This is a genomic window from Aeromonas dhakensis (assembly GCF_000820305.1).
Classification (GTDB): Bacteria; Pseudomonadota; Gammaproteobacteria; order Enterobacterales; family Aeromonadaceae; genus Aeromonas; species Aeromonas dhakensis.
Genome location: NZ_CDBH01000045.1, coordinates 168861 through 225516, shown reverse-complemented (window position 1 = coordinate 225516; position 56656 = coordinate 168861). Strand labels below are relative to the sequence as shown.

55 protein-coding genes (2 of these 55 only partly in view) are annotated in these 56656 nt (G+C 62.0%); 30 read left to right on the top strand and 25 right to left on the bottom strand.

Going from position 1 to position 56656, the window contains the following annotated elements; translation table 11 throughout:
- Positions 1-1225 carry the 3' portion of a hypothetical protein gene (locus BN1143_RS12445; RefSeq protein ID WP_042050987.1) on the top strand. 1058 nt of this gene lie to the left of the window's left edge, so only the last 1225 of its 2283 coding nucleotides appear in the window; its start codon lies off the left edge, out of view; the stop codon is at positions 1223-1225.
- 143 nt (positions 1226-1368) lie between these two features.
- Here the strand turns inward: BN1143_RS12445 and BN1143_RS12440 are convergent, their stop codons facing one another.
- Both BN1143_RS12440 and arsC read right to left on the bottom strand, forming a co-directional pair.
- Entirely contained in the window at positions 1369-1752 is a 384-nt protein-coding gene (locus tag BN1143_RS12440; RefSeq protein WP_017781717.1) for a DUF2069 domain-containing protein, read from the bottom strand.
- Positions 1749-2099, bottom strand: coding sequence for an arsenate reductase (glutaredoxin) (arsC, locus tag BN1143_RS12435; protein WP_005299619.1), 351 nt, complete (start codon positions 2097-2099; stop codon positions 1749-1751). Before arsC ends, BN1143_RS12440 begins: the two co-directional genes overlap by 4 nt.
- A 60-nt stretch (positions 2100-2159) precedes the next feature.
- On the opposite strand from arsC, the gene BN1143_RS12430 reads away from it, so the two are divergent.
- Entirely contained in the window at positions 2160-2642 is a 483-nt protein-coding gene (locus BN1143_RS12430) for a TlpA family protein disulfide reductase (RefSeq protein ID WP_042050844.1), read from the top strand.
- Between the two features lie 129 nt (positions 2643-2771).
- Here the strand turns inward: BN1143_RS12430 and bepA are convergent, their stop codons facing one another.
- A complete protein-coding gene (bepA, locus tag BN1143_RS12425; protein WP_367273673.1) occupies positions 2772-4226 on the bottom strand; it encodes a beta-barrel assembly-enhancing protease in 1455 nt (484 codons plus the stop codon).
- A 129-nt stretch (positions 4227-4355) separates the two neighbouring features.
- Between bepA and BN1143_RS12420 the strand changes: the two genes are divergently transcribed.
- The 3 genes from BN1143_RS12420 to BN1143_RS12410 are packed head-to-tail and all read left to right on the top strand — an operon-like array spanning position 4356 to position 6530.
- Positions 4356-4598: a sulfurtransferase TusA family protein gene (locus BN1143_RS12420; RefSeq protein WP_017779381.1), complete on the top strand. Its 243-nt coding sequence runs from the start codon at positions 4356-4358 to the stop codon at positions 4596-4598.
- Positions 4599-4614: 16 nt separating this feature from the next.
- On the top strand, positions 4615-5685 hold the full coding sequence (locus BN1143_RS12415) for an AI-2E family transporter (RefSeq protein WP_017786655.1): 1071 nt from the start codon (positions 4615-4617) through the stop codon (positions 5683-5685).
- A 56-nt stretch (positions 5686-5741) separates the two neighbouring features.
- Positions 5742-6530: a MipA/OmpV family protein gene (locus BN1143_RS12410; protein WP_010634368.1), complete on the top strand. Its 789-nt coding sequence runs from the start codon at positions 5742-5744 to the stop codon at positions 6528-6530.
- Positions 6531-6604: 74 nt separating this feature from the next.
- Here BN1143_RS12410 and BN1143_RS12405 read toward each other — a convergent pair whose 3' ends face one another.
- Complete coding sequence (locus tag BN1143_RS12405; protein WP_042050843.1) at positions 6605-7405, bottom strand: alpha/beta fold hydrolase; 801 nt, start codon at positions 7403-7405, stop codon at positions 6605-6607.
- Between the two features lie 173 nt (positions 7406-7578).
- Between BN1143_RS12405 and ppk2 the strand changes: the two genes are divergently transcribed.
- A complete protein-coding gene (gene ppk2, locus BN1143_RS12400) occupies positions 7579-8394 on the top strand; it encodes a polyphosphate kinase 2 (protein WP_005299604.1) in 816 nt (271 codons plus the stop codon).
- 115 nt (positions 8395-8509) lie between these two features.
- Here ppk2 and BN1143_RS12395 read toward each other — a convergent pair whose 3' ends face one another.
- The 5 genes from BN1143_RS12395 to yejK all read right to left on the bottom strand — a co-directional run bounded on the left by BN1143_RS12395 (position 8510) and on the right by yejK (position 14986).
- Positions 8510-9646 (bottom strand): ABC transporter ATP-binding protein, encoded by a 1137-nt coding sequence (locus BN1143_RS12395; RefSeq protein ID WP_005299602.1) that lies wholly within the window; start codon positions 9644-9646, stop codon positions 8510-8512.
- Between the two features lie 70 nt (positions 9647-9716).
- Positions 9717-10607, bottom strand: a complete 891-nt coding sequence (gene malG / locus BN1143_RS12390; protein ID WP_005299600.1) for a maltose ABC transporter permease MalG — start codon at positions 10605-10607, stop codon at positions 9717-9719.
- A 12-nt stretch (positions 10608-10619) separates the two neighbouring features.
- Complete coding sequence (gene malF / locus BN1143_RS12385; RefSeq protein ID WP_005299595.1) at positions 10620-12272, bottom strand: maltose ABC transporter permease MalF; 1653 nt, start codon at positions 12270-12272, stop codon at positions 10620-10622.
- A 75-nt stretch (positions 12273-12347) separates the two neighbouring features.
- A complete protein-coding gene (gene malE, locus BN1143_RS12380; protein WP_005299593.1) occupies positions 12348-13529 on the bottom strand; it encodes a maltose/maltodextrin ABC transporter substrate-binding protein MalE in 1182 nt (393 codons plus the stop codon).
- Positions 13530-13924: 395 nt separating this feature from the next.
- A complete protein-coding gene (yejK, locus tag BN1143_RS12375) occupies positions 13925-14986 on the bottom strand; it encodes a nucleoid-associated protein YejK (RefSeq protein WP_042050842.1) in 1062 nt (353 codons plus the stop codon).
- Between the two features lie 73 nt (positions 14987-15059).
- On the opposite strand from yejK, the gene BN1143_RS12370 reads away from it, so the two are divergent.
- From BN1143_RS12370 to hdfR, 10 genes are all read left to right on the top strand, one after another.
- The gene (locus BN1143_RS12370) at positions 15060-15287 is read left to right on the top strand and encodes a YejL family protein (protein ID WP_005299589.1); all 228 of its coding nucleotides are present in this window, start codon (positions 15060-15062) and stop codon (positions 15285-15287) included.
- 43 nt (positions 15288-15330) lie between these two features.
- Positions 15331-17181: a DUF3413 domain-containing protein gene (locus tag BN1143_RS12365; protein ID WP_042050841.1), complete on the top strand. Its 1851-nt coding sequence runs from the start codon at positions 15331-15333 to the stop codon at positions 17179-17181.
- A gap of 307 nt (positions 17182-17488) precedes the next feature.
- Complete coding sequence (locus tag BN1143_RS12360) at positions 17489-19651, top strand: TonB-dependent hemoglobin/transferrin/lactoferrin family receptor (protein WP_042050840.1); 2163 nt, start codon at positions 17489-17491, stop codon at positions 19649-19651.
- Positions 19651-21729 (top strand): prolyl oligopeptidase family serine peptidase, encoded by a 2079-nt coding sequence (locus BN1143_RS12355; protein WP_042050839.1) that lies wholly within the window; start codon positions 19651-19653, stop codon positions 21727-21729. The genes BN1143_RS12360 and BN1143_RS12355 overlap by 1 nt, the downstream gene beginning before the upstream one ends.
- Before the next feature lie 32 nt (positions 21730-21761).
- On the top strand, positions 21762-24176 hold the full coding sequence (locus tag BN1143_RS12350; RefSeq protein ID WP_042050838.1) for a proprotein convertase P-domain-containing protein: 2415 nt from the start codon (positions 21762-21764) through the stop codon (positions 24174-24176).
- 58 nt (positions 24177-24234) lie between these two features.
- Positions 24235-25608, top strand: a complete 1374-nt coding sequence (locus tag BN1143_RS12345; protein ID WP_042050837.1) for an Lcl C-terminal domain-containing protein — start codon at positions 24235-24237, stop codon at positions 25606-25608.
- Positions 25605-26162, top strand: a complete 558-nt coding sequence (locus tag BN1143_RS12340; RefSeq protein WP_005299575.1) for an Lcl C-terminal domain-containing protein — start codon at positions 25605-25607, stop codon at positions 26160-26162. The genes BN1143_RS12345 and BN1143_RS12340 overlap by 4 nt, the downstream gene beginning before the upstream one ends.
- Before the next feature lie 230 nt (positions 26163-26392).
- Complete coding sequence (eco, locus tag BN1143_RS12335; RefSeq protein WP_005299572.1) at positions 26393-26875, top strand: serine protease inhibitor ecotin; 483 nt, start codon at positions 26393-26395, stop codon at positions 26873-26875.
- Between the two features lie 302 nt (positions 26876-27177).
- Positions 27178-27534 (top strand): MaoP family protein, encoded by a 357-nt coding sequence (locus BN1143_RS12330; protein ID WP_010634377.1) that lies wholly within the window; start codon positions 27178-27180, stop codon positions 27532-27534.
- Entirely contained in the window at positions 27534-28409 is an 876-nt protein-coding gene (gene hdfR / locus BN1143_RS12325) for an HTH-type transcriptional regulator HdfR (RefSeq protein WP_005299567.1), read from the top strand. The genes BN1143_RS12330 and hdfR overlap by 1 nt, the downstream gene beginning before the upstream one ends.
- A gap of 64 nt (positions 28410-28473) precedes the next feature.
- Here hdfR and tyrA read toward each other — a convergent pair whose 3' ends face one another.
- The 4 genes from tyrA to glpD all read right to left on the bottom strand — a co-directional run bounded on the left by tyrA (position 28474) and on the right by glpD (position 33791).
- The gene (tyrA, locus tag BN1143_RS12320; RefSeq protein ID WP_042050836.1) at positions 28474-29613 is read right to left on the bottom strand and encodes a bifunctional chorismate mutase/prephenate dehydrogenase; all 1140 of its coding nucleotides are present in this window, start codon (positions 29611-29613) and stop codon (positions 28474-28476) included.
- A gap of 118 nt (positions 29614-29731) precedes the next feature.
- Positions 29732-30805, bottom strand: coding sequence for a 3-deoxy-7-phosphoheptulonate synthase (locus BN1143_RS12315; protein WP_017779394.1), 1074 nt, complete (start codon positions 30803-30805; stop codon positions 29732-29734).
- Positions 30806-31124: 319 nt separating this feature from the next.
- Complete coding sequence (glpQ, locus tag BN1143_RS12310; protein WP_017781730.1) at positions 31125-32204, bottom strand: glycerophosphodiester phosphodiesterase; 1080 nt, start codon at positions 32202-32204, stop codon at positions 31125-31127.
- A gap of 99 nt (positions 32205-32303) precedes the next feature.
- A complete protein-coding gene (gene glpD / locus BN1143_RS12305; protein ID WP_042050835.1) occupies positions 32304-33791 on the bottom strand; it encodes a glycerol-3-phosphate dehydrogenase in 1488 nt (495 codons plus the stop codon).
- Between the two features lie 104 nt (positions 33792-33895).
- Here glpD and BN1143_RS22645 point away from each other — a divergent pair, with 104 nt between their 5' ends.
- The gene (locus BN1143_RS22645; RefSeq protein WP_197069867.1) at positions 33896-34033 is read left to right on the top strand and encodes a hypothetical protein; all 138 of its coding nucleotides are present in this window, start codon (positions 33896-33898) and stop codon (positions 34031-34033) included.
- Positions 34034-34112: 79 nt separating this feature from the next.
- On the opposite strand, the gene BN1143_RS12300 is transcribed toward BN1143_RS22645, so the two are convergent.
- On the bottom strand, positions 34113-34871 hold the full coding sequence (locus BN1143_RS12300) for a DeoR/GlpR family transcriptional regulator (protein ID WP_011705542.1): 759 nt from the start codon (positions 34869-34871) through the stop codon (positions 34113-34115).
- Positions 34872-34972: 101 nt separating this feature from the next.
- Entirely contained in the window at positions 34973-36328 is a 1356-nt protein-coding gene (glpT, locus tag BN1143_RS12295) for a glycerol-3-phosphate transporter (RefSeq protein ID WP_005299556.1), read from the bottom strand.
- A 487-nt stretch (positions 36329-36815) separates the two neighbouring features.
- On the opposite strand from glpT, the gene BN1143_RS12290 reads away from it, so the two are divergent.
- From BN1143_RS12290 to BN1143_RS12275, 4 genes are all read left to right on the top strand, one after another.
- On the top strand, positions 36816-37664 hold the full coding sequence (locus BN1143_RS12290; RefSeq protein ID WP_005299554.1) for an MIP/aquaporin family protein: 849 nt from the start codon (positions 36816-36818) through the stop codon (positions 37662-37664).
- A gap of 54 nt (positions 37665-37718) precedes the next feature.
- Positions 37719-39221, top strand: coding sequence for a glycerol kinase GlpK (gene glpK / locus BN1143_RS12285; protein WP_005299552.1), 1503 nt, complete (start codon positions 37719-37721; stop codon positions 39219-39221).
- A gap of 197 nt (positions 39222-39418) precedes the next feature.
- Complete coding sequence (locus BN1143_RS12280; RefSeq protein WP_042050834.1) at positions 39419-41395, top strand: methyl-accepting chemotaxis protein; 1977 nt, start codon at positions 39419-39421, stop codon at positions 41393-41395.
- 186 nt (positions 41396-41581) lie between these two features.
- A complete protein-coding gene (locus BN1143_RS12275) occupies positions 41582-41818 on the top strand; it encodes a hypothetical protein (RefSeq protein ID WP_042050833.1) in 237 nt (78 codons plus the stop codon).
- A 92-nt stretch (positions 41819-41910) separates the two neighbouring features.
- On the opposite strand, the gene BN1143_RS12270 is transcribed toward BN1143_RS12275, so the two are convergent.
- Positions 41911-42813, bottom strand: coding sequence for a LysR substrate-binding domain-containing protein (locus BN1143_RS12270; protein ID WP_005299545.1), 903 nt, complete (start codon positions 42811-42813; stop codon positions 41911-41913).
- Between the two features lie 190 nt (positions 42814-43003).
- Here BN1143_RS12270 and BN1143_RS12265 point away from each other — a divergent pair, with 190 nt between their 5' ends.
- The 8 genes from BN1143_RS12265 to BN1143_RS12240 all read left to right on the top strand — a co-directional run bounded on the left by BN1143_RS12265 (position 43004) and on the right by BN1143_RS12240 (position 48359).
- Entirely contained in the window at positions 43004-43390 is a 387-nt protein-coding gene (locus tag BN1143_RS12265) for a DUF6404 family protein (protein WP_017786641.1), read from the top strand.
- Positions 43391-43447: 57 nt separating this feature from the next.
- Positions 43448-43669, top strand: a complete 222-nt coding sequence (locus BN1143_RS22415; RefSeq protein WP_156141304.1) for a hypothetical protein — start codon at positions 43448-43450, stop codon at positions 43667-43669.
- Between the two features lie 140 nt (positions 43670-43809).
- Positions 43810-44196 (top strand): DUF6404 family protein, encoded by a 387-nt coding sequence (locus BN1143_RS12260; RefSeq protein ID WP_042050832.1) that lies wholly within the window; start codon positions 43810-43812, stop codon positions 44194-44196.
- Between the two features lie 20 nt (positions 44197-44216).
- The gene (locus BN1143_RS12255) at positions 44217-44582 is read left to right on the top strand and encodes a VOC family protein (protein ID WP_042050831.1); all 366 of its coding nucleotides are present in this window, start codon (positions 44217-44219) and stop codon (positions 44580-44582) included.
- Positions 44583-44736: 154 nt separating this feature from the next.
- Positions 44737-45291 carry a hypothetical protein gene (locus BN1143_RS22410; protein ID WP_156141303.1) on the top strand — a complete coding sequence of 185 codons (555 nt, stop codon included), beginning with the start codon at positions 44737-44739 and terminating at the stop codon, positions 45289-45291.
- Positions 45292-45437: 146 nt separating this feature from the next.
- The gene (locus BN1143_RS12250) at positions 45438-45734 is read left to right on the top strand and encodes a putative quinol monooxygenase (RefSeq protein ID WP_042050830.1); all 297 of its coding nucleotides are present in this window, start codon (positions 45438-45440) and stop codon (positions 45732-45734) included.
- 49 nt (positions 45735-45783) lie between these two features.
- The gene (gene dkgB, locus BN1143_RS12245) at positions 45784-46584 is read left to right on the top strand and encodes a 2,5-didehydrogluconate reductase DkgB (protein WP_231570598.1); all 801 of its coding nucleotides are present in this window, start codon (positions 45784-45786) and stop codon (positions 46582-46584) included.
- 593 nt (positions 46585-47177) lie between these two features.
- A complete protein-coding gene (locus tag BN1143_RS12240) occupies positions 47178-48359 on the top strand; it encodes an MFS transporter (protein WP_042050829.1) in 1182 nt (393 codons plus the stop codon).
- Between the two features lie 78 nt (positions 48360-48437).
- On the opposite strand, the gene BN1143_RS12235 is transcribed toward BN1143_RS12240, so the two are convergent.
- The 8 genes from BN1143_RS12235 to BN1143_RS12200 all read right to left on the bottom strand — a co-directional run bounded on the left by BN1143_RS12235 (position 48438) and on the right by BN1143_RS12200 (position 54884).
- Positions 48438-49043, bottom strand: coding sequence for an HvfX family Cu-binding RiPP maturation protein (locus BN1143_RS12235; RefSeq protein ID WP_042050828.1), 606 nt, complete (start codon positions 49041-49043; stop codon positions 48438-48440).
- Entirely contained in the window at positions 49040-49783 is a 744-nt protein-coding gene (locus BN1143_RS12230) for a putative DNA-binding domain-containing protein (protein ID WP_042050827.1), read from the bottom strand. Before BN1143_RS12230 ends, BN1143_RS12235 begins: the two co-directional genes overlap by 4 nt.
- 43 nt (positions 49784-49826) lie before the next feature.
- Complete coding sequence (locus BN1143_RS12225) at positions 49827-50687, bottom strand: MbnB/TglH/ChrH family RiPP precursor modification enzyme (protein ID WP_042050826.1); 861 nt, start codon at positions 50685-50687, stop codon at positions 49827-49829.
- The gene (locus BN1143_RS12220; RefSeq protein WP_042050825.1) at positions 50675-51004 is read right to left on the bottom strand and encodes a hypothetical protein; all 330 of its coding nucleotides are present in this window, start codon (positions 51002-51004) and stop codon (positions 50675-50677) included. Before BN1143_RS12220 ends, BN1143_RS12225 begins: the two co-directional genes overlap by 13 nt.
- Positions 50997-51956, bottom strand: coding sequence for an MBL fold metallo-hydrolase (locus BN1143_RS12215; protein ID WP_042050824.1), 960 nt, complete (start codon positions 51954-51956; stop codon positions 50997-50999). The genes BN1143_RS12220 and BN1143_RS12215 overlap by 8 nt, the downstream gene beginning before the upstream one ends.
- A gap of 78 nt (positions 51957-52034) precedes the next feature.
- Positions 52035-52157, bottom strand: a complete 123-nt coding sequence (cydX, locus tag BN1143_RS12210) for a cytochrome bd-I oxidase subunit CydX (RefSeq protein WP_017766001.1) — start codon at positions 52155-52157, stop codon at positions 52035-52037.
- A gap of 16 nt (positions 52158-52173) precedes the next feature.
- A complete protein-coding gene (gene cydB / locus BN1143_RS12205; RefSeq protein ID WP_017779409.1) occupies positions 52174-53313 on the bottom strand; it encodes a cytochrome d ubiquinol oxidase subunit II in 1140 nt (379 codons plus the stop codon).
- On the bottom strand, positions 53313-54884 hold the full coding sequence (locus BN1143_RS12200; protein WP_042050823.1) for a cytochrome ubiquinol oxidase subunit I: 1572 nt from the start codon (positions 54882-54884) through the stop codon (positions 53313-53315). Before BN1143_RS12200 ends, cydB begins: the two co-directional genes overlap by 1 nt.
- A gap of 122 nt (positions 54885-55006) precedes the next feature.
- Here BN1143_RS12200 and BN1143_RS12195 point away from each other — a divergent pair, with 122 nt between their 5' ends.
- Positions 55007-56434 carry an aminotransferase-like domain-containing protein gene (locus BN1143_RS12195; protein ID WP_042050822.1) on the top strand — a complete coding sequence of 476 codons (1428 nt, stop codon included), beginning with the start codon at positions 55007-55009 and terminating at the stop codon, positions 56432-56434.
- 96 nt (positions 56435-56530) lie between these two features.
- Here the strand turns inward: BN1143_RS12195 and BN1143_RS12190 are convergent, their stop codons facing one another.
- A protein-coding gene (locus BN1143_RS12190; protein WP_042050821.1) for a DUF4354 family protein crosses the window boundary here: on the bottom strand, positions 56531-56656 show its end. It continues 255 nt past the right edge of the window; only the last 126 of its 381 coding nucleotides appear in the window; the start codon falls outside the window, past its right edge; its stop codon occupies positions 56531-56533.

Below are 56656 nucleotides of genomic sequence, written 5' to 3'. Positions count from 1 at the left end.
CTTCATCCCCTCCAACGTCGTGCTGGCAAGCAATGCCAAGTCGGGCTTGACCATGAGTGGCTGGAACACGACCGAGAATACCGGCGTCAATCTCACCGGGAGATTGAAGATCAAATATCTGGTCAGTGCTGATGTCACCCCGCAGTTCACCAACCTTCACGATATAGACGGCAATAATGACAGCTTCTCCTATGCCGCTATGTCTACCAATGGCAGCAGTTCCAAGCTGTATACGGTAGTCACCGATGATGTGCCCTTGATGTATTTGTACGACCGCTTGAACAGCAAGCGCCCGAGCATTTCATTCCAGGGGGGAAAAGGGGTTGTGGATAGCATCTCCCTGATCGTCACGGCGAAGAATAATTCCGCCACCCTACATGACAATATCTTGAATAAAGACATCACCATGGTGAATAAAACGGACGCCGAGGGGAAAATCGTTCCCTATTATTTAACCATGAAAGAGTATCCCGCCACCTTGAGTTATACCAAGGACACGCTGGATCCGGATAGCGATGCCAAGCGCCTGATAAATTCAGGACAACTGGGCAATGTGACGCTGACTCCCAAGCAAGGTCTTGATATTCGTCTCGGTGCACCATCAAGTCAGGTCACCATAAAGAACTATTGCGCGGCAGAAGGGGAATATAACAAGCCGCATGAGGTCAGAAGCGATGGTACCTATGCCATCTATGCCGATGAAGACATGGCCTATTATACCTATGATCCCAAACAAGTCAGTCAGTCTCAAAACAACTACCTGACTCTCGGCGCCGATGGTGCTTACAATCCTGCCATGACCTGGGGATTTCTCTCATTCAACCTGGGTGAATACGTCGCCAAATATGGCAACAGAAAACCGAGCTCGGTTTCATTGAGAATTGAACAGAACGATCCCGGCACCGTATATATTTCCAGTTACTGGAGTTACTACTTCTTCAGCGCCAACGCCTCAACCTGGGCGATGCGACAAAACAGCTGGAAAGAGTACCGGCCCAAGTTCAGCGACCAAATCACCTACTCCAGTGAACAGGTGGCCTGGGTTGATGTCACTGACTTGTTCAATGCCGCCCTGGACAGGGCAAAAACGGGGAGTGGCAATACCTATGAACAACCAAGATTGAGCTTCACGCTCGATCCTGGTTATGCCAGTTTCTACGATAAATATGTCTATACCTCGGAGGCAACCCCGGCCAAAGCGCCCCAGCTGACCATTCATTTCTAAGCGAACGGCAAGCGTAGCCAAGGCCACTTTGGCCATAAAAAAGTCCCTGCCTTGGCAGGGACTTTTCATTTGGATGCGCGCTCGCACTGTGGTCGCAGCGACAGCCCGTTTTCCCCTGCAAGCCAGGGTAGAAACCCAGCGGGTCAGCTGTCGGCATCCTTTTTCTTACGAATGCTCAGCCCCAGCTCGCGGCCGCGCAGGCGGGCGTAATAGATGGTGCCGATGAAGGCGAGCACGGTGAACACCAGCTCCACCACCGCCAGCCACCGCTCCCCCTCATCCGTGGTGATCAGTGTCAGGGCGTGCAGGAAGTAGGGCATCAGCACGAAGTTGCCCCAGGCGTGGGTGTAGGGATTGCCCTGCACTATGCCCTTGAGCGGGAACAGCAGCGGCACCGTCCAGATCACCGGCAACAGCCAGGGGTTGAGGTCCGGGTGGGGCGAGAGCCACAGGTGCCACAGCAGCACCCAGCCCAGCAGGCCGAAGAAGCCGACCAGGGTCAGCAGACGGGCGAAGCGGGTGCTCACTTGAGGATCTCCAGCACCTGCTCGGGGGGGCGGCCGATGCGGGCCTGACCGTTCTTGATGACGATGGGGCGCTCGATGAGCTTGGGATGCTGATGCATGGCGCGAATGAGGGCGTCGCCGCTCACCTCGCCAAGCCCCAGCTCCTTGTAGAGATCTTCCTTGGTGCGCATCAGCTGGCGCGGATCGCTGAATCCCAGCTGGCTCAGCAGGGTGCGGATCTCTTCCTCGCTCGGGGCCTGCTCCAGATAGAGCACCACAGCCGGGGCGATCCCGTGTTGTTCCAGCAAGGCCAGGGTTTCACGGCTCTTGGAGCAGCGCGGATTGTGGTAGATTTGGGTCTCGCTCATGATAACTCCCTGATTAATCGCAAGATGGGACAAGAAACGGCGCTATTGTAGGGGAAACTGATGGTCAGGGTAAGCGCGAGAGTGCAGGAATTGAAACGAATTTGTTGGCTGATTGTGGCCGGTCTGCTGACGGCCTGCAGCCCGGCGCCCCAGTTCACCGACAGCGAGAACCTGCCGGTGGCCCTGGCCAACTTTGCCGGCAAGCCGCTGTTGGTCAACTACTTCGCCCCCTGGTGCGCCCCCTGCCTGCGGGAGCTGCCGCTGCTGGAGGCGCTGGCGCGGGAGGGAGAGATCACCGTGGTGATGATCAACTATGACCCGACCACACCAGCCGAGCTTCGCAAACTGGCCGGGCAGTACCACATCAGGGTGCCGCTGCTCATCCCCCGGCAGGAGGCGAGCCTCCCCTTCCCTCGCCCCGCCGGGCTGCCCACCAGCTATCTGCTCGATGGCAAAGGGAACCTCCTGCAGAGCCTGGTGGGGGAGCTCACCCCATCGCAGCTCGACGCCCTCAGGGCTTCCGTCAAGCCGGCTGGCCACTGAGCCTGACCCCTTGCCGCCGGCCGCTCTGTTTCCCCGCCCTTCCCCCCTGTTGTTGCCCATCGGCCACCTGCATCAACGACAAGGGCGCACCCTGGTGCGCCCTTGTCGTGCGTGAGAACCGCTGGCCCGTCAGCCCTTGAGGCTGTCGAGATCCTTCTTGGCCCGCTCCAGCTCGGTGATCCGTGCCTCCAGTCTGGCCAGGGTCAACTTGTCGTTGGTGGTGCCACGCGCCACGATCAGCTCGTCGATGGCCGCCTGGTAGTCACCGCGCAGGGAGAGCATCTCGGCCCGTGCCATGTGCAACTCGGTCATCCTGCCCGCCTTGCGATAGGCATCGGAGAGCAGGCTCCAGGCCAGGTTGTTCTCTTCGTGCTCACGGGCATAGGGGTCGAGAATGGCGATGGACTTCTTGTAGTTGCCCCCTTCCAGATAGGCGTTGCCGAGGTTCACCACCACCACCTCGTTGTCCGGCATGCGGGTGCGGAACTTCTCGAGCCGGGCGATGGCCTGGGCGCTGCGCCCCTTGGCCAAGTCGATGTCGGTGAGGGCGTCCACCACGAACAGATCTTCCGGGTGGCGAGTCACCAGCTCCTGCATCAGGGCGTCGGCCTCGTCGGTGCGCTTGAGCTGCAGCAGCGCCAGCGCCTTGCCGTAGATGGCCGCATCCTTGAGCGGGTAGTCCCCCTTCTGCAACCGGTTGTCGAAATAGGTGAGCAGGGCCTGCGGGCTCTCGGTGCCGAAACGCACCTGGATGCGCACCTTGGCCAGCCAGAAGTCGAGGCTGGGTGGCAGATTGCGACGGCCATAACTGCCCGCCCGGGCGCGCGCCTCGCTGATCCGTGTCTCCGGCAGCGGGTGAGTCAGTAGCATCTCAGGCGGCTTGCTGGCGTAGCGATACTCGGCCGCCAGTTTCTGGAAGAAGTTGGCCATGCCCATGGGATCGAAACCGGCGTCGTAGAGGGTCTTCATACCGATCCGGTCCGCTTCGTATTCGTTGTCGCGGGTGTAGTTGATGGCCGACTGCATGGAGAGACCCAGCGTGGTCTGCAACGCGGCGATCCCTGCGGTGGGGTTGATCACCGCCAGCGCGATGGAGCCCACCAGGCCGGCCAGGGTCATGGCGGAGCTGCTCGCCTGCGCTTCCATATAGCGGGCGATGTGGCGCTGGGTCACGTGGGTGATTTCGTGGGCCAGTACCGAGGCGAGCTCGCTCTCGCTGTCGGCATAGAGAAACAGGCCGGTGTGCACCTTGACCCGCCCGCCGAGGAAGGCGGCCGCGTTGATGCTGGGGTCGTTGATGAGGAAGAAGGTGAACGGAAAGCGCACCCCGTCGGCGTTGGAGAGCAGCCGCTGGCCCAGATCGTCGATGTACTGGCTCAACACGGGATCATCTATGATCGGCAAACCGGCCCGGGCAAAGCGCATGAAGGCGTTGCCGTAGCGCACCTCCTGCTCGATGGGCAGGGCGGCCACCCCGGCGGTGCCGATATCGGGAAGCTGGTTGCTGGCCTGGGCATGGAAAGTGGCGCCCATCAGGGAAGCCAGCAGGGGGAGCGATGCCATCAGGGGGGAAAAGCGTGCCACGTTATCTCTATCTCCAATCAGACCCTACCGGGACACCGGCAGAATACCCTTGCCCATCAAGGGCTACAAGCGTTGTTTCGCGCTCTCATCACGGCCATAATAGCCGCCATCACGCGCGATGGAGCCTCCATGGAATACCTCGACCTGACCCCCTGGCGTTGCCCCGAGCCGCTGATCCGGCTCAAGCTCTGGTTGCGCCAGGCCAAAACCGGTCAAGCCCTCGCCATCCGGCTGGCCGATGCCGGCTCCCGGCAGGACATTCCCGCCTATCTGCAGCGCCAGGGTCACCCCTTCACCTTGCAGGAAGCGCCGGACAATACCCTCTCTTTGCAGTTGGTGGTCGGGGCCAGGCACCACAGCCAGCCCCAGTAACGTAAAGGATGTCGCCATGTTAGAAGTCATCAAGCGCTGGTATCAGACCCGCTTCTCCGATCCCGATGCCGTCACCCTGTTTCTGCTGCTGGCGGCCTGTTTCGCCGTGCTCTGGCTGTTTGGCGATCTGCTGGCGCCACTGTTGGTCGCGCTGGTGATGGCCTACCTGCTGGAGTGGCCGGTGAGCCGGCTGCAGCGGGCCGGACTCTCCCGCACCCTGGCCACCAGCCTCATCCTGCTGCTGTTCATCGCCCTCACCGCCATGGCGTTTCTCGGCCTCATCCCGACCCTGGCAAGCCAGGGGCTGAACCTGGCCAAGGAGTCCCCGGCCATGCTCTCCCATGCCCAGGACTATGTGCGCACCCTGCCGGAACAGTACCCCGAGCTGGTCGATGTCAGCCTGGTGGAGACCGTCATCGACAACATGCGCCAGCGTATCCTGAGCGGGGGCGAGCAGCTGGTGACCGCCTCCCTCGGCTCCCTCATCAACGTGGTGGCCATCCTCATCTACGCCATCCTGGTGCCCTTGATGGTGTTCTTCATGCTCAAGGACAAAGAGATATTGATGGGGGGGCTGCGCCGCTTCCTGCCGCGCAACCGCACCCTGGTCAACCGGGTCTGGGTGGAGATGAACGAGCAGATCCTCAACTACATCCGCGGCAAGGTGATCGAGATCCTCATCGTCGGGGTGGCGACCTATATCCCATTCGCCCTGATGGGGCTGCGCTACTCGGCGCTGCTGGCGGTGGCGGTGGGCTTCTCGGTGCTGATCCCCTACATAGGTGCCGCCGCGGTGACGGTGCCGGTGGCCATGGTGGCCCTGTTCCAGTGGGGGCTGACCCCCGAGTTCACCTGGCTGATGGTGGCCTATCTGGTGATCCAGGCCCTCGACGGCAATCTGCTGGTACCTCTGCTCTTCTCCGAGGCGGTCAACCTGCATCCGGTGGCCATCATCGTTGCCGTGCTGGTGTTTGGCGGCCTGTGGGGCTTCTGGGGGGTCTTCTTCGCCATTCCCCTCGCCACCCTGGTCAAGGCGGTGCTCAATGCCTGGCCCAAGCGCGAAGAGCTGCCCGCCGTGCCCAAATAATGCGATAGTCGTGCCTGGCCATCGATGACAACGGAGTGTCCATGAAGATATTGCAAATGCTCACACGGACGGGGCTGGCTGCCCTGCTCCTGACCACCCTGCCGGCCCGGGCCGATCTCGATATCGGGGCGCTCAGCGCCTTCTCCAGCGACAGCCCCGACAGCCCCATCCCCAAGGGGTTGGTGCTGGGCGGGGCCGTCATCGGCGGTCAGGCCCGCTACCAGCACCAGGATGACACCCTGCTGCCGATCCCGGGTGCCCTCTACTTTGGCGACAACCTCATGTACCTGGGGGATCGGGCCCGCTACTACCTGAGCCGCAATGGCGGCCTCTCCACCTACGCCTTCGGCCGGATGCGCTTTGGCAATCTGGATCCGGACGATGATCCCTTCCTGCACGGCCTCGACAAGCGCAAGGGCGAGTTCGAGGCCGGGATCGGGGCCGATCTCATCACCCCCTATGCCCTCTGGAGCGTGCGGGCCACCAGCGACGTGACCGGCACCAGCAATGGCCAGGAGCTGATGCTGTGGGCCAACTTCCCCATCATCCGCGGCCCGCTGCTGCTGATGCCGGGGGCCGGCGTCATGCTGCGCAGCCACAACCTCGCCAACTACTACTTCGGCGGTGTCTCGCAAGATGAAGCGAGGGCGGACAGGCCGGCGTGGAACACCGGCACCACCCTCTCCCCCATGGTCTCCCTCATCGGCAGCTATCGCTTCAACGCCAACTGGATCGGCGGCTTTGGCATCAACTACGAGCGCTATGACGGTGACATCGCGGACAGCCCCCTCGTCCAGCATCAGGGGGAACTCTATGCCGGGCTGGGGCTCGGCTATATCTGGTAACGCCCAGACCACACCCGCACCAAAGAGAAAAGGAGCCCATGGCTCCTTTTCTTGTTATCCGGCAGAGAACATTGTCACAGGCGGGCCAGAAACTCGGCCAGCGCGTCGTTGACGAAGGCAGGGTTCTCCAGCGAGGCGATGTGGCCGGCCGCCGGGATCTCCTTGAACGGGCAGCCCAGCACCTCGGCCATCAGGTAGCCTTCCAGCACTGGGCGGGCCTTGTCCTGGCAACCCGTCATCACCAGCGCGGGCAGCCTCATCTCTTCCAGCCACTCGATGCGATCTTCGCGGGTCACGAAGCTGCGGCCCACCGCCACCATGGCGGCCACCTTGTCGGCCGGCCAGGCGGCGAGACGCGCCTTGAAACCGCTCATCAGGGCGACATCCGGCTGGTCGGCAAAGAACAGCGGCGCCACCTGCTCGACGATGGGAGCCGGGATGGTGCCAAGCTGCTCGATCATGGCCAGCATACCGAGATAGCGCTCGCAGGTGATCTGGGGCTCGAGGCCGACGAAGCTGTCCATCAGCACCAGACCCTTGAGGCGCGCAGGCGCCATGCGCGCCAGCTCCACGCCCCACATGCCGCCGATGGAGAGACCCACCAGTACGAACTCGTCGATGCCGAGCACATCGAGCAGGGCCAGGTGATCGCGGGCCAGGGTCGCCAGGGTGCAGCCCCCCTCGGGCAGCGCATCGGAATCACCGTGGCCCCACAGTTCGGGCACGATGCAACGGTACTGCCCCTTGAGGGCCTCCACCTGGGGCGCCCACATGGCGCTGTCCCACAGGTAGCTGTGACCAAACAGCACGACCGGGCCCTGCCCCTCGTCCAGATAGGCCATCTGGCGGCCCGCTATCTCCATAACTTGCTTCATGTTTTCTCCTGTTGCCAACAGCCGGTGATGAGACGGCAGTGCACATCGCCATCACTGGCGTCATGTTTTTTCTATTGCCTGCCGGCGGCTCGTGAGGCGGCAGTGTAACACGACCCCCTTGGCAGTGACGCCCGCCTGGTGCAATCTGGAAAGGACTCAATAAGGAGACAATCATGCCGAAGGACAAGAGCAAGAAGCGCCCGCGCCTGGACAAGAAGACCTACGAGCACCACCTGGCCCATCTGCAGGAGGAGCTGGTCAAGCTGCAGGAGTGGGTCAAGCAGGAGGGGCTGAAGGTGGTGGTGCTGTTCGAGGGCCGCGACGCCGCCGGCAAGGGGGGCGTCATCAAGGCGATCACCGAGCCCCTCAACCCCCGGGTCTGCCGGGTCACCGCCCTGCCAGCTCCCTCTGACCGGGAGCGCTCCCAGTGGTACTTTCAGCGCTACGTGACCCACCTGCCCGCCGCCGGCGAGATGGTGCTGTTCGACCGCTCCTGGTACAACCGGGCCGGGGTCGAGCGGGTGATGGGTTTTTGCAGCGACAACGAGTATCGCGAGTTCCTGCGCGCCTGCCCCGAGTTCGAGCGGATGCTGACTCGCTCCGGCATCACCCTCATCAAGTACTGGTTCTCGGTCAGCGATGAGGAGCAGGAGAAGCGCTTCAAGGAGCGGATCAACACCCCCATCAAGCGCTGGAAGTTCAGCCCGATGGACCTGCAGTCCCGCTCGCGCTGGGTGGAGTACTCCCGCGCCAAGGACGACATGTTCACCTACACCGACACCGAGGATTGCCCCTGGTTCGTGGTGGAGGCGGACGACAAGCGCCGTGCCCGCCTCAACTGCATCTCTCACCTGCTGGGCAAGGTGCCCTACGAGGCGATCCACTACGAGCCCATCACCCTGCCCCCCATCAACACCGAAGGCTACGAGCGCCCGCCGCTCACCAGCCAGCACTTTGTGCCGGACATCACAGCCGCGCTCGAGGCCTGAGCACTGCCACCTCGCCTGCCGTTCTCGCCAAACGGCAGGCAATAAAAAGCCGGTCTTGCGACCGGCAAAAAGGCATTGAATATAAAGAAAAGGAAACCTCGGCAGCCGCCCCTTGTCAGGTGCGGATGTATTTGGCCGTGCGCGGGAAGGCTTGCTCCTTGGCATCGAACAGGTAACACGCCTCGGCCGGAATGCCGACGCTGTACTGCTGGCCGGTGGCCACGTCCACGTCGGAGCTGGCCTTGACGGTGAAGTCATGCCCAGCCACGTCCATGTAGACGAAGGATTCGGCCCCTAGGTGTTCGGCCACCTGCACCACCCCGCTCACGCGGCTGTCGGCATGGGCGTGATCGAGCGGCACCAGGTGCTCGGGACGAATGCCCAGCTCCACCTTGTCGCCAACCGCGCCGCGGCGGGCATCGACCCGCACCCGCACGCTGTCGCCCGTGGTCAGCTTGACCAGGCACTCCTGCTCGCCAATCTCCACCAACTCGCCGGCCAGGAAGTTCATCTTGGGAGAGCCGATGAAGCCCGCCACGAACTTGTTGTCCGGGTTGTGGTAGAGCTCGAGCGGGGTGCCGAACTGTTCCAGGTTGGTGGTCGCGTCCGCCTTGAGCGGGCTCAGTACCACGATGCGGTTGGCCAGGGTCATGGCCTCCACCTGGTCGTGGGTCACGTAGATGATGGTGGAGTTGAGCTCCTTGTGCAGCTTGGCAATCTCGATGCGCATCTTGACCCGCAGGGCGGCATCTAGGTTTGACAGGGGTTCGTCAAACAGGAACACCTGCGGCTGCTGCACGATGGAGCGGCCGATGGCGACCCGCTGGCGCTGACCGCCGGAGAGGGCCTTGGGCTTGCGGTCCAGCAGCGGCTCGAGACCCAGGATCTCGGCGGCGCGCATCACCCGCTTGTGGATGTTCTCCTTGTCCATCTTCTTGAGCTTGAGGCCGAAGGCCATGTTCTCGTAGATGTTCATGTGCGGATAGAGGGCGTAGGACTGGAACACCATGCCCACGTTGCGCTCCACTGGCGGCACGTCGTTCATGTAGCGCCCGCCGATGGTCAGCTCGCCGCTGGTGATGTCTTCCAGACCGGCGATCATCCGCAGCAAGGTGGACTTGCCGCAACCGGACGGACCGACGAAGACGATGAACTCCCCTTCCTTGATGGCCAGGTTGATATTGCGCAGGGTGTCCTTGTGGACAGCCGGGTCGTAATTTTTGCGAACGTTGTTGAGTACTACTTCAGCCATGTCGAGCTCCGCTCTTGAATCTTTGCAAATCGTGATGGCGGGGGGAGTCAGCTCCCCCGGCCATGAACCGTTAACCTTTCACGCCGCCGGCAGTGAGACCACCCACCAGCCAGCGCTGGGCGAGCAGGAAGACGACCGTGATGGGGAAGCCCGACAGCACGGCGGCCGCGGCGAAGTCACCCCACAGGTAGTTCTGCGGATAGAGGTACTGCTGGGCCCCGACCGCCAGGGTTAGGTTGTTCACATCCTGCAGCAGGATGGAGGCCATGGGCACCTCGGTGATGGAACCGATGAAGGCCAGGATGAACACCACCGCCAGAATGGGCACCGACAGGGGCAGCAGGATCAACCGGAACGCCTGCCACGGGGTGGCACCATCGATGGCCGCCGCCTCTTCCAGGGAGGAGTCGATGGTCTCGAAGTAGCCCTTGATGGTCCAGACGTGCAGGGCGATACCCCCCATGTAGGCCAGGATCAGGCCGCCGTGGGTGTTGAGACCCAGCCAGGGGATGTAGTCACCAATCTTGTTAAAGAGCGCATAGATGGCCACCAGTGCCAGCACCGCCGGGAACATCTGGAAGATCAGCATGCCCTGCAGGATGGTGGACTTGCCACGAAAACGCAGGCGGGCGAAGGCGTAGGCACAGGTGGTGGAGAGCACCACTATCATCAGGGCGGTGATGCCCGCGATCTTGATGGAGTTCCACAACCAGGTCAGCACCGGGAACGGCGGCGGCGTGATGCTGCCGTCGGCGTTGGTGATGGACATGCCCAGCGCCAGCTTCCAGTGATCCAGGGTCGGATTGGAGGGGATGATCTCCCCTACCGCGAAGTTGCCGTTTCTGAACGAGATGGCGATGACCATGATCAGCGGGAAGATGATCAGTGCCAGGAAGCCCCACATCACCAGGTGGGTTGCCCACACCCGGTATTTGACTGATTTGGGTTGTACGATTGCCATGTTGAAGCCTCCTTACAGTTGCTTGTCGGCTTTGGACAATTTCAGGTTGAGCAAGGCCAGCGCACCCACAATGAGGAAGATGGCGGTGGCGATGGCACTGGCCAGACCGTAGTCCTGACCACCCGAGCCCTGGAACGCGATCCGGTAGGTGTAGCTCACCAGCAGGTCGGTGGTACCGGCCGGGGTGCTGGCGCCTATGATGTCCGGCGCGCCGTTGGTCAACAACTGGATGAGCACGAAGTTGTTGAAGTTGAACGCAAACGAGGCAATCAACAGCGGCGTCAGCGGCTTCATCAAGAGCGGCACTGTGATCTTGAAGAAGTTCTGCACCGGACCGGCACCGTCCATGGCGGACGCTTCATAGAGATCTTCCGGAATGGCCTTGAGCAGGCCCATGCAGAGGATCATCATGTAGGGGTAGCCAAGCCAGGTGTTGACGATGAGGATCATCACCTTGGCCAGGAAGGGGTTGGTGTACCAGTCCGGCTTGATGCCGAACGCCGCTTCCAGGAACAGGTTGATCTCGCCGAAGTTCTGGTTGAACAAGCCCTTGAACACCAGGATGGAGATGAACGCCGGGATGGCATAGGGCAGGATCAGCATGACCCGGTAGAAGCCGCGCCCCTTGAGGGACTCCCACTGCACCAGACAGGCCAGCACCATGCCGATGGCCAGGGTGAAGCCCACCGAGCAGGCGGAGAAGATCACGGTCCAGACGAAGATCTGCAGGAACGGCGCCTGGATGCCCGGGTCGGTGACGATGCGGGCGAAGTTCTTCCAGCCCACGCTCACCACGAAACCGGGCGCCACGCTCTTGCCGACAAACTGGCCCTGTTCGTCGATGTATTGATAGAAGCCGGTGTCGCCGTTGGGCAGCATCAGCTCGCCGCTCTGGTTGTCACGCAGCAGGTTGCTGTCTTTGATCACCACCCCGGACTTGAGCACGGCACCGTCCAGCAGACGGGTGTACTGCTGTTTCTGGGCGGCGAACTTGCGCAGGCTGCTCAGGGTCAGGTGGGTTCCGCCATCCGGCAGCACCAGATCGAGTGCGCTCAGGTGGGTGCGGTGGTCGACGATGGCCCGGATGGGCGCAACCTGATCCACGGCCTCACCGGCCAGGGGTTGCAGCTGAACAACCTGTACCTTGTCATGAACCCTGCCCTCGCGGACAGCCAGTTCACGGGCCTTGTTGTTCATCAGGGTAACGGGTTGACTGATAAAGGATTGGTCGTCCTGTTTCAGCAGCAGCTGAAACTGATTGTTCTCACCACCCAGGAGGGTGAAATCGAATTCACCGCCCGCCACCTTATAGGTTTTTTTCAGATGGTAATCCCGCGCCTGCTCGATGGAGAGCAGGTTGGATCCCGAATAGTTGGTGAAGGCGATGCCGATCGTGTAGGCAAGAGGGAAGATGATAAAAACAACCATGCCAGCCACACCGGGGAAGATATAGCGGTGGGCATAGGTCTTCTTGTTCATGAAGACATACAGACCGACGGAGACCACCACCAGATCAAGCAGAGCGAATACCCACTCACCGCTGGCGTACATCATCACGGCTGCATAACCGTTGAGGATGGCTACCAGGGCAGCAATGGTCCACTTAAGCCAGGTGTGCTTATCCTTCGGACCGGCATAGGATTCGATAGAAGGTACTACTTCCATGCCAATTAACCTTTATAACGCCAAGAGAGATTTGAGAGAGTGGGAGGCCGTTGCGGCCTCCCGGGTAGTGCGTGCTTACTGAACGATACGCTTGGCAGCGGTATCCAGGGCTTCGTCAACGCTCTGACGGCCGGAGGTCACGTTCTTGAGGGCAGTTTCGAAGGAGGACCAGAAACGGCTCATTTCAGGCACGGACGGCATCGGCTCGCCATTCTGGGCGTTCACCATGGTGGCCTTGATGTGCGGATCCGCTTCCAGGGTCTTCTGGAAGGACTTCAGCGCCACGGCGCCCAGCGGCTTGTCGGCGTTGACCGGCGCCAGACCGGCATCGGTCAGCAGGTAGTTTTCCAGGAACTCGATGGCCAGATCCTTGTTCGGGCTGGCGGCGTTGATGGTGGCACCCAGCACGCCAACGAAGGCCTTGGCCGGTTTACCCTTCAGGGTCGGCAGGGAGGCAACGCCGTACTTGATGCCGCTCTTGTCCAGGTTGCTCCAGGCCCAGGGACCGTTGATCATCATGGCCACTTCGCCCTTGTTGAACTTGGCGTCCATCACACCGTAGTCGATGCCTTTTTCCAGGTGACCGGACTTGATCATCTCGGAGATGTAGCCGACACCGGCCTTGGCACCCGCGTTGTTCACGCCGGTGTCTTTCACGTCATAACCGGTAGCGGTCTTCTTGAAGGCGTAGCCACCGTTGGCAGCTACCAGCGGGTAGCTGAAGTAGGGGGTGTCATAGGCCCACATGATGGCGCGCTTGCCGCTCTTCTTCAGGGTCTCGTCAATCTTGGCGATCTCTTCGAAGGTCTTCGGCGGCTCCGGCAGCAGATCCTTGTTGTAGATCAGGCTGACGGCTTCGACGGCAACCGGATAACCGTAGGTCTTGCCATCAACGGTCATGGCATCCCAGGCGAACTGTTCAAACTTGGCTTTGGTGGCGGCATTCGGGGTCACGGGGACCAGCAGACCGGCCTTGACCCACTCACCGTAACGGTCGTGAGCCCAGAAGAAGATGTCCGGGCCGTTGCCGGTGGCAGCGGCTTGCTGGAATTTCACTTCCACCTGATCAGGGTGAGCAACCGTCACCTTGATGCCGGTTTCGGCTTCAAATTTCTTACCTACTTCGGCCAGACCATTGTATCCCTTGTCACCGTTGATCCAGATGGTCAGTTGGCCTTCGTCAATGGCGGCAGTGGCAGAGCAAGCCACACCCAGAGTAGCCAGACCGATCAGGGATGACAGCAATTTCTTTTTCATGAGCCTTTCCTTGTATTAGTTCCGCGCTGCAAGAGCATTGTGTGCGAGATGAATATTATCCCAAGCCGTTACCGCCTCACATGACGCAACTCGCATTTTTGAAACGCAATTACGTATTTTCTTCCGGAAAGTTCTGAAAACATTTTCTTATTTCAGGGGGTTAACGCCATTTATTGGCATATTTATCGCCAAATTAAGAAATTAAATTACCAAAGAGAAATAAATAAACATGAATGAAAGGGTTTTCACCTCATTGAAAACCCTTTCACAGGGATTATTCTGTTTAATTTGTTAACAAATCACCGAGTTGGTTTCGCTGCCACCTACCCCGTTAAATAAAAAGACACCGCAGCAGGCCGCGGTGTCTTTTTGCCAAAAGTGGAAAGCAGATCACATTACGACTGGCGCAACAGCTGATCCTTGAGGTTGGGCGGCACCCCCTTGATGGTCAGGGTATCGGTCTGGGAATCGTAGAAAATCCGGCTGTTGAGCAGCTTCTGCTCGAAGCTCAACGTCAGCCCGCCACCGGAGCCGACGAACTTGGTCAGCCCGCGCAGGGTGGAGCGGTCCGCCGGGAAGCGCTCTTCCAGCTCGTACTCCTGACCGATGAAGCTGTAAAAATCGAGGTCGCCCTCTCCCGCCTCTTTTGACGAGAGCTCTGCCGACAGCTCCCTGATCTCGATCTCTTCACCGGCGCTGGCCTGCTCGGTGCAATATTTGAAGACCTGTTTCTTGTAGTCGTTGCGCTCGGCCGGTTCGAGCTGGCGGCTGTCGCAATAGTCATCCACCGCCTGCAGCAGCCCCTTGTTCTGGATCTTGGCATCCATTCCCTCGCGGGCACCCAGCAGATCCATGAAGAAATCCCCCAGCTTGCGACCGACCCGGCCCTTGCTGAAGGTGATGTAACGGCGCGAATCAGCCTGGGTTTTCCATTCGGTGAGATCGATGCGGGCCACCAGGTTCAATTTGCCGATATCCAGATACTGGATGTGGCGCAGTTCCAGCGCCTCGCTGACGGTGACGCTCTCCTTGCCCTCCAGCAGGGCGATCATCAGATAATCCACACCCACGTAGTTGTACTTGGCAAACAGCAGTACGCCCTGCTCGTCGAGGGCGTGCTCCACCAGCTGCTTGACCAGCAGCTGGGTCATCTCCACCGAGAAGGGAACGAATTCGAGCTGCTCGTCCAGCAGCTTTTCCAGCGCGATGCGAAACAGGGGAGAGGGCTGCTTGGGGGCATCCTCCCCCTCCGCCAGCTCGGCGACGGCGGCCTCGGGGTCGGCGAAGAAGCCGAAGCCCTTGCCCCCCTTGCCGTTGTAAATGCGGTGCAGCTCCGCCATCAGCCCCTGTACCGCCTCATCGGCAGGCAGAAGCTGGCTGCGGGTGTCGGCGTGAGGTTGACCATCGCCGCCCTGGCGCAGGGAGTGAAGAATGATCTTGTCGATATCGAGACTCATGTCACAAAGCCATAGTGTTAGCCGAAAGGGTGAAGTATTATAAGGCGCTTTGAACCGAGATGAACCCAAGATTATGCCCATCGTATCAAAGTACAATAACGAGCAGTTTGACGCCCTGATGAACGACCTGATCACCGCCCTGGAGAAGCACAAGGCGCCGGTGGACCTCAGTCTGATGGTGCTCGGCAACCTGACCACCAACATCATCAATGGCATGGCCCCGGCCCAGCGTCAGGCGATCACCGAGAAATTCATCCAGGCGCTCACCGCCTCGGTCGATCATCGCCACGATGCTCATTGAGTCTCTTCGCATTCTTTGATGTTTTTCAAGCAGATGGATCACTATGGTCGAAACCGGCAACCCCTATCGTGATAATGTCTCTCGCCTGATCACCTGGGGGCATTGGTTCTCCTTCTTCAACATCATTCTGGCCATGCTGATCGCCACCCGTTATCTGGGGGCGATCAGCTGGCCGTCGACCACGCTCGGCGTGACCTATCTCATCATCAGCTGGATCGGTCACTTCTCGTTTCTGAGCTTTGTCACTTACCTGTTGACGATCTTCCCCCTGAGCTTCGTGCTGCCCAGGGAGAAACCATTGCGCTTCATCTCCGCCATCATCGCCACCCTGGCGCTGGTGCTGCTGCTTATCGACACCCAGGTGTTCCAGCTGTTCAAGTTCCACCTCAACGGTCAGGTGTGGCAGCTGCTGCTGGATCAGGCCCAGACCGAGGAGGGCTCGATCTGGAGCATCATCTTCGTGGCGGTGCCCACCATCTTCCTGGTGCAACTGCTGCTGTCGGCCTATGTGTGGCGCAAGATCAACAAGCGCAAGCGCCGCCAGTACGGCAATCAGGTGGGGCTGGCCCTGCTGGTCTGCTTCATCCTGACCCACGTGGTCAACAGCTGGGCCGATGCCACCCTGTATCAGCCCATCACCATGCAGCGCGCCAACTTCCCGCTCTCCTACCCCATGACCGCCAAGAGCTTCCTCGCCAAGCACGGCTGGCTGGATCTGGATCAGTACGAGAAGAAGGCCGAGTCCCAGGATGGCGACAGTGCGAGCCGGTTGCGCTACCCGCTGCGCCCGCTCAGCGTCAACGCCCCGCTGACCCACAAGAACCTGCTGATCGTGGTGGTCGACTCCCTGCGGGCCGACATGCTCAACAACATCAACATGCCCAATCTGCAGCGCTATGCGGATCAGCACCTCAACTTTGCCAACCACATGAGTGGCGGCAACGATGACGCCATGGGGATGTTCAGCCTGTTCTACGGCCTGCCTGGCCACTACTACGACGAAATTCGCAACGACAAGACCCCGCCGGTGCTGTTCGACGAGATGCTGCGCCAGGACTACCAGTTCGGCCTGTTCGGCGCGCTGGAAGATGCCCAGCAGTATCGCCAGAGCATCCTCTCCGGCCTGCGCAAGCAGGTGTTCGTCTCCGAGCAGACCGACGATACCCAGCTTGTCGGCGACTGGCAGCAGTGGCTCGCCAAGCGCTCCCCTGACCGCCCCTGGTTCTCGCTGGTCTATCTGTCGAGCCCGGGCGACTACCAGCTGCCGGCCGGCATCAAGGGCCCCTTCCAGCCGGAGCTCACCAAGTTCAACCCGGCCACCGCCTATCAGGCTGAAAACCTGCAAAAGCTGGAGAACCGCTACAAGAACTCGGTCTTCTACACCGATCAGCTGCTGGAGCAGATGCTGACCCAGTTGCAGCAGCAGGGCATTGGCGAGCAGACCATCGTCGTGGTCACCGCCAACCATGGCCAGGAGTTCAACGATACCCAGAGCAACAGCTGGGGTTATGGCACCAACTACTCGCCCTATCAGGTGCAGGTGCCCTTCGTGCTGGCCTGGCCGGGTAACGAGACCCTGCCGACGAGCCCGGTGAGCAGCCACCTGGATCTGGTGCCCACCCTGATGCAGGGGATGCTGGGGGTGCGCAACCCGCCGCGGGACTACAGCATAGGCCGCAACCTGTTCGACAACAGCCCGCGCAACTGGCTGCTGGCGGGGGATCAGCGCGACTTTGCCATCTATCAGGGCAACACCATCACCCACTTCAACAAGCAGGGTGACTTCGAGCTGCTGGAGCGCAACAGCTACCGTCCCATCAAGCACGGCACCCCGGACATGGGGGTCATGATCCAGGTGATGAACGAGCTGAACCGCTTCTACCGCGCCCCCTGAGACCCGTCCTGTATCCCTTGAAAACCCGCTCCTCGAGCGGGTTTTTTATTGCCGACATAACCTTGGCATGAGCTGCCAAATCCTCAGCCAACACCTTGCCACCCTCCCCCATTTCATCCCCCCGTCTGCCTGCCCTGCGTCCTGCAGGCGTAAACGTTGGCCCACTTTGCTACTGATGTCTTCATCATAAAATGCAGCCTGATCAGGATCATAAAAACAAAATGATAATGATTATCAATCGTTGATCTGATTGGACCTCTCTGCAATAATCCGCGGCCTTCAGGCTTAAATAATAATTATTCTCAAAATGAAAACACTACTTCACTACTGGCCCATGCTGCTGTCCGGTACAGCGCTGGCCGCCGGCGATCCCGCAGGGATAGACACCTCCGGTACCACCCCGCCCAAGGCGCGCGAGACCATAATCGTCAAGGGTCAGCGGGTCGAGCAGAAACTGTCCGACATCTCGGGCTCCATCACCGTCATCACCGAAGAGGATCTGGAGCGCCAGATAGCCACCGAGCTCACCGACGTGTTCAAGAACGAACCCGGCGTCTCGGTGACCGGCTCGGCGGGCCGGCCGCAAAACATCAGCATCCGCGGCATCGGTGGCAACCGGGTGCTGATCGTCAAGGATGGGGTCCGGGTCAGCGACGGCTTCGGTGCCGACGATCTCAACGACAAGGTGGGCCGCTTCAGCTTCGATCTCGATGACGTCAAGCAGATCGAAGTGGCCAAGGGAGCAGGCTCCGCCCTGCACGGCTCGGACGCCATCGGCGGCACCGTGGTCATCACCACCAAGCAGCCGGAAGATTACCTGCAGGGGCAGGATGGCTACCTCAGCAGCAAGGTGCTGCACGACGGCAGCAGCGACAAGCAGAAACTGAGCGCCACCGGCGCCGCCCGCTGGGGCGAGAGCGCTCACCTGCTGCGCCTCTCCGGCTGGCAGGGGCACGAGACTGCCAACTACGACCAGAGCCGCATTCCGGCGGATCTCGATGGCCTCAGCGCCTCCACCAGCTCCAGCCTGACCCTCAATCAGCACCATCTGCTGCGCCTCGAGTTCGACTACTTCGAGGACAACGCCAAGCGGGATCAGGGGCCGCGCGAAATTCCCCAGCCCGACGGCAAGTGGCAGGTGCGCCAGTATCGCGAGAATGGCAGCCAGCGCTCCCAGGGCGGCAAGCTGAGCTGGGAGGCGCAGGATCTGGGCCACCCGCTGGCCGACCGCTTTACCTGGAACCTGCACGGCAACTATGCCAAGAACACCGCCAACAAGCGCAGCCTGCTGCAAAATGACGAGCTGAGCGGCTACCCCCGCTATCGCAGCGAGCGGGAGCTGGCCACCTTCACCGAGCACCTGATCGGCAGCGAGCTGGATATCCGCCGCGATCTGGTCACCGGTGCCGTCGAGCACAAGCTGAGCTACGGCATCGAGCTGGCGCGCACCCGGCACGAGCGACCGGTGGAGAAGCTGATGCTGGAAGCCGGTATCCCCCAACCCACCCAGTCAGCCCCCTTCAGCAGCGCCCGCACCGATCGGGCCGGCATCTGGTTGGGGGACGTGGCGACCCTGGGCCAGTGGCAGTTCACCCCGACCCTGCGCATGGATCAGCAGTGGCTGAGCCCGCAGGATGGCCGGGGCGACAGCAACCACAGCTGGCACCTCTCGCCGAGCCTGGCCACCAGCTATCGCTTCAACGAGCAGTGGCGCAGCTGGCTGAGCTACGCCAACGGTTTCAGCGCCCCCTCCTACGACAAGGTGTACGGCAACATCCCCCACTACTTTGCCCTGCCGCCGTTCGAGATCATCGCCAACCCGGATCTCAAGGAGGAGACCAGCCACAGCTTCGAGTGGGGGGTGAGCGGCGAAGGGGACGAGTGGAGCATCAAGCCCGCCCTCTTCTACAACCGCTACTACAACTTCGTCGACTGGCGTCAGGTGGGCTTCCGCCTGAGCGACGGGGTCATGCTGCGTCAATATCGCAACGTCGCCAAGTCCGAGACCTGGGGCGCCGAAGTCGCCGCCAGCTACTGGCTGACCCCGCAATGGGAGCTGGCCACCAAGCTGGGCTGGGTCGACGGCAAGACCAGCCAGGGCGAATCGCCGCGCAACCTCACTCCGCTCGAGGGCAACACCCGCCTCAGCTATCAGGCCAACGACTGGAGCCTGGGGCTGCAGGCCGACTACGCCGCCGCCATGAGCCGGGTGCCCAGCTGTGGCAACAGCCTGACCCAGCAGCAGGGCGAGTGTCTGAAAACTGCCGGCTGGCTCAGCTTCGCCCTGACCGCCGACTGGCAGATCACCGACGCCCTCAAGGCCAACCTCAAGCTCGACAACCTGCTCGACACCCGCTACACCCGCTATCAGGATGTCGCCGGGCTGGAAGCAGGCACGGATGCGGGCCTCTACACCCAGACGGGCCGCTCCCTGAGCGCCAGCCTGCGCTACACCTTCGTGGGGCTCTGATGCACGCACTCCTGATGCTGGCCAGCCTGCTGGCCACTCCGGCGGCTGCCCAGCCTGCCGCCATTGCACCAGCCGGCGCCCCGAGCCAGGCCGCCGCCACAGCGGCGCCGCTCGTGGCCCCGCTTATCCCTCACCGCCCGTTGCCGATGCAGGGGGAGCGGGCCCGGCTCGATCCCTATGGCGGCTGGCGCGACGACAGCCGCCAGGATCCCGCCCTGCTGACCCTGCTGGGCGAGCAGAACCGCTGGACCGAGCAGCAGCTCGCCGCGCAGCGGCCGCTGGAGCATGCTCTGCAGGCCGAGTGGCAGGCGCAAGCACGCGGCGAGCCCATGCCGCAAGAGTGGCTGAGCGAGGCGGGCAGCCAGTGGCGGATGGAAGCCGACGGCCGCCTGTGGCAGCGAGACGGCGAGCAGGCTGAGCCCCGCCAACGGCTGGCGGCCCGCCAGCCGGCCAGCGGCTACTACGAGCTCGCCAGCTGGGCCCTGCACCCGAACGGGCGCTGGCTGGCCCTGGCCGAAGATCTGCAGGGCGATCGGGATTACCGCATCACCCTGCTCAACTTGGCCGACGGCCAGCCCCTGGCCACCCTGGCGCACCGGGCCAGCGATCTGCTCTGGAGCCTGGATGGCAAGACCCTCTACACCATCGCCAACGAACCTCGCACCCTGCGCCCCTGGCAGCTGTGGGCCTGGCGCGATGGCAAGGAGCAGCAGATCCACCAGGAGGCGGATCCTGCCTGGCTGCTCAGCCTCTATCGCACCACGGATCGGCGCCACCTGCTGCTGCAGAGCAACAACCACGACAGCGCCGAGCAGTACCTGCTGGACGAGGGCAAACCTGCTCTGCTCAAGGCCCGTCAGGCTGGCCTCGAGTACTACCTGGATACCCAGGGGGAGCGGGTGCTGCTCAAGAGCAACCGGGACGGTGCCCTCGGCCTCTATCAGGTGGCCGACCTGAGCCAGGTGGCCAAGGGTGAGTGGCAGCCGCTCTGGTCTGGCGAGCAGAGGAGCCTCGAGAAGTGGCGCCTGTTTGTCGACTACACGGTGCTGCAATATCGCCACAAAGGGGATGACTGGCTCGACGTGCTGGATGACCGCGGCCGGCTCATCCATCGTCTGCTGCTGACCGAGGGGGCCGGCACGGCCTGGATCCAGGGTGCCCACGACCCCGCCAGCGGGCAGATCCTGATCCGCCGCCAGGGCATGGCCGAGCCGCCGCACCAGCGCCTGCTCGATCTCGCCAGCGGCCGCTGGCTGCCGGATTCCCGGACCGCCCTCCCCTCCCCCTACCAGAGCGAGCGCCGCTGGGTGGTGGGTAAGGATGGCGTCAAGGTGCCGGTCTCCCTGGTGTGGCGCAAGGACATCCACACCCCCAAGGCACTGCTGCTCTACGGCTATGGCGCCTACGGTACCCCCATGCGCCCCTACTACCAGCCGCAGGTGCTGAGCCTGCTGGATCGCGGCTTCGTCTACGCCATCGCCCACGTGCGCGGCGGCGGCATGCTGGGGGATGAGTGGTATCTGGCGGGGCGCGGTCGCCACAAGCAGCACAGCGTGGACGACTTCCTGACCGTGGCCGCTGCGCTGGCCCGGGATCCCGCCATCGATCCCGCCCGGCTGTTCGCCATGGGCGGCAGCGCCGGCGGCCTGCTGGTGGCGGCGGCCCTCAACCAGGCACCGACCCGTTTCGCCGGGGCCGTGTTGCAGGTGCCCTTCGTCGATCTCATCGGCACCATGAGCGATCCCGAACTGCCGCTTACCCGCCAGGAGTACGCCGAGTGGGGCAACCCGGCCATTGCCGCCGATTACGCCGCCATGAGCCGCCTGAGCCCTTACGACAACCTGCATGCGGCCCCCTATCCCCCCGTCTATGTGACGGCCGGGCTGCACGACAGTCAGGTGCCCTACTGGGAGCCGCTCAAGTGGGTGGCCCGCCTGCGGGAACACAGCACGGGAGCGGGCCCCTATCTGCTCAGCACGGCCCTCGACGGCGGCCACCGCATAAGCCCTGCCAATGCGCGCCAGCAGGCGGCCCGCGAGTACGCCTTCCTGCTCACCCTGGCGGGCGCCCGCCGGTGATCCCTTTTCTCATTTTTGTGTTGGAGTAAACCATGAAACCCTCTTCCCTGGCCCTCTGGCTGGCGGCAACCCTGCTCTCCCAGCCGCTGCTGGCGGCCGAGCTGCTGTTTGTCGATGAACAACCGCTGACCACCACGCCGAAGCTCTGGCTCGAACAGCGCCTGGGCGTGAGCCTGGCCCCCGACTACGAGCGGGCCAGCCTGCTCGGCCATCACTACAGCTTCCGTCAGTTGGTCAACGGCCTGCCGGTGGCAACCATCCAGGCCGCCGTCAGCATCGATACTGCTGGCAAGCCCTGGCGCATCTATCACAACAGCCGGCCGCTGCAGAGCAGCGAACCCGGCTGCGACGCAACCGGCACTCTGGATCCCTTGCTGGATCAGCTGCGCGATGGCGGCAGCGAGATCGACACCCTTGGTCCGGTCGAAGCCTGGTACTGGCGCGACGGTGACACCCTGGTGCCAGCCCTGCGCCAGCGGGTACGCGAGCATCAGGCGGGCAACGCCAAGGCCAGTTATGTGCAGCTCTTCGCCAGCTGTGACGGCAGCCGCGAGCTCGGTCGCTGGATGGATGCGGCCACCACCCAGGCCAGCCGCGTCGCCGACGCCGGCGACACCCAGCTGGAGGCTCGGGTATTCGATCCGGATCCCCGTACCCAGCTGCGCGACGCCAGCCTGGTCTGGCACGAAGCCCTGCAACTGGCGGACGCCGCCTATCAGGACAAGGTACCGCTGCCGGTCACCCTGGCGGGCGGACGCTATCTGCTGAGCGGCCCCCACGCCCGGGTGGTGGATGCCATGGAGCCCGCCACAGCCCCCTTCAGCGCCGACAACCCGCAGGCGTTTCGCCTGACCCGCGATGATCGCGGCTTTGCCGACATCAACGCCTACTACCACCTGGATCTGGCCCAGCGTCACCTCAAGCGCCTCGGCTTTAGCGACCTTATCCCGGGGGCGCTCGACATCGACACCGAGGCCGGCTATCAGGACAACTCCCTCTATGATCCGTTCGAGCGCCGGCTGGAGCTGGGCCGCAGCGGCGTGCCCGATGCCGAGGATCCCATGGTGATCTGGCACGAGTTCGGCCACGCGGTGCAGCATCACATAGTGCCGGATCTCGGGGACGAGGCGGACTGGGGCGCCATCGGCGAGGGTTTCAGCGACTACCTGGCCGCCAGCCACCGCCAGCGCAGCGAAGCCGGCCGCCAGTTTGAACCCGCCATGGTGTTCAACTGGGATGCCCGCTTCACCGACCGCACCCCGCGTCAGCTGGATGATCTGCGTGCCCGCTACCACCCGGATTACAACTACCCGGCACACCGCACCATCAACGGCAGCAATGGCGACCAGCTGTGGGGCACCCCGCTGTTCCAGGCGCTGCTGGCCGCGGTCGCCGAGCAGGGCGAAGGGGCGCGGGACGAGTTTGATCGCCTGATCATCGAGTCCCACTTCGGTCTCGGCCCGGCCATCCGCATGCCGCAGCTGGCCCGCATCACGGTGGATACAGCCGCCCGGCTCTACCCGGCGCGCCCCTATGCCAGGCTGCTGGAGCAGGCGTTTCGCCAACACGGTCTGCTGCAGGCACCGGTCAATGTGGGCCTGGGTGATGGTAGCGTCATCGAGCTGGGGCAGCGCCAGTCGGTACAGCTGACCCTCACCAACCAGAGCAAGGCGCCGGTGACCCTGAACGAGCTGGCCCTCCAGCTGCCAAGCGGGCTGCAGGCCGATCCTTACAGCTGGCAACCGGCGACCCTCGCGGCGGGTGCCAGCATGACCACCACCCTGCGCCTGCTGGCCCAGAGCCCGCTCGCCTGTGGCGACGAGGTGGCGCTGCCGGTAAGCCTCGCCATGAGCGGCACCAGCCCGACCGAGCGCCAGTGGCAGCAGTCGCTGACCCTGCCCATCGGCGCCCCCATCGTCAGCCGCGCCAACGGTCAGCCGCTCACTTTGAGCGATGCCATCAGCGACGAGGTGCGTGGCCTCAGCGAAACCAGCCTGCTGATAGAGAGCAGCGAGGCCAGGGTGAGCGACCGGCTGCAACTGAACCTGGATCTGCAACACCCGGCGCTCGATGAGCTGGAGATCTGGCTCAACTCCCCCTCCGGCACCCGCATCCAGATCTGGGACAAGGGCTACAGCCCGCTGCCACGCCTCAAGGGGGTGTTCCCCACCGAGCTGCTGCCCCTGCAGCCCTTCAGCGCACTGGAAGGCGAGCCGCTGGCCGGTCGCTGGACGCTGGAGATAGTGGACAGCAAGCCCGGCAATCGGGGCCGCATCAACGGCTGGAGCATCAGCCAGCGCACCGGCGCCCAGTGCAGCAAGCCGGTCACCCCGCCCGATGACGGCATCATCCACTTCCAGGTGGACGACAGCAGCGGTGGCGGGGCAGCCAACCTGCTCTGGTTGCTGCCGCTGGCCCTCTGGCGCCGCCTGCGCCAGCGCACCTGAATCCACCCCATCCATATATAAGAAGAGGGGGCCAAGGCCCCCTCCCCAAGGACTAGAGATGACACCACATTACTCCCGCCTGGCCTGCCTGCTGGCCCCCCTGCTCACCGCCTGTGGCGGTGGTGGCTCGGACGAGGCGCCGCTGGCGGTTCCCGACTACAGCCTGACCGTGACCCTGCCCGAAGCCGGCACCCTGTGCGTCAACCTCAACCAAAATGCATCTTGTGATCCGGGGGAGCCCAGTGTCAGCGGCGCGGCCGGTACTCACCGGCTGAGCGGCAGCGCCCCGGCCCTGTTGACCAGCACCTTGCTGTTCTTGCCAGGCAACCCGGCCGCCCCCGTGCTGCTGCATCCCGCCGCCCGGCTCGATGATCAGCACCTTACCCCCAGCCCGCTCAGCACCCTGCTGCAATACCGCATCGCCGAGGGGCAGCCCCCGAGGCAAGCCCTCGGCGAGCTGCTCAGTGCGTTGGCACCGCTGCAACCGGGCCAGGATCTGGCCGCCCTCTCCCGGCTGAGCGACTTCAACCTGGCGCTGGGCCAGCTGCTGCAGGCGGTCGTCGAGACCGATCTACAGGCCCAGGAGGACTTCTCCACCGCCACCCTGCATATGCTGGTGTGGCCTGCCATCGGCAGCCTGCTGCCCGAGCTGGCCAGCCACTTTGCCCTGCATGGCGAGCTGGCCAGCCAGCAGGCAAACGTCCGCGCCCGGCTGCTGCAACAGCACTCCCATCCACTGATCACCGGCAGTGGCGTCACCACCTACACGGACGGGGTCGACTACCTGCTCACCCAGGAACCCGCCGACCACCCGGGGCAGGAGGCCAGCCTCAACAAGGCGCCGCTGCGCTATCGCAAGCTCGACGGCAAGGGGCAGCCGCTGGCCGATGACGCCCCCGCCTGGGAGTGCGTGGAGGATCTCAACACCGGCCTGGTCTGGGAGAAGAAGCTCGATGATCCCGCCAGCCCGCGGGATCTGCACCGCACCTTCGCCTGGGAGCTTGACGACTATCACCCCACCCAGCAGGAGCTGGACTACGCCTGCCCGGATGGCGAGGCCATCTGCACCACGGAGCAGTACCGCCAGTGGCTCAACGCCCAGCAGCTGTGCGGCATCACTCACTGGCGCATGCCCCACTCGCGCGAGCTGATGAGCCTGCAGCACTACGGCTCCCTCGCCCGCCAGGACGACCAGCCGGTGAGCATGGACGTGCGCTACTTCCCCGATGTTGGCACCACCAGCAAGGATTTCAGCGGCTACTACTGGAGCCAGACCTTGACCCCTTCGCGCCGGCTGGAGAGCGCCCCCATCAGCGCCATCGCCCACATTTTCCTTGGCGATGACGCCGGCACCGACTACGCCACCACAGTTCAAAACAGCGATGATGCCAACGGTCTGCAACTGCGACTGGTGGCGGAGGTAACCCGATGAACCGCTTGATGTTGACCCTGCTGCTGACCCTTGGCAGTCCCCTCGCCCTGGCCACCGCCATCTGTGATGACAACATGCCCAGAACCAGCCCCACCGCCCGCTTCATCGACCGCGGCAACGGCACCGTCACGGATCGCTCCACCGGCCTGACCTGGATGCGCTGTCAGCTCGGCCAGACCTGGCGCAACCAGAGCTGCCAAGGCGAGCCGACCCGGCTTTACTGGCAGCAGGCCCTGCTGACCGCCGAGCGGATCCGTACCGAGCCAAGCCATGCCCTCTACAACTTCGGCGGCCACGGCGGCTGGCGCCTGCCCACCATCAAGGAGCTGGCCAGCGTGCTGGAGTCCGCCTGCTACAAGCCGGCGCTCAACGAAACCATCTTCCCCCGCGCCATGGCCGGTGACGGCAAAGAGGTGAACGACGGCTACGTCTACCTCTGGTCCTCCACCCCGGTGCCGGCCAGCAAGGGGGTCGCCTATCTGGATATCACCAGCGGCGCCGTCGGCATGCGGGCCCCCGGCGCCTGGGCCAAGCAGGTGCTGCTGGTGCGCTGATGGAGTCGGGTGGCCAGGGGATCCCGATGAACACAGGATCCCGGCTGGCCACCCGCCTTTGCGGCCCGGCCTGTCGCTCGGCGGATCTGCGCCCTGTCAGAAAATAGCCAGAACACGTCATTGTGTGCCGGATCTGCATCATTTTACGCAGTTTTTACGTAGCAGATCGCTGGCATGAAACGGGCAGAGCGGTTAGTCTAGCGGCGTTGAACCAACCCCATGAGGTACAGATGAAAACCGTATTGCGTTTTAGCCTGCTGGGCGCCTTGTTGCTGGGCGGCCATGCCTTCGCCGCCGAACCGAAAAAATTTGATATCAGCATGTTCCCGGCCGCCGAAGTGAACCAGGAACGTGTGGTGATCCGCCTGCCGGAAGTCGAGAACGAAGCCGACATGATGGTCGAGCTGCAGGTCGGCAAGAAAATGATGGTCGATTGCAATGTGCCGCGCTTTGCCGGCAACCTGGAACAGCACAGCGTCAAAGGCTGGGGCTACAACTACCTGATGCTCGGCAAGGTGTCCGATCCCATCAGCACCCTGATGGCCTGCCCGGATGGCCAGAAGAAAGAGACCTTCGTCCAGATCTACGGCCAGGGCTTCTTCGTGAACTACAACTCCAAGCTGCCGTTCGTGCTCTACGTACCGCAGGAGTATGAAGTGCGCTACCGTCTGTGGCGTGCCGATACCCTGGCTCAGCCAGCCATGATCGAGTGAGTCTCTACCGAGACCAAACCTCCCGCTTTGGTTCATGAATGACATCAAATAGAGCGCCGAATGGCGCTTTATTTGTAACAAATTGTGCTGTTTTCCACCCCGCCAACCTTTACAGAACCTGACATAACTCCGCTTTTTTTCTCACTTTTTTGCCCTTTTCAGCCGACCCGAGCCCATGGATCCGCGGCAAATCACTTTCGATGAAAGAGATTTATCAATATAGTGAAAAAATTGATTTTGCACTCTGCGACGGCCTGATGATACTTGCCCGCAAAGGTCAAACTAACCAGAAAAAGAGCACTATGAGCTTCGAATCAGACAAGCGTTTCAACGACTTCAAACATTTTCCCCGTGGCCTGCGTCGCAGTGGCGAATTCACTGTGGCCGAAGCGGACAGTCTGGAAAAATACGGTACCGCCATGCTCGCGCTCTATCAGGGCAACCTGGCCGCACGCGATGACGTGGAAAGCGCCTTCATCGAGCAGGTCAAGTCCGGCGCCGCCGGCAACAACCCCCACGCCAAGGTGTGGTTCAAGTATCTGAAGGTGATCGGTCCCAAGCGCGTGCACCGTCTGTGCACCGTCGCCGGCGGTGCCAACGAGGAAGCGAGTGGCGGCGGTTTTGAGGGTGGCAGCGGTAGCGACGAGTCCATCGATTAATGGATACCGAACTGCTTCGGACCTTTATCGAGGTCAGCAAGACCCGGCACTTCGGCCGGGCTGCTGAAAATCTCTACCTGACCCAGTCGGCGGTGAGCTTTCGGATCCGCCAGCTCGAACAGCAACTCGGGGTCAGTCTGTTTGCCCGCCATCGCAACAACATCCGCCTGACCGCCTCCGGTGAGCGTCTGCTGCCCTACGCAGACGCCATCTTGCATACCCTGGGCCGCGCCAAGCAGGATGTGGCCCTCTCCCCCGGTTTCAGCCAGCAGCTCGCCATCGGCGCCCCCGCGGTGTTCTGGGAGCTCGACTTCAACGACTGGCTCAACCATGTCTATGCCCTGGCCCCCGGTCTTGCGGTGCGGCTCGAGACCGCCTCCCGCGAGCACCTGTGCCGCCAGCTGCTGGAGCGCTCCCTCGACCTCGCCCTGCTCTCCGAGCCGACCAAGATCGACGAGATTGCCCTGCACCCCATCGGTGAGCTGGTGTTCGAGCTGGTGAGCCGGGATGGCGCGGCCAACGCCGACAGCCTGATGCAGATGCCGCACATTCATCTGGATTGGGGCACCAGCTTTGAGCCCCAGCCCAGCCGGCTGCAGAGCCTGCAAAAGACCCCGGTGCTGCACTCGAGCTCCGCCAACATGGCGCTGCAGTTCGTGCTGGCCAACGGCGGCGCCGCCTACCTGCCAAGGCGCATGGTAAGCCCTTTCCTCGAGCAGGGGCGTCTGCACCTGGTGGAAGGCGCCCAGGCCCTGAGCCGTCCGCTCTACCTTGCCTATCTGGAAAAGTCCGATCGCCGGGAGCTGATCGATCAGCTGCTGACCCTGCCGCTGGGCTGGGATGGCGCCGATCTGCGCTTGCCGCAACCGGAATAGAGGCGGCGCAGCACACGCTAGAAAGCAAAAGGGGCCTGTCGGCCCCTTTTGCATTTAGTTATCGTCAGCCGTGATGGCGACGATCGTTGGCCTGGGCCAGCAAGGTGCGACTCTCGCGCAGGAACTCGTCCGCCCGCTCGCCAAAGAAGCCCGAAACCTGGCTGAAGGCCTCGATGAAGCCCTCTCTGTCCCCCCGCTCCAGCAGCCCCAGCGCCTCGCCGAAGTTCTGGTAGTAGCGGCGGATCATCGCCAGATTCTGCGGTGACGACAGTATGATGTCGGCATAGAGGTGCGGATCCTGGGCGAACAGCCGTCCCACCATGGCCAGCTCCAGCCGGTAGATGGGGGAGCTTAAGGCAAGCAGCCGGTCGAGGTTGGCCTGCTCGCGGGAGAGGTGCCAGCCATAGGCGAAGGTGGCAAAGTGGCGCAGCGCCTGGATGAAGGTCATCGCCTCGTCGTGGGCCCTGGCCTCCACCTGCTGCAAACGCGCGCCCCAGATGGTCATCTGCTCCAGCAGCCACTGGCTTGCGGCAGCGTCGCGCCCCTGACAGCAGACGATCACCTGCTTGGCAAGGCTCGCCACGTCCGGCCCGAACATGGGGTGCAGCCCCAGCACCGGCCCCTTGTGCACCGCCAGCATATGCTCGAGCGGCGCCGCCTTCACGCTGGTCACATCCACCAGCAGGCAGTTCTCGGGCAGGTTGCCGAGCCGGTCGATCACCTGGCAGGTGACGTCGATGGGCACCGCCACCATCACCAACCCGGCGCCCTGCAGGATCTCGTCGGCGCGCGGCCAGTCGGCCTGACCCAGGGTCTCGACCCGGTAGCCAGAGAGACTGAACAGATTGCCGAACAGGCGGCCAAGCTGCCCCTGACCACCGATGATGACCACCTTGCCAAGGTCCGGCTTCATGCACTTGAAGTGGTGCTCCTTGTCGCTGGCGGATTCCAGAATATAGGACTCGCGCATCACCCGGCGCAGCACGTCTTCAATGAGATCCCCCGGCACTCCCAGGAGTTCTGCCTCCGCGCGGCGGCGGGCCAGCATGCTCGCCTCCCGATCCGGTGCGTAGATGGGCAGGCCGTGCCGGCTCTTCACTTCCCCCACTTCCCCCACCAGGGCGAGACGGGCGGCCAGCAGATCAATCAGCTGCTTGTCCACCGCATCGATTTTGTCCCTGAGGGCATTCAACTCTTCAGCCATATCCGGTCCCTGCGGCGCCGCCCGCAGCGACACCCTGTGATTCAAGAGGCAACGAGGTGCCACCGCCTCGGCCGGTGACACCTCGATTGTTCAATCAGTGATGACAAGATACCACGGCTTATGCCTTGGTTCTGGCCAAAAGTGGTGCCGCCAGCTGGCTGTGGCAACGGGCCAGCAGTGCGTCCGTGGTCTCCCAGTCGATGCAGGCATCGGTGATGGAGACGCCGTAGCGCATCTCGCACTTGGGTTGCTCGCTGGACTGGTTGCCCTCGAACAGGTTGGATTCGAGCATCACCCCTATGATGGAGCGGTTGCCCTCCTCAATCTGATGGATCACGTTGTCAGCCACCTTGGGCTGCAGGCGGTGATCCTTGCTGGAGTTGCCGTGGCTGCAATCCACCACCAGGCCGGGCAGCAGGCCCGCTTTTTCCAGCGCCTCTTCCGCCAGCGACACATTGACCGAATCGTAGTTCGGGTGCTTGCCGCCGCGCAGGATCACGTGACCATCCGGGTTGCCCTGGGTCTGCAGCAGTGCGACCTGGCCTTGCTGGTTGATCCCCATGAAGGCATGAGGGCTGGAGGCCGCCTGCAGCGCATTGATGGCGGTGCCCAGGTTGCCGTCGGTGCCGTTCTTGAAGCCAACCGGCATGGAGAGACCGGACGCCATCTCCCTGTGGGTCTGGGATTCCGTGGTGCGGGCACCGATAGCCGACCAGGAGAAGAGCTCCGCCAGGTATTGCGGGCTGATGGGGTCGAGCGCCTCGGTGGCCAGCGGCAGCTCCAGCTCGGCCAGCCAGCAGAGCAGCTCGCGGGCCCGGTGCAGCCCCAGCTCCACGTCGAAGGTGCCATCCAGGTTCGGGTCGTTGATGAAGCCCTTCCAGCCGACCGTGGTGCGTGGCTTCTCAAAGTAGACCCGCATGACAATGTAGAGAGTGTCCTGATAGGCGTCATGCAGCGCTTTGAGTCTGGTTGCGTACTCTTTGGCGGCGTCCATGTCGTGGATGGAGCAGGGACCACAGATCACCAGCAGACGGTGATCACGACGGTGGATGATGTCGGCGATGGTATTGCGGGCCCCTTGCACGAATGCCAGCGCGCGATCGGAGATGGGCAGTTTCTCCTTGAGCTGGGCAGGCGTGATCATCACTTGTTCGGACTGGATATGGATGTTGTTCAGGGGATCTCTTTGCATGTTCTCATTCTCTCTACTGTTTCAAGCCAACTGCGCCGACCGTTCAATTTTGTTTACACAAGTCAGCACTTTGTTACGCAACCGCCCCCACCTTACCAATTAAAAACAAACAATCAAGTGAAACTAGCGGACTTATTCGCTGACAGATGGATAAATGACCACAAAAGAGACCCTTTCGGCCAGAAAGTAGTGCTCGCCACATGCTCAAAACACCAAAATCGTAAATTTATGGTTACACCCTTGCTGATTTCCCTTGCCAGCAGACATAAAAAAGCGGGGCACCTGGCCCCGCTTGCATTCCCGTGTTGCTCTTCTTTTATTATTTGCCGTGCGCCTTGATCACCTCGACCGCCTTGTCGGGGAAGTCGCTGAACACGCCATCCACATCGGCCTGATAGAGGAAGATGTTCAGCAGATCGGTGAAGTCTTTCGCATAGGCCGGGATCTGGCCCTCATCCTGACGGAAGGTATAGGGATGCACCTTGAGACCGGCCGCATGGGCCTCTTTCACCATGCCGGTGAAGGTCGGCTTGCCCAGGGTACCCGGCTCCGGCACTATCATCGGCTTCCAGGGGCCGATCCCCTCGGCGTAAGCGGCGATCTCCTTCATGGCGCCCGGCTTGAACATCCAGTCATAGTTGTAGGGGGTCGCCTTGCCCTTGGCATCGTAGACCATGGTCTCGTTCCAGTCGGTCTCGGCCATCAGCTGCACCAGCTTGAGATCCATCCCCATGGCAGGCATCAGCTCGCTGTTGATGCGCTTGAGCTCGTTGGTATCGAAACACTGCAGATAGACCTTGTCGTTCTTGCTGGTGTAGCCGTACTCCTTCAGCACCTTGAGCACCGCCTTGGAGATGTCCTTGCCTTCGTGGCGGAACAGCCAGGGGGCTTTTATCTCCGGGTAGATGCCGATGTTCTTGCCGGTGCTCTTGTTGAGCCCCTGGATCATCTCGATCTCTTCCTGGAAGGTGTGGATCTTGAAGCTGGACTTCCACAGCGGGAAGCGGGCCGGATAGACGGGCACCTGCTTGCCGTCCACCAGCTGGAACGGCTCGGTCATGCGCAGGGAGCGCACCTCGTCCAGGGTGAAATCCACCACATAGTAGCGACCATCCGGGCGAGCCCGGCCGGGGAAGCGCTCAGCCACGTCCGTGATGCCATCGAGGAAGTGATCGTGCATCACCACCAGCTGGTCATCCTTGGTCATCACCAGATCCTGCTCCAGATAGTCGGCCCCCATGCCGTAGGCCAATGCCTTGGACTCCAGGGTGTGCTCGGGCAGGTAGCCGGAGGCGCCCCGGTGAGCGATCACGATTTTGCCTTCATCGGCGGCCAGCGCGGGCAATGCCAGGGCAGCACCCAGACCAAGGGCAATCAGGGAGCGAGTATGTTTTTTCATGCGCGGTGCTCTTTGTTATTGTTTATGGGATGTAGGTTATTGTTATAACAGAGGTTTATTGCAGTTTTACGGCGGGCTGCCGAGGCCGCCCGCAGGGGTTCAGCTCGCTTTTGGCAGGGCGTGGTGGTGTTCGCTCAGCCAGGCAGCCAGTTGCTGCTGCTCGGCGTCGGAGAGGCGCAGTCCCAGCTTGCTGCGGCGCCACAGAATGTCTTCCAGGGTGCAGGCCCACTCCCGCTCGATAAGGTAGCGCACCTCGGCTTCGTACAGACCGGCACCAAAGTGCTGACCACGGGGCTCCTTGAGCCAGAGGCGGGCATGGGCGCCATAGGCCTCGGCAATGCGCAGGGCGTTGCGATCATCGAGCCAGTCGAACTCCAGCGCAAAGGCGCGCGCCAGTTCGCGCACCGAGCAGTCGAACTCGCCACCGGGCAAGCGGCTGCTGGCGGTCCAGTCATCCCCCATCTGGCTGAACCAGGGCTTGAGCTTGTTGCAGGCTGCCTGGGCCAGCTTGCGGTAAGTGGTGAGCTTGCCGCCGAACACCGACAACAGCGGCGCGCCATCGGATTCGCCACTGAGCTCCAGCGTGTAGTCGCGGGTCACCGCCTGCGGCGAGTCGGATTCGTCATCGCACAGCGGACGCACCCCGGCGTAGGTCCAGATCACGTCTTTGGGGGCGATCTGACGGGTGAAGTGGGCGTTGACCACCTTGCACAGGTAGTTGATCTCGGCGTCGCTGATCTTGGCTTCGCGCGGGCTGCCCTTGTGCTCCACGTCCGTGGTGCCGATCAGCGAATAGTCCTGCTGATAAGGGATGACGAAGACGATGCGGTTGTCCTCGTTTTGCAGGATATAAGCCTCTTCGCGCTCATGGATGCGCGGCACTATCATGTGGCTGCCCTTGATGAGGCGAATGCCGCGTGGGGATTTCTCGTGCAGGCTCTCGTCATAGAAGGTCTTGACCCAGGGGCCAGCCGCATTGACCAGGCCGCGGCAGGTGACGTTGAACTGCTCGCCCCCTTCCCGCTCCAGCGTCAGAGTCCAGTGTTTGGAGCCGCGCACCGCCTTGACGCAGCGGGTGCGGGTCTGCACATCGGCGCCCTTGTCGCGCGCCATCATGGCGTTGAGCACCACCAGCCGGGCGTCGTCGACCCAGGCGTCCGAGTACTCGAACCCCTTGCTGATGCCGGCGGTGAGGCCGTCCTGCGGCAGGAAGCGCACGCCGCAGCTGCCCTTGAGCTTGTCGCGCTTGGCCAGGTTGTCATAGAGGAAGAGGCCGGCGCGGATCATCCAGGCCGGACGCAGGTGCGGGCGATGGGGCAGGCGAAAACGCATGGGGCGAGCGATGTGAGGAGCCATGCCGAGCAGCACTTCCCGCTCTGCCAGCGCCTCTTTCACCAGCCGGAATTCGTAGTGTTCGAGATAGCGCAGGCCACCGTGGATCAGCTTGCTGGAGTTGGAGGAGGTGGCAGAGGCGAGATCGCGCGCCTCGAACAGGGCAACCTTCAGACCCCGCCCTGCCGCATCAGCCGCAATGCCTACCCCATTGATGCCGCCGCCGACGACGACCAGATCATAATGTTCGCTCATGTTCACCTACTTTCTTATTTTGATCTTGCGAAACCGTCGCAATGTTTGATTTCGCTCATATTAGAGCATAAAAAAATGATAAACGAACATTTTATGGAGAAAATGTGATCGCGATTGTTTTGGCAATGCTAAAAATGCTGCCGGTCGGTGATAAAGCGGCAGGGCATGGGGAAAACGGGGGCGAGGCTGTGAGCGAGTTCGCGCTTTTTGGGGTGATCAGCCCGGCATCGGCAGTGGAATGAGGGCAAGTAGAAAGGCGGGAGGCTGAAAACGAAGCGGCCGCCCGATGGCGGCCTGATGCTGGAGCGGATTAACGGCGACTCAGCAGATGTGACACTCGATCTGATGCTGGGACATCAGCCGCATCAGCTTCTCCGGCGGCTCCTGATCGGTGAACAGGGCGTGGATCTGGCTGAGATTGCCGAGGTTGACCATGGCGTTGCGGCCGAACTTGGTGTGGTCGGCGGCCAGGAACACCTGGCGGGAGTGGGCGATGATGGCCTGGGCGATCTTCACCTCGTGGTAGTCAAAATCGAGCAGTGAGCCGTCGCTGTCGATGCCAGAGATGCCGATGACGCCGTAGTCCATCCGAAACTGACCGATGAAGTCGCGGGTCGCCTCCCCCACGATGCCGCCGTCCCGGTTGCGAATTTCGCCGCCGGCGATGATGACGGTGAAGTCATCCTTGGCGGTGAGGATGCTGGCCACGTTGAGGTTGTTGGTGACGATGCGCAGCTCGCGGTGATCGAGCAGGGCGCGGGCGATGGCTTCGGTGGTGGTGCCGATGTCGATAAAGAGCGACGAGCCGTCGGGAATATTGGCGGCCACTTCCCGGGCGATGCGCTCTTTCTCCTTGAGCTGCATCACCTTGCGGGCGCTGTAGGCGGTGTTGACGGTACTCGAATGCAGGGAGGCCCCGCCATGGTGGCGCCGGATCTTGTTCTGCTCGGCAAGATCGTTGAGATCCCGGCGAATGGTCTGGGGGCTGACGTCAAAATGGGTCACCAGATCCTCGGTCGAGACAAAGCCCTGCCGCGTCAGGACGTCCAGGATCTCCAGATGTCGTTGGGTTTGCTTCACGCTTGAACTCCGATGATGAGACGAAAAAAGGCCCCGGCAGATGCGGGGCCTTGGGCAGTTTACCTGATCCCTTTTCCAATCGATAAGGGCAGGATCACGTTTTATGCCTTATGAACAGCAGCCTTGGCGGCAATCGACTCGTTCTCGTGCTTGAGGGTCATCGCCAGCAGCACGATGGAGAGCAAGCAGGAGGCAGTCAGCACCATGAAGCCGCCGTCCCAGCCGAAGTGGTCAACGGTGTAGCCCAGCATGGCGTTGGCCGCAACCGCGCCACCCAGGTAACCGAACAGACCCGTGAAGCCCGCCGCGGTACCGGCCGCCTTCTTCGGTGCCAGCTCCAGAGCATAGAGGCCGATCAGCATGACGGGGCCGTAGATGAGGAAGCCGATGGCGACCAGAGCCATCATGTCGATGGTCGGGTTGCCGGCCGGGTTGAACCAGTAAACCAGCACGGAAATGGTCACCAGCACCATGAACAGGATACCGGCCGGGGCGCGGCGGCCCTGGAACATCTTGTCAGAGATCCAGCCGCACAGCAGGGTGCCCGGAATACCGGCCCACTCATAGAGGAAGTAGGCCCAGGAGGACTTGTCGACGCTGAAGTCCTTGGCCTCTTTCAGGTAGGTCGGCGCCCAGTCCAGCACACCGTAGCGAATGAGGTAGACAAAGGCGTTGGCGATCGCGATGTACCACAGCAGTTTGTTGTGCAGCACGTACTTCATGAAGATTTCCTTGGCGGAAAACTCCTGCTCGTGGCTCTCGTTGTAATCCTTCGGATAGTCGTTCTTGAACTCTTCGATGGGCGGCAGGCCCACGGATTGCGGGGTGTCACGCATCACGAAGAAGGCGATCACCGCGATGGCGGCAGCCGCGGCGGCCGGCACGTAGAAGGCACTGCGCCAGTCATTGAACCAGCCCATCCCCAGAATGAACAGCGGGCCTATCATGCCGCCACCCACGTTGTGGGCCACGTTCCAGACCGAGACGATTTCGCCCCGCTCTTTTTGCGACCACCAGTGCACCATGGTGCGACCGCAGGGCGGCCAGCCCATGCCCTGTGCCCAGCCGTTCAGGAACAGCAGCACGAACATGATGGCGATGCTGGAGGTGGCCCAGTGCATGGTCCCCATCATGAACATGATACCGGCCGACAGCAGCAGACCGGCGGAGAGGAAGTAACGGGCGTTGGAGCGGTCCGACACGTTCCCCATCAGGAACTTAGAGAGACCGTAGGCGATGGAAACGCCGGACAGGGCCAGGCCCAGATCACCGCGGGAGAAGCCCTGCTCGATGAGATAAGGCATCGCCAGACTGAAGTTTTTCCGTACCAGGTAGTAACCGGCATAACCAAAGAAGATCCCGAAGAACACCTGCCAACGCATGCGTTTGTAGAAGGGGTCGACCTTGTCGGCCGGGAGCCTGTCTATGTGTGGTGCAGGCCTGAAGAGACTAAGCATGTTCTGCTTCCTTATTGTTGTTGTGGGCGGTTGAGGGTGCCCTGTCCATGCTGACCAATCAGAGGAGTCCCGATTCGAAAGCGAGCCTATTGTGCTCATATGTGAACATTTAATCTGTGATGTAGTCGGAAATATTGCAGTTTTATTACAAAAGAAAGTGTCAGATGAGTAATCACTCATCAGCCGCAATCCCTTGTGTAGCAAGGCTTTTGGATACCCACTAAGTGGTATAAGCACGGTATCAACTTGCTTTCCGTCACATTTTCTTAGCAATGAGTGGGATCTTGTCCACATTTCCTGCGGGGAGGGAGTGGTGAATGGTCGATTTCGGTTTATTTTCTCTCTCGTCCGAGAACGAGCGCAAACGAGCATAACGTTTGCGTCAGCTCAAAAAACAAGAAGAAACGTTTTCGGGCGCAACAATGGGAATGAAAAACAACAAAACGGAACATCAAACCTACTCTGGGTGGATATAAGGAATAACGGTATGAGCATACAAAGACCCAATACCCTGCTTGGCGAGTGCATCGCCGAGTTTATCGGAACCGGCCTGCTGATCTTCTTCGGCGTCGGTTGCGTGGCCGCACTGGTGCTAGCCGGTGCCAACTTCGGGCAATGGGAAATCTCCATTACCTGGGGTCTGGGCGTCGCCATCGCCATCTATGTGACCGGCGGCATCTCAGGTGCCCACCTCAACCCTGCGGTCACCCTGGCCTTGATGACCTTCTGCGGTTTCGACAAGCGCAAGGTGGTGCCCTACATCATCGCCCAGGTGGCTGGCGCCTTCTGCTTCGCGGCGCTGGTCTACTTCCTCTATGGTAACCTTTTCAGCCAGTGGGAAGTGACCCACAACGTGGTGCGCGGCAGCGTCGAGAGCCTCGGCACCGCCGGCATCTTCTCTACCTACCCGAATGCCCTGCTCTCCAACATGCAGGCCTTCACCGTCGAGCTGGTGATCACCGCCGTGCTGATGCTGGGCATCATGGCACTGGGTGACAACAACAACGGCGCCCCCAAAGGCTTCGCCGCCGCCCTGCTGATCGGTATCCTGATCGCGGTGATCGGCGCCTCCCTTGGCCCGTTAACCGGTTTTGCCATGAACCCGGCTCGTGACTTCGGCCCCAAACTGTTCGCCTTCCTGGCCGGCTGGGGTGACGTGGCCCTGACCGGTGGTCGTGACAACCCCTACTTCTGGGTCCCCATCCTTGGCCCCATCGTCGGCGCCCAGATTGGTACCGCCCTCTATGTGAAAGTGTTGGCTCCCTGTGTGCCGGGCAACCGTGTTGCCGCCACCGAGCAAGCTGCCCAAACCGCTAAAGAAGAGGCCGCCGCCTAAGAGCGGCCCTCCCCAACGTGTAAAAACGTGGAAAATAAAAACGTGGAGAACATCATGTCTGCTGAAAAGAAATATGTCGTCGCTCTGGACCAGGGTACCACCTCCTCCCGCGCCATCGTGTTTGACCAGGACGCCAACATCGTCGGTACCTCCCAGCGCGAATTCACCCAGCACTACCCGAAAGCGGGCTGGGTGGAGCACGACCCGATGGAGATCTGGGCGACCCAGTCCTCCGTCTTCACCGAAGTGCTGGCCAAGACTGGCCTTCGCAGCGAAGAGATCGCCGCCATCGGCATCACCAACCAGCGTGAAACCACAGTGGTATGGGAAAAGGCCACCGGCAAACCCATCTACAACGCCATCGTCTGGCAGTGCCGCCGTACCGCGGCCATCTGTGAAGAGCTCAAGGCCCGTGGCCTCGAAGAGTACGTCCGTGAAAACACCGGTCTGGTGCTGGATGCCTACTTCTCCGGCACCAAGGTGAAGTGGATCCTCGACAACGTCGAAGGAGCCCGCGAGAAGGCGATGAACGGCGAGCTGCTGTTCGGCACCATCGACACCTGGCTGGTGTGGAAGATGACCAACGGTGAAGTGCACGTCACCGACCCGACCAACGCCTCCCGTACCATGCTCTACAACATCCGCGACCTGAAGTGGGATCAGCGCATGCTGGACGAGCTGGGCATCCCCGCCTCCATGCTGCCGGAAGTGAAACCCTCTTCCGAGGTGTATGGCTACACCACCCGTGGCGGCGGCTCCCGCATCCCCATCGCCGGTATCGCCGGTGACCAGCAGTCTGCCCTGTTCGGCCAGCTCTGCTTCGAGAAAGGGATGGCCAAGAACACCTATGGCACCGGCTGCTTCATGCTGATGAACACCGGCACCGAGCCGGTTCGCTCCAGCAACGGCCTGCTGACCACGGTCGCCATCGGCCCGAAAGGGGAAGTGAACTACGCGCTGGAAGGTGCAGTATTTATGGGCGGCGCCACCATCCAGTGGCTGCGTGATGAGCTCAAGATCATTCACGATGCCCGCGACACCGACTACTTCGCCTCCAAGGTGGGCGACACCAACGGCGTCTACCTGGTACCGGCCTTCGTTGGTCTGGGCGCCCCCTACTGGGATCCGTATGCTCGCGGCACCATGGTCGGCCTGACCCGCGGCGCCAACCGCAACCACATCATCCGTGCCGCGCTGGAATCCATCGCCTATCAGAGCCGCGATGTGCTGGACGCCATGCAGCAGGACTCCGGCATCAAGCTGGCAGCCCTGAAGGTGGACGGTGGCGCGGTTGCCAACGACTTCCTGATGCAGTTCCAGGCCGACATGATGCACACCCCGGTAGTGCGTCCGACCCGGATCGAGACCACCGCCATGGGTGCCGCCTTCCTGGCTGGTCTGGCCGTCGGCTTCTGGAAGAGCTCGGAAGAGCTGGAAGACAAGTTCAGCGTGGACCGTGAGTTCATCCCGCAGATGGACCGCGATGATCGCGCCAAGCGCTACAACGGCTGGAAGAAGGCGGTCGAGCGTTCACGCCGCTGGGCCGAAGAGGAGTGATCGGGCAACCGATATCCTTGAAATAAAAACTGAAGGGGCCGACAGCAATGTCGGCCCCTTGTTTTATGGCCTGCCGGTCCCCTGCCAGCCGCCCCTGCCTTGATGACGATTTCATGTCAGACATTCTCAATTGAGTTATCTATCTATAATCATCTCTTGGGTCGCATATGCGACCTTATTTAATACAGGAGAGCGTTATGGAGCGGGCGATACACCTTGTTAGATTGCAATCACTCTGGTCGGGGCTCGGGATCCGCAGCCGGATCCTGATCGGAGTAGCCATCCTGATGATCATTGCCATCAGCTGCATCACCCTGATCCTGGAGCAGATCTCCCACGACCAGGCACAGCAGCGGGTGGAACGCTATGAGCTGCCAAGCAGCGTGGAGCGCATCGCCAACCAGCTGACCGCCGAGCTGACCCAGCACCTGACCGAAGCCGAGGCACTGGCCGGCAACAGCTTTGTCATCGACTGGCTGAGCCAGGAGATGCCCGCCGAGCAGTGGCCGATCATGGAGCGCTACTTTCTGGCACTGCAGCAACGCATCGGGGGCAATGTGTTTATCGCGCCACGCCAGAGCGCCACCCTGCTCAACTTCAGCAACGGCACCACGGCCCAGAAGAGACTGAGCGCATCGGATCCCAAAGACGAGTGGTTTTACGGCTTTCTGAAACGGGGCAAGCCCTACGAGCTGAACCTCGACATCTCCGACTTTGACAAGCGTGCCTCCCTCTATATCAATACCGCCGTCACGGCAGAGGGCAAGACTCTGGCGGTGGCCGGCACCTCCATCGACATGAGCGCACTGCGCAAACTCATCAGCAGCTACCGGATAGGCAAGAGCGGGCAGGTCTATCTGGCCGACATGGAGGGTCATATCGAGATCCACCCAGAGCAGGAACTCAAAGAGGCTGCCCACCATCAGAGCACCTTCCTCGACACCGTCAGGGCGCTGATCCCGGCAGCCAGAGAACAGGTCGCGGTAAAGGCCCTGACGCTTGGGAAAGAGACCTATCTGATCGCCGTGCGCTACATTCCGGCACTCAATCGCCTGCTGATAGGCGAGATCAATGCAGCCGAACTGGAGGAGGGACGCAGCGAATCCCGCCGGCTCATCATCATGGTGTCGCTGGCTATCGGCGGGCTCGCCATGCTGGCCTCCGCCTGGCTCGCCCACTCCATCAGCCGCCCCATTCGCCAGGCTGCCGACGGCATGCACCACATCACCGCCGATCGGGATCTGGCGACCCGCCTGGACTTCTCGGATCAGTCGGAGCTGGGCCAGATGGCGCAGAGCTTCAACCGCTTGATCCAGAGCCTGAACCAGAGTTTCTCCCGCTTCCAGCAGTCAGGCAGCGCCCTCTCGGCCCAGTCCTCCCAATCCCTGCATCAGGCTCAGGCCCTGGCAGGAGAGGCCTGCCAGCAGGCCCAGAGCATCCAGGAGCTGAGCAGCGTGGTCGCTCTCATCGGCGACAATGCCGAGCAGATTGCCGGTCGCTCGGAGGGGGTCAACGAGGTGACCCACCGCATCGCCGATCACATGCTCGCCATCGAGCGGGACGTCAGTCAGAGCGCCCAGCAGCTCGACACCCTGCGCAGCAGCATCGGCAGCTCCTCCGCCCTGCTCGAAGAGGTGGTCAAGGACAGCAACAACATCACCCAGATCATGAACCTCATCCGTGACGTCTCGAACCAGACCAACCTGCTGGCGCTCAACGCCGCCATCGAGGCGGCGCGGGCGGGCGAGATGGGGCGCGGCTTTGCCGTGGTGGCCGACGAGGTGCGCCAGCTGGCGGTGCGCACCCAGACCGCCACCAAGGATGTGCAGGATCTCATCCTGCGCCTGCAGGAGGGTACCCGCCAGGCCAGCGGCTCCATGGCTGACTCCCGCACCCTGAGTGAAGAGAGCCATGACCGCATGCATCAGGCCAGGGCGGTGTTGATGGATGCCAGCCGCCAGATCAAGCAGACCGCCCTCGAGATAAACGAGATCAGCGCGCTGGCCCAGGCGCAGGATCAGCAGATGGGACAAGCCAGAGCGGCGCTGGACGAGCTGGCCATGGTGGCCGAGCACCAGCGCGAACATGCAGAGGAGAGCAATGCCGCCAGTCGCGAGCTGTTCGAACTGGCCAAGGCGATAGACGAGCAGATCCGCCAATACCGGATCGGCTGAGCCGCCGTCGGTCAGACAAGACGCCACCCTGGGGTGGCGTTTTCATTTTGCTAACGATTTTGCATCACTCCCGAAACGGGAATGGCACGCACATACACAACTGATTGATAAGTAACACGAAAAAATTTGGAACGGCCATTGCTAGTCATCGTTGAGTCATATCAGACGCAACCCAGGGACATCGCCATGAAGCCGACCACCACTCACACCCCCACCGCCCAAACCTGTGTCACCCACAAGGCGGCGCTGACCCCCCGTGAAGGCACCTTGCTGATGATGGTTGCCCAGTTGCTGGTGCTCACCTGCATCGTCCTGGCCGCCACCCTGGCTGAGCTCCCCTGGTATGGGACGTTGCTGCTGGCCGTGCCGCCTGCCATGGGTGGCGCTCTGCTCAGCCGGGTATGGGGCAGATTGCCCCGCTAAGCCCTCCCCACCTTCCCAGGCAGACGGCCGCCCCTTGAGGCGGCCGTCTGCTTATTCGCTGAAGCCCCTACCCCCTTCACCCGACCGCTGGATCACAGGGCATGGCTTCCCAGCTGCTCCTTGAGAAAATCGAGCCAGACCCGCAGCCGGATGTCGCGCTGGGCATCGGAGTAGAAAACCGCATTGATGGGGCGCGAGGCGCCGCTGTTGCTGCGGGCCAGCACCTCCACCAGGGCCCCGCTCGTCCGATCCGGCCCGGTCATGAAATCCGACAGACAGACGATCCCCTGCCCTCGCAGCGCCAGCTGACGCAGGGTTTCACCGCTGCTGGCCCGCAGGGTCGGGGTGATGGGAAAGCGATCCCCCTGCTCCTGGCTCAAGAGCGGCCAGTGGTTGAGGTGATCGGGGTGCAAAAAGCCGAGCAGCTCGTGCCCGCTCAGCAGATCCGCCGGCTGACGCGGGGTGCCGTGCTCGCGCAAATAGTCGGGGGACGCCAGCAGCCGCAGTCGCGAGCGGCCCAGCGGCAGCGCCCGCAGGGAGGAGTCGGTCAGTTCGCCGATGCGAATGGCCATGTCCACCCGCCGCTCCATCAGGTTGATAAAGCCCTCGGAGCTGTGCAGTTGCAGCTCGATGGCGGGATAACGGCGGCGAAACTCGCCGATGATGGGCACCAGCCGGTGCAGGATGAAGGGGGTGGCGGCATCGACCCGCAATACCCCCTCCGGCTGCTCGCGGCGCATCAGCAGCAGCCCCTCCGCCTCGCTCATCTCGGTCAGGATCTTCACCGCCCGCTGATAGAACCAGCCCCCCTCCTCGGTCAGGCTGACCCGCCTGGTGGTGCGATTGAGCAGCACGGTGGCAAGCTTTTCTTCCAGCCGCTTGATGCCACGGCTCACCACCGAGTTGTCCATGCCGAGGTTCTCCGCCGCCTGGCGAAAGCTGCCCGCCTCCACCACAGCCACAAACAGGGTCAGTTCATCAGAATGGGTCTTCATTGCTGCAATCCAGACAAGAGTAATGGGCCTTTATAGGCGCAATGTCCTTGGGTTGGCAAGGGCGCTCTGGCAGCCGTGCCGGTATTTCAGGGAGAAAAATCCAGATATGAGCGCTATCCCTCAACCTGCTTAATCCGTAGAATGCCGCAAAAAAGCACCATATGACGCCGCTACGATATAAGGCAAATCAATGACATTTGAAGAACGGCTGACCATAGCCCATCAGACTCTGGCTGACCAAGGCATCAAGGAATCCGACTACAACCCATGGGGGTTCAAGCTGCTGCGCAAACTCGGCTGCACCGTCAAGCCACCTTATTACGCGGGCTGGCTGGTCAATTTTCTTTATGCCAGCCTCAGTATCGCACCGATCTGGGGTCTGATTATGTGGACGTTCGTTTGGCACCCAGAGGGAAGATCCTTCGTATCATCGTTGTTCAGCACAGCTCTATTCGCTGGTCTGTTTGGTCTCGTTACCTTAATCAGGCTCTGGCAAAGGCGCAGGCAGCTTGATTTGACCCCATGGGAACAGCTAGCACGCCAACCCATCCGTGAAAGCGCGGCAGGAAAAGGCTGAAACCCCGCTGCAAATTGGCACCAGATGTAATACAGGCTACAGACACGGACCCCCACCTTGCCCGATTTCGTTGAATTCATTATCAGTTTTTCAGTTTACTGCGTCATTCCAATGGCTATTGGCTTGTTGGTTCTCACCTACCGGCTTTTCCGCCACCACAACGGCAACTGGCGCAGCTATCGACACAGCCGGGATCCTCTCCCTCTCTTCATCTCCATTTTACTTGGCATGGTGGTCGCTAGAAGGCTTCATCCAGCCATCATGGCGGCCCTGGCGTGATGGGTAACCACAGCCTGAGATGGTCAGGCCGTCACGACAAGGAGATAACGTGACGGCACGCTCACATGCCACTCGGGGTTTGCCAGTAGAATGCGGCAAGCCGGCATCGTATGGCACCAAACACCTCAAGGAAAAACATCATGGACTTCGAACGTAGACTGGCGGCTGCCCACCGGGAGCTGGCAGAGAAGGGCGTGCAGACGCTCAACTACAACCCGCCGATCACCTGGCTGCTGCGAAAGGCGGGGTTCACCATCAGGCCGCCCCACTACGAACGCTTTCTGGTCAATGTCCTTGCTCTGGGGATCCCCACTGGCGCTATCTGGGGGGTGTTGATGTGGTTCTTCGGCTGGCAACATGAGGTGAGCCCGGCATTTGCCCTGCGCCAGAGCCTGCTGTTTGGCATAGGGGTCGGTCTGCTGATGGCAACCTGGCTCTGGTTTCGGCGCAAGCAGCTCAAGCTGACCCCTTGGGACGCCTTGCCCCACTCCACGATCCGCACGCAAAAACGCTGGCAACCGAAATAATCACCGACAAGGAGATCCTCATGACCAGGGCCCATGAAAAACTGAACTATGTGGAGTTTGCGGCCAGGGATCTTGCCGCCACCAAAGCCTTCTTTCAGGCCGCTTTCGGCTGGCAATTTGCCGATTATGGCCCCGATTACTGCGCCTTCGAGGGAGAAGGGCTGGATGGCGGCTTCTATCGCGCAGATCTCTACAGCCAGAGTGCGCAAGGCGGCGCCCTGCTGGTGTTCTACAGCGCCGATATTGTCGCAACCCAGACCAAGGTGACCAGCGCAGGGGGCACCATAGTTCGGCCCCTGTTCGACTTTCCCGGTGGCCGCCGCTTTCACTTCGTCGAGCCCAGCGGCAATGAATTTGCGGTCTGGTCGGAGCCGGCCAATACCTGATTATATGGGGCAAGAGATATAATCTCTCTGTCCCAATTAATATCCTAGCTAGACACAGCCCCCTTATAAAAGTAATTTACTAGCTATGATAATAGCTCTTATGTGAGAATATTATAATTTTCAACGCTCACAATGACCTTATTAAGGTAACTATATGTACATAGAAGAAACTGCACTACTTACAGAAGCAATAAAGGCAATGACAATTAAAGAGCCTAACGAATGGATTCCTGTGATTGCAGCCATTGGAGGGGCAGTAATAGGTGCATTATCTTCATTAGTACCTACCATTTTCATTGAAAGTAAAAGAGAAAAGGTATTCTCACAGCAGATAACAAAATGTCTTCTTGCTGAAATATCAGCTTTGATGAGATTAATCGAAGTCAGAAGAATTATAGATAATATTGAGGATGCCATATCCCACTTAAAAAACAATCCAAATGACACATACATAATTGCATCAGAAATACCTCTTCATTATTCTCTCGTCTATCAAGAGAACTGTAGGCACTTAGGTGCTGTTGATAAGCAATTTGCGCAACAAATAATTCATTTTTACCACTTGATCGATGCAGTCGTTCAGGACATAAAATATGGAGGCACCTTCAGTAAAGCTCCAACTATTGATGGCTATAAAGAGACACTTGAAATACTCGTGCTAGCAGTGAACATTGGACGTAATTTAGAAAAAACTACAAATTCTTTATAAGGGCTTTATTACTTGCAATATAACTCTTTCATATTTATATAGTTTTCTATTGCTGCTCTATTCTCAATACTGTTTTGCGACTGCTGCCCTGTTTCCTGCAATAGACGGCGGGCATACTGACCCTTCGTTTTTGCAAGGAGGTTCAGATGTCATCCCCCGTGATTGTGATTGCCCAGCTTGAAGCCAAACCCGAATTCGCCCCCCAGTTTCGCGCCGCTCTGGATCCCTTGATCGCGGCCACCTTGCAGGAGGCTGGCTGCCTGCGCTACCAGTTGCATCAGGATTTGGACAATCCCCACTGCTGGATGCTCTACGAGGTGTGGGAGAGCGATGCCGCCCTTACCGCCCATCAGGGCCAACCCCATTTCACCGAATTTGTCACCACGGCCGAGCCCTGGTTTGCCGGCAGCACCATTCGCCGCTATCAACCGCTGGACGCCTGATATGCCGCGCCGCCGAGCACATTTTTACAACCCATTCGAGGAATACATAATGAAGATGCCCAACCTGGGTCTTGGTACCTTTCGCCTGACCGGCCAACCCCTGCGCGACTCCCTGCTGCTGGGGCTCGAGCTTGGCTACCGCCATATCGATACCGCCCAGATCTACGCCAACGAGGCCGAAGTGGGCCAGCTGATGAGCGAGAGCGGCGTGCCCCGCCAGGATATCTACCTGACCACCAAGGTGTGGACCAGCGAGTTCGGCCCGGGCAAGGTGATCCCGAGCCTGGAGGTGAGCCTGGAAAAACTGGGCACCGACTATCTGGATCTGGCGCTCATTCACTGGCCCTCCCCCAGGGATGAGGTGCCGATGGCGGTCTATCTGGAGCAGCTGGCCGAGGCCAAGGCCCGGGGGCTGACCCGCGAGATCGGGGTATCCAACTTTACCGTGGCCCAGCTCAAACAGGCCATCGACATTCTGGGGCCGGGCGCCATCGCCCACCAGCAGGTGGAGATCCACCCGCTGCTGCAAAACCGCAAGGTGGTGGAGTTCTGCAAGGATCACGGCATCGCCATCACCGCCTATATGCCGCTGGCCTATGGCAAGGTGCTCACCGAGCCGCTGCTGATGGAGATCGGCCAGCGCCACGGCGTTTCGGCGGCCCAGGTGTCGCTGGCCTGGCTGCTGGCCCAGGGCATGACGGTGATCCCGAGCTCCACCAAGCGGGAGAACCTGGCCGCCAACCTGGTGGCGCTGAAGGTCACGCTCACAGCCGAGGAGATGGCCGCCATCGCGACCCTGGAGCGGGGCGAGCGCTGCGCCAACCCGGACTTTGCGCCAGATTGGGATTAAACGGGGGGATGCATGGTCCCTCTCGCTTCGGCGGCGGATAGCGGCAACCCGCACGAGCCTATTGCAACCACGGGCTATCCCCTCTCCCTGTGGGAGAGGGTCAGGGTGAGGGCAAGCTCCTCTTTTTAGGTCATCAGGCCTTCAACCAGATAGCCCCCTCATCCCCAACCCTTCTCCCGCAAGGGGAGAAGGGAGCAAAGAAAACCCGACAACATCGACGAGAACCTGAGCGGGAGGCATCATGCCTCCCGCTTTTTTGTCTCCAACACAGCACCACAGCCGCCCGTGCCGATCTCCCAGCGCCTTCCCTCAACCCTTTGTTTCTTAACTCTTTCCTCTTAACTCTTTCCTCTTTTCTCGTTGTCCTGGCTCGCTATGCACGGATTGCTGCCGTGCGCGTTGTCTCTACCTCCACCTCGTGCGCTACCAGTTGTACTTGCCGCGTTGCCTCAGCCACTCCAGCAACCCCATTTCACGGCGCATTGCTGCTGATTTGGCAAAAGTAATTTGATGTCGCCGTCATTTTTGCCAACAAACCACCTCGGCATACTGGCGCCATTCTCCCGTCGGGAGTCCCTATCCAAGGAGTTGTTATGCCACTGGCGTTGTTTGCCCTTACCTTAAGTGCCTTTGCGATCGGCACCACCGAATTCGTGATCGTGGGGCTCATCCCCACCATCGCCGAGCAGCTCAATGTCTCGCTCCCCTCGGCGGGCCTGTTGGTCAGCCTCTATGCCCTTGGGGTGGCCATCGGCGCCCCCGTGCTGACGGCGCTTACCGGCAAGGTGCCGCGCAAGTGGCTGCTGGTAGGGCTGATGGCGCTCTTTACCGCCGGCAACCTGCTGGCCTGGCAGGCCCCCGGTTACGAGAGCCTGATCCTGGCCCGCATCCTGACCGGACTGGCCCACGGGGTCTTCTTCTCGGTGGGCAGCACCATCGCCACGGGTCTTGTGGCCAAAGAGAAAGCGGCCAGCGCCATCGCCATCATGTTCAGCGGCCTCACCATAGCCCTGGTGACCGGCGTCCCGCTCGGCACCTGGATTGGTCAGGTCTTCGGCTGGCGCGACACCTTTCTGGTGGTGAGCCTGCTGGGCCTGGTCGCCATGGTGGGCAGCCTGCTGCTGATCCCCAATAACCTGCCCAAGGGGGCGGCCTCGACCATCCGCGAGCAGCTCTCGGTGCTCACCAAAAAGCCGCTGCTGCTGGTCTACGCCAAGACAGCGCTCGGTTACGGCGGCGCCTTCACCGCCTTTACCTTCCTCGCCCCCATCCTGCAGCAGGTGAGCGGCTTTAGCGCCGGCGCAGTGAGCCTCATCCTGCTGGTGTACGGGGTATCGGTCGCCGTCGGCAATATCTGGGGCGGCAAGCTGGCCGACAAGATGGGCCCCCTGCCTGCGTTGAAGCTGCTGTTTGCTGGTCTCGCCATGGTGCTGCTGGTGCTCACCTTCACCGCGCCCCACCCGGTGCTGGCGGTGCTGACCGTGTTGGTGTGGGGCGCCTTTGCCTTTGGCAACGTGCCGGGCCTGCAGGTGCTGGTGGTGAAACAGGCCGAGCAGCACACGCCGAGGGCGGTGGATGTGGCCTCCGGCCTCAATATCGCCGCCTTCAACGTCGGCATCGCGCTGGGATCCGTGGTCGGTGGCCTGGTGGTGGAACACTTGGGTCTGATGCACACCCCCTGGATCGGGGCGCTGATCGTGCTGCTGGCCTACGGCCTCACCCATGTCAGCGAGCGGCAAGCCGCCCGGATGACACAGGCCTGCCCCCAGTACTGAAAACGCAGGCTTTCCTCTGCAAAATAAAAACGAGCGGCTGATGCCGCTCGTCTCGCTTTCACGCTCTGTTTATTTTTGTTATGCCGCTTGCGGCCCGGCCTTGCCTGTCACGGCGCGAGCCAGCCAGTAGTCGAGGCTGACGTAGCGACCGCCGCCGTACACCAGCAGTACCAGCAGCATCACGAAGTAGGTGGCGGCAAACTCCATCCCGTTGTTGAGCATCACGGGATCCCCAAGCTCGGTGATGTAGTTGTAACGACCGGGGAAGTTGGCGGCCAGCCACTCGATAAAGCCGTTGAGGCGCAATGTAGCCTCCATGCTGCCGGTGGCGATGGCATCCCAGCCGTGCTTCCAGTGCACCATGGCGCTCGCCACGCTCATCAGGAAGATGGTCGGAATGGCCATGACCCGGGTAAAGAGACCAAGGGCGATGCAGATGCAGCCCAGCACCTCGGTGCCCACCGCCAGAAAGGCGAGCAGGGTCGGGAACGGCAGGTTGAGCCCCCCTTCCGAGGCTGGCGCGCCAAACCAGGCAACCGTGCCGGCAAACCCCACCACCTTGGAGTGGGCCCCCACATAGATGACCGGGATGAGGTAGAGGCGAATGGCCAGCAGGGCCAGAAAGTCGAGCCGCTTGCACTGGGCCACGGCCCGCTCGTACCAATGGATAAGGGTGTTGTTCATGGGATGTCTCCTTGGAAAGGGGGTACCTGACGTTCAATGGATGGGGATTCTGTGGATGGCGGTTGAGTGGCCAGCAGGCCGAGCCGGTGAAAATGGCGGGCCCACCCCAGCAGATCAAAACCGCTGCGATAGATGTGCACCTGGGCGGCCAACCCGACCACACTGACCCCTTGCTGCCGCCCAAGCAGCTGCAGCAGGGCCACATCGAATTCGCGCAGCGCCTGGCTGACCAGCTGATGGGCAGGGCAGCGAAACAGGGCGCAAAGCTGGGGAGCCTGACCGGCCGCCACCACCCGCCCCTGCTCGATCACAAAGGGCAGCGTCAGCAACTGCAGGGTGGGGTTGAGCCAGAGCGGGCTGCCCATCTCCACCTCTTCCCCCGCGAGCGGACGCGGCACCTGCGCCTCGTCAATCTCGACGCACAGGCAGGCCCACTCATACTCCAGCAGCGCCAGCCGCAGCCCGGGCCAGTTGAGCCAACCCTCCCCCTGGCCAAGCTGCACATGGCGCACCAGCTCGGTGGCAATCTGGTGAAAGGCGGGCTCGATCGCGCCATGGTGGGCGACGAAACCATTCACCAGCGCATCGCGCTCAACCGGCGTCAGGTGGTGCAAGGTGAGCGCGAAGGTACTCTCCAGCACCGCCTCGACATTGGCCCGCACGCTGCGCACATAGTGGGGGGCTAGCTCGGCTGCCGACTCCCGTATGCAACCGGCCAGCCACTCGGTCTGCTGCCACAACCGGGGCGGGACCGCTGCGGCAGGCCATGCCGCTTGCTCTCGCCTAGTCATGACACACCTCCCGACCCGCCGGATGCGCCGTCGCCTCGCAGCAGGCCTGATGGACCCGGGCCAGCTCGGCCTCCAGCATGGGCAAGGGGGGCAGATGGTGATCCCGCTCCAGCAGCAGGGCGCGCAGGCCGTGGGTCTGCACCGTATAGCGGGCCAGCGCCACCACCTCCTCGCAGACCGGACGGCCATGGGTATCCAGCAGGGTGCCGTCCGCCTCTTCCAGATGGCCGGCGATATGGAAGTAGCGGATCGCCTGGCTCGGCAGCCCGGCAATCATCCGCTCGGGGCTGTAGCCGTGGTTGCGGCTGTTCACAAAAACGTTGTTGATGTCGAGCAGCAGCTCGCAACCGCTGCGCGCCACCAGCTCGGTCAGAAACGCCTCCTCCGCCATCTCGTGCTCATAGCCGTGGTAGTAGGAGATGTTCTCCAGCACCAGCGGGCGGGCCAGCGCATCCTGTACCTGCCGGATCCGATCCGCCAGGTAGGGGAGGTTCTCCCACTGGCGCGGCACCGGCAGCAGCTCGTAGAGATAGCCCCGGGCATCGCGGGAAAAGCTCAGGTGCTCGCTGTAGATGTCGATGGCAAACTCGTCTAGAAAGGCGCGGATCTGGCCGAGCAGGGTCATATTGAGCGGCTGGCAATCGCCGAGGGAGAGGCTGAGCCCGTGGGCCACCAGCGGATAGCGCGCGGCGATCTGCTGCAGTTGCTCCCGCCTGGCGCCGCCAATGGCCATCCAGTTCTCCGGTGCCAGCTCGAGAAAGTCGATGCCGGGGTGGGCAGGCGCCGCACAGAGCTGGGCCAGATGCTCCTGGCGCAGCCCCACGCCACGGCTGCTGGCGCTTATTGGCCGCATACCCCCTCCGTTATCTTGCTCTCCTGGCGCTGGGTCTCGCCGTTGATCCCCTGCTCCGCCAGACCACACTTGCCATCGCGGGCGCGCACCAGCCGGCCCTGTGGATCGCTGTCGAGGGCCTGCTTCTCGAAGCGCTTCTCGGTGCCGCACTTGCCGGCCGCACACTTGCCGCCGTGCTGCTCGCTCGGCGCCGCCTTCACCGGTGCCTCGCTCGGGGTGGCCGCCAGCGCAAGCCCGGGGGTCAGCGCGATCAGGCCGGTCATGGCGATGGAGAGGCTCAGTTTGCGGGAGCTCTTGTTGCTGTGTGCGTTACTCATGGCTGGACTCCTTGACGGATGAAACGGGGTAACTGGAGAGATCGCGGGCGGCCACCACCTGGCCGTGGAACCGCTGCTTGACGATGGCCATCGCCTCCTTCTTGTGATTGAGGCCGACCCCCATCCAGTGGTTCAGCACCAGCAGCTTGGGGTTCACTTCGGCGGCAATGTTGGCGACCACCGAGGGCTTGGCATGGAGCGAGGCGGAGACGGGATCGGCGCCCTCGTGGATGGCGAGCGGCATCACCAGGATATCGGCCCCCTTGGCAAACGGCACAAAGGCCGGGTTGCTGCCGTTCTGATCCGCCGAGATGACGATGGTCCCCTCGGCGCTCTCGATGCGATAGGCCAGACAGGGCACGTCCCCGTGGGGGATGCCGAGCGCCGTGATGGTCAGGCCATCCTGCTGATAGACCTGATGGGGCTGGGGTGTCTGGAAGGGCACATCGTGCACATTGATGGGGAAGAGACCATCGGTGCCATCCTTGAAGCCGCCGAGGTAGGCATAGGCCCCCTTGCTCGGGTTAAACAGGGCGTCAAAGTAGCCGCTCATGCTGGGGAAGGCCGAGCCGGCCTGCGGCCCCGCCAGATCGAGGGGATCGCTGCGCTTGAAGAAGTAGGCCCCCTTGAGCAGCGCAGGCAGGTCGGTCACATGGTCGGTGTGAAAGTGAGTGATACCGATGAAGTCGACCTCTTCGAGCTTGGCGCCCGCCTGGCCGAAGCGCAGATAGACGCCGCCACCGGCATCGATCAGGATGCGCGATTTGCCCTTCCACCAGATCACCTCGCTGGAGGAAGCGCGCAGATCGTCGGAGATGGGGCCGCCGCTGCCGAGCACCTGCAGGGTGAATGCCTTGTCCAGTGGCGTCAGTTGTACGGGCTCGGCCCAGGCCGGCGCGGTGGCGAGCGCGCAGCCGATGGCCAGCGTCACCGCTTTGATTGTCTGTTTCATAACGGATTACCTGTCGGTTGGATGACAAGAGAAAGGGGTCGGGGCGAGGCAGTGTCTGCCCTCCCCGACCGAGGGGGATCAGGGTTGAGAGCGGGGCTCATCCCGTTCATCGGCTTCCCAGCGTGCTTCCAGCCAGAGCAGGTTGCACAGGCCCAGCAACAGGGCGAAACCCAGGCCCAAAATCCAGGTGAAGTACCACATAGCGGCTCCCTTGGGGTCAGTAGAGTTGATGGCTGTCGCGCTTGATGCCGGCACGATCCAGCTTGCCGCGCACCACCCGGTAGACCCAGCCGGTGTAGCCGAGGTTGATGGGCATCAGCACCAGCACGATCCCGAACATGATGGTCAGGGTCTTGAAGCTGGAGGTGCCGTCCCACAGGGTCAGGCTGCTGGCCGGATCCAGCGACGAGGGCAGCACGAAGGGGAACAGGGCGATGGCCACCGAGCAGAGCATGGCGGCGCAGGCCAGGCCGCTGGCCAGCAGCGCCAGCCGTCCCTTCTCCTGCCAGGCGGCGATGCCGCTGGCCAGCGGTGCCAGGGCGCCGATGAGGGGCACCAGCCACAGCAGCGGGTAGTCAAAGTAGTTGCCAAGCCAGCCGCAGGCGTGGGGGATCACCCCCTTCATCAGCGGGCTGATGGCGGCATTGGGGTCAAAGGGCTGGCCCGCCAGGCCGGTCAGCTGATAACCCGGCAACCCCAGCAGATGCCAGCCGGCCAGCAGATAGCAGAGGGTCACCAGCGGTGCCAGCAGGATGGCGAGGCCACGGGCCCGCAGTGCTGGGGTCCCCGTTACCTTGGCCTGCAGGAAGCTGGCGCCGTGCAGCAGCAGCAGGCTCACCCCGGTCGCCACCACGCTGACAATCCAGCTCCAGTGGAAATCGAAGGCCCCGTAGTGCAGGCGCAGTGCGCTATCGAAGCGAAACGGCAGGCCCTGCATCACCAGCGCGATGGCGGCAGAGAGCACCAGGGTCGGCACCAGCCCCCCGGCCACCAGGGCGCGATCCCACCAGCGGCGCCAGAGGGGATCGGCCAGCTTGCTGCGATAGTCAAAGCCCACCGGGCGCAGGAAGAGGCCAAGCAGCAGCACTATCATGGGCACATAGAGCGCCGAGAAGGCGGCGGCGTAGACCAGCGGCCAGGCGGCGAACAGGGCGCCGGCGCCGGCGATGAGCCACACCTGGTTGCCCTCCCACACCGGCCCCACGCTGTTGATCACCAGTCGGCGGTCTTCATCCTCTTTCGAGACCACCGGCAGCAGCATGGCGATGCCCAGATCGAAGCCATCCATCACGATGAAGCCGACCAGCATGAACAGCACCAGCCCCCACCAGATGAGTTTCAGGGTTTCATAATCCATCAGGCGATCCTCGCAAGTTCGGGTTGTTCACCGCTGTAGCGGCCGGTATGCAGCACGGCGGGCCCCTGGCGGATCACGCGGCGCAGCAGGAACAGCTCCACCACCAGCAGGCAGGAGTAAATGAGACAGATGGAGATCAGGCTGAACCAGAGCTGGCCCGGCTGCAGCAGCGACACCGAGGCCGACACCGGCAGCACGTCGCTGATGGTCCAGGGCTGGCGACCGAATTCGGCCACGAACCAGCCCGCCTCGATGGCAATCCAGGGCAGCGGAATGCTCCACAGCAGCGCCTTGAGCAGGCGGGGCGAGGCGAGCAGCCGGTTGCGGCAGAGCTGGACGAAACCCGCCACGAACAGCCCGAGCATCACTACCCCCAACCCGACCATGATCCGAAAGCCCCAAAACAGCGGCGCCACCTGCGGCACCGAGTCTTCCACCGCCCTGGCGATCTCGGCCTCACCGGCCTTGGCGATGTTGCTGGCATAGGGGGTGAGCAGCAGCCCGTAGCCGAGATCCTGGCCGTGCTTGTCGAACAGCGCACGGTTCTCGGCCGAGTCGTTGCCGGCGCGGATCTGCTCGAGCGCCCCGGCGGCCACCATGCCGCTGCGAATGCGGGTCTCGTGCTGGGCCTTGAGATCCTTGATGCCGGTCACCGCCTCATCGAGGGAGCGGGTGGCGATGATGCCCATCAGATAGGGGATTTTGACCGCAGCGTGGGTGGTCTCGGCCCCCTGATCCGGGAAGCCGAACAGGGTGAAGGCGGCCGGCGCAGGCTCCGTCTCCCACTCCGCCTCGATAGCGGCCAGCTTGACCTTCTGCACCTCGCCGGTGCGATAGCCCGACTCGTCACCCAGCACGATGACCGAGAGAATGGCGGCCAGCCCAAAGCCCGAGGCGATGGCGAAGGAGCGCAGGGCGAAGCGCACCTCCATGCGGCGCAGCAGATACCAGCTGCTCACCCCCATCACGAACAGGGAGGCAGCCACGTAGCCCGCCGCCACCGTGTGCACGAACTTGACCTGGGCCACCGGGTTGAAGATCACCGCGGCCACGTCCACCAGCTCCATGCGCTGGGTCACCAGGTTGAACTCGGCGCCCACCGGGTTCTGCATCCAGCCGTTGCCGATCAGGATCCAGAGCGCGGAGAGGTTGGAGCCGAGCGCCACCAGCATGGTCACCAACAGATGCTGACCGCGGGAGAGCTTGTCCCAGCCGAAGAAGAAGAGCCCCACCAGGGTCGACTCGAGGAAGAAGGCCATCAACCCCTCCACCGCCAGCGGGGTGCCGAAAATGTCCCCCACATACTGGGAGTAGTAGGCCCAGTTGGTGCCGAACTGGAACTCCAGGGTGATGCCTGTGGTCACCCCCATCACGAAGTTAATGCCAAACAGCTTGCCCCAGAAACGGGTGATGTCCTTGTAGATCACCTTGCCGGTCATCACATAGGCCGACTCTGCGATCACCAGGATCCAGGACAGCCCCAGCGTGAGGGGCACAAACAGGAAGTGGAACATGGCCGTGGCGCCAAATTGCAGGCGCGACAGGCTGACCACGTCATCCGGATTGATCATGCGTCACTCTCTTTTGTTGTATTTACCTTGCACGTTTTGTGCGAGACAAGTACACCACGGAGCATGACACCTATAACAGATGCAGTTATATTGAATTACACCTATAACAGTTGCTGCATCACATGTCCCTTTACCGTCAGCTGGCCGACCGCCTGCAACAGCAGATTGAAGCCGGGGTGTGGCAACCCGGCGAGCGCATCCCCTCCATCCGCCAGAGCTGCAAGACCCATGGCCTGAGCCCCATGACGGTGTTGCAGGCCTATCAGCTGCTGGAGAGCCAGGGGCGGATCCTCGCCCGCCCCCAGTCCGGCTACTACGTCAAGGCGGCACCTTCCCGTCCTGCCGCCAGCCTGCCCCAGCAGGCTCACTACAGCGGCTCGGTGGACATCAACGATCTGGTGTTCGAGGTGTTGCAGGCGAGCAAGTCACGGGGGCTGGTGCCCCTTGGCATGTCGGTGGCCGACCCCACCCTGTTCCCTCATCCCCAGCTCGGGCGGGCGCTGGCCAGCTGCATGCGCCGGCTCGACCCCTTCAGCACGGTGGCAGACCTGCCCCCCGGCAACGAGGCGCTGCGCCGGGCCATCGCCCAGCGTTACGCCAGCGAGGGACTGGCGGTGGACCCCCAGCAGATCATCATCACCACCGGCGCCATGGAGGCGCTCTCCCTCAGTCTGCAGGTGCTGACCGAGCCCGGTGACTGGGTGGTGGTGGAGTCCCCCACCTTCTATGGCGCCCTGCAAGCCATCGAGCGGCTCAAGCTCAATGCGGTGGAGATCCCGGTGATCCCCGGGGTGGGCATCGATCTCGCCCTGCTGGAGGAGGCCCTCGCCCAGCGCCCCATCAAGGCGTGCTGGCTGATGGGCAATGTTCAGCACCCGCTCGGTCACACCATGCCGGATGAGCACAAGCAGGCGCTGATGGCGCTGCTCAACCGACGCGGGGTGGCGCTGGTGGAGGATGACGTCTATGCCGAGGTCTATTTTGGCCGTGAGCGGCCAAGGCCCATCAAATACTGGGATACCCGGGGCGAGAGCCTGCTGTGCAGCTCCTTCTCAAAGTGCCTGGCACCGGGCTTTCGGGTCGGCTGGGTGGTGGCGGGTCGCCACGCCGAGCGGGTGCAGCGGCTGCAGCTGATGTCGACCCTCTCCACCAATGTGCCCAGCCAGCTGGCGCTGGCCGAGATGCTGCGTCAGGGCGGGGTGGATGCCCACTTTCGCCGGCTGCGCCACACCCTGGCCCAGCGCCAGCAGCAGATGCGGGCCGCCCTGCTGCGCCTGCTGCCGGGGGAAGTGAGCATCTCCTCCCCCGATGGCGGCTATTTTCTCTGGCTCGAGTTTGACCCGCGCCTCGACAGCCGAGCCCTGCACGCCCGGGCGCTGGCCAGCGGTTTCTCGCTGGCCCCCGGCGCCCTCTTCTCCAGCAAGGGACTGCACAACCACTGCCTGCGACTCAACAGCTCCCATCCCTGGAGCGAGCAGCTGGAGGCGGCCCTGATCAAACTGGCCGGGCTTATCGACGCCACCCTCAAACAGGGCACGTCATGTGAATAGAGGTCTGACTCAATAACACATGACCCGGATGGGAAGTGCGCTTGCCCCCTGCATATGGGAACAGGCATTTACCCAGCCACCAACAAGGAGTGCCATTTAATGGCAGTTGTCAGATATTTTCACCAGCGTGGCGTCAAGGACAGCATCATTACTATCGGCAAAGACAGCAATTCCCTTGACCATTCCCCCCTGCTTGAGAACGCCTGACAGCAGGGCTTCATC

Bases quoted from the DNA above. Each gene is read 5' to 3' on its own strand.
- BN1143_RS12340 (WP_005299575.1), top strand. From the start codon at position 25,605: ATGAACCGCTTGATGTTGACCCTGCTGCTGACCCTTGGCAGTCCCCTC.
- BN1143_RS12395 (WP_005299602.1), bottom strand. From the start codon at position 9,646: ATGGCTGAAGTAGTACTCAACAACGTTCGCAAAAATTACGACCCGGCT.
- glpT (WP_005299556.1), bottom strand. From the start codon at position 36,328: ATGCTTAGTCTCTTCAGGCCTGCACCACACATAGACAGGCTCCCGGCC.
- BN1143_RS12315 (WP_017779394.1), bottom strand. From the start codon at position 30,805: ATGCAAAGAGATCCCCTGAACAACATCCATATCCAGTCCGAACAAGTG.
- BN1143_RS12360 (WP_042050840.1), top strand. From the start codon at position 17,489: ATGAAAACACTACTTCACTACTGGCCCATGCTGCTGTCCGGTACAGCG.
- BN1143_RS12255 (WP_042050831.1), top strand. From the start codon at position 44,217: ATGACCAGGGCCCATGAAAAACTGAACTATGTGGAGTTTGCGGCCAGG.
- cydX (WP_017766001.1), bottom strand. From the start codon at position 52,157: ATGTGGTACTTCACCTGGATTTTGGGCCTGGGTTTCGCCCTGTTGCTG.
- BN1143_RS12265 (WP_017786641.1), top strand. From the start codon at position 43,004: ATGACATTTGAAGAACGGCTGACCATAGCCCATCAGACTCTGGCTGAC.
- BN1143_RS12410 (WP_010634368.1), top strand. From the start codon at position 5,742: ATGCTCACACGGACGGGGCTGGCTGCCCTGCTCCTGACCACCCTGCCG.
- BN1143_RS12405 (WP_042050843.1), bottom strand. From the start codon at position 7,405: ATGAAGCAAGTTATGGAGATAGCGGGCCGCCAGATGGCCTATCTGGAC.
- BN1143_RS12195 (WP_042050822.1), top strand. From the start codon at position 55,007: ATGTCCCTTTACCGTCAGCTGGCCGACCGCCTGCAACAGCAGATTGAA.
- BN1143_RS12215 (WP_042050824.1), bottom strand. From the start codon at position 51,956: ATGAAACAGACAATCAAAGCGGTGACGCTGGCCATCGGCTGCGCGCTC.
- cydB (WP_017779409.1), bottom strand. From the start codon at position 53,313: ATGGATTATGAAACCCTGAAACTCATCTGGTGGGGGCTGGTGCTGTTC.
- BN1143_RS12345 (WP_042050837.1), top strand. From the start codon at position 24,235: ATGACACCACATTACTCCCGCCTGGCCTGCCTGCTGGCCCCCCTGCTC.
- BN1143_RS12365 (WP_042050841.1), top strand. From the start codon at position 15,331: ATGGTCGAAACCGGCAACCCCTATCGTGATAATGTCTCTCGCCTGATC.
- BN1143_RS12250 (WP_042050830.1), top strand. From the start codon at position 45,438: ATGTCATCCCCCGTGATTGTGATTGCCCAGCTTGAAGCCAAACCCGAA.
- BN1143_RS12355 (WP_042050839.1), top strand. From the start codon at position 19,651: ATGCACGCACTCCTGATGCTGGCCAGCCTGCTGGCCACTCCGGCGGCT.
- BN1143_RS12415 (WP_017786655.1), top strand. From the start codon at position 4,615: ATGTTAGAAGTCATCAAGCGCTGGTATCAGACCCGCTTCTCCGATCCC.
- BN1143_RS12270 (WP_005299545.1), bottom strand. From the start codon at position 42,813: ATGAAGACCCATTCTGATGAACTGACCCTGTTTGTGGCTGTGGTGGAG.
- BN1143_RS22410 (WP_156141303.1), top strand. From the start codon at position 44,737: ATGTACATAGAAGAAACTGCACTACTTACAGAAGCAATAAAGGCAATG.
- ppk2 (WP_005299604.1), top strand. From the start codon at position 7,579: ATGCCGAAGGACAAGAGCAAGAAGCGCCCGCGCCTGGACAAGAAGACC.
- BN1143_RS12260 (WP_042050832.1), top strand. From the start codon at position 43,810: ATGGACTTCGAACGTAGACTGGCGGCTGCCCACCGGGAGCTGGCAGAG.
- dkgB (WP_231570598.1), top strand. From the start codon at position 45,784: ATGAAGATGCCCAACCTGGGTCTTGGTACCTTTCGCCTGACCGGCCAA.
- BN1143_RS12225 (WP_042050826.1), bottom strand. From the start codon at position 50,687: ATGCGGCCAATAAGCGCCAGCAGCCGTGGCGTGGGGCTGCGCCAGGAG.
- glpK (WP_005299552.1), top strand. From the start codon at position 37,719: ATGTCTGCTGAAAAGAAATATGTCGTCGCTCTGGACCAGGGTACCACC.
- BN1143_RS12280 (WP_042050834.1), top strand. From the start codon at position 39,419: ATGGAGCGGGCGATACACCTTGTTAGATTGCAATCACTCTGGTCGGGG.
- arsC (WP_005299619.1), bottom strand. From the start codon at position 2,099: ATGAGCGAGACCCAAATCTACCACAATCCGCGCTGCTCCAAGAGCCGT.
- BN1143_RS12350 (WP_042050838.1), top strand. From the start codon at position 21,762: ATGAAACCCTCTTCCCTGGCCCTCTGGCTGGCGGCAACCCTGCTCTCC.
- yejK (WP_042050842.1), bottom strand. From the start codon at position 14,986: ATGAGTCTCGATATCGACAAGATCATTCTTCACTCCCTGCGCCAGGGC.
- BN1143_RS12370 (WP_005299589.1), top strand. From the start codon at position 15,060: ATGCCCATCGTATCAAAGTACAATAACGAGCAGTTTGACGCCCTGATG.
- BN1143_RS12330 (WP_010634377.1), top strand. From the start codon at position 27,178: ATGAGCTTCGAATCAGACAAGCGTTTCAACGACTTCAAACATTTTCCC.
- tyrA (WP_042050836.1), bottom strand. From the start codon at position 29,613: ATGGCTGAAGAGTTGAATGCCCTCAGGGACAAAATCGATGCGGTGGAC.
- BN1143_RS12220 (WP_042050825.1), bottom strand. From the start codon at position 51,004: ATGAGTAACGCACACAGCAACAAGAGCTCCCGCAAACTGAGCCTCTCC.
- malE (WP_005299593.1), bottom strand. From the start codon at position 13,529: ATGAAAAAGAAATTGCTGTCATCCCTGATCGGTCTGGCTACTCTGGGT.
- BN1143_RS12430 (WP_042050844.1), top strand. From the start codon at position 2,160: ATGGTCAGGGTAAGCGCGAGAGTGCAGGAATTGAAACGAATTTGTTGG.
- BN1143_RS12240 (WP_042050829.1), top strand. From the start codon at position 47,178: ATGCCACTGGCGTTGTTTGCCCTTACCTTAAGTGCCTTTGCGATCGGC.
- glpQ (WP_017781730.1), bottom strand. From the start codon at position 32,204: ATGAAAAAACATACTCGCTCCCTGATTGCCCTTGGTCTGGGTGCTGCC.
- eco (WP_005299572.1), top strand. From the start codon at position 26,393: ATGAAAACCGTATTGCGTTTTAGCCTGCTGGGCGCCTTGTTGCTGGGC.
- BN1143_RS12420 (WP_017779381.1), top strand. From the start codon at position 4,356: ATGGAATACCTCGACCTGACCCCCTGGCGTTGCCCCGAGCCGCTGATC.
- malG (WP_005299600.1), bottom strand. From the start codon at position 10,607: ATGGCAATCGTACAACCCAAATCAGTCAAATACCGGGTGTGGGCAACC.
- hdfR (WP_005299567.1), top strand. From the start codon at position 27,534: ATGGATACCGAACTGCTTCGGACCTTTATCGAGGTCAGCAAGACCCGG.
- BN1143_RS12235 (WP_042050828.1), bottom strand. From the start codon at position 49,043: ATGAACAACACCCTTATCCATTGGTACGAGCGGGCCGTGGCCCAGTGC.
- BN1143_RS12275 (WP_042050833.1), top strand. From the start codon at position 41,582: ATGAAGCCGACCACCACTCACACCCCCACCGCCCAAACCTGTGTCACC.
- malF (WP_005299595.1), bottom strand. From the start codon at position 12,272: ATGGAAGTAGTACCTTCTATCGAATCCTATGCCGGTCCGAAGGATAAG.
- glpD (WP_042050835.1), bottom strand. From the start codon at position 33,791: ATGAGCGAACATTATGATCTGGTCGTCGTCGGCGGCGGCATCAATGGG.
- BN1143_RS12200 (WP_042050823.1), bottom strand. From the start codon at position 54,884: ATGATCAATCCGGATGACGTGGTCAGCCTGTCGCGCCTGCAATTTGGC.
- BN1143_RS12290 (WP_005299554.1), top strand. From the start codon at position 36,816: ATGAGCATACAAAGACCCAATACCCTGCTTGGCGAGTGCATCGCCGAG.